The following is a 57,082-nucleotide window of genomic DNA, read 5'->3' as shown; positions in this document are numbered from 1 at the left end:
CGCTCCGAATTACAATTGCGTAAATCATATACGCATTGCGTAATTATTCAATTGGGGTAATCTCCGGGCTGCGTCCCCAGCCGCCCGGCCGCTCCTTCATCGCACCCATGAAACAGACTCCCGATCCTTCCTCCGTCCCCGCCACGACCGCCGAGACGCCGCGTCCGCGGGAAAGGCGCCAGCGTGTACAAGCTGCCGAAACCGGCATGGCCGTGCTCAAGGGGCTGGGCCGGCTGGGCGGGCGCGCCAGCCTTACGCTGCTGGCCGCGCAGGTGGATGAAAGTCCCGCCAAGGTGCACCGCTATCTGGTCAGCCTGATGGAAGAGGGCCTGGTGGCGCAGGATGCCGCCACTCAACAGTACTACCTGGGCCTGGAGGCGATGCTGCTGGGCCTGGCCGCGCTGCGCCAGGCCGATCCCATCCGCCTGGCCGAACCCAGCCTGGTGCGCCTGCGCGAAGACCTGGAAGTGACCTGCTTCATCGCGGTCATGGGCAACAAGGGACCTACCATCGTGCGCTTCGAGGAGCCGGGCCTGCCGGTGACAGTGAACGTGCGCATGGGCTCGGTGCTGTCCATGCTCTGGTCGGCGACCGGGCGGGTGTTCCTGGCTTTGCAGGACGATGCGCGGGTGCGGGCGCTTGCCGAGGCTGAACTGGCGCGCGCGCCGGCCGACATGCGCGCGCAGCTGGATGCCGCCGACCCGATCGGCCGCCTGCGCCGCGAGGTGCTGGCCGCGGGCTGCGCCTCGGTGCGCGATACCAATTTGAAGGGCATCAGCGCCGTATCGGCGCCGCTGCTGGACCACAACGGCCGGCCCTGCGCCGCGCTGACCGCGCTGGGCGCGACGGGCGGCTTCGACGCCGCGACGGACGGTCCGATCGCGCAGGCGGTGCGGCGCGAAGCCGAGGCCGCCAGCGTGCTGCTGGGTTATCAGGCGCCTTAGTCCGACTGGGCCTGACCGGCGCCTCCGGACAAGCTGCGCAGCCATTCCATCGCCGCCTGCACCACCGGCATGCCCGCCGTATTGCGATTCACCACGGCGCCGATGGCGCCGAAGTTGGCTTCCAGCCGCAGCGGCAGCACCGCCACGCCGCCTTGCCGCTCGCAGTAGCGCGCAATCGCCTGGGGCAGGGCCGCCAGGCGGTCGTCCTGGTCCAGCAGCGCCAGGGTGGCCAGCAGCGAGTTGGACTGGATGCTGGAATCGGGCGGGCGCGCCCCGGCATGCACGAAAGCCTCGTCCAGTCGCTCGCGCATCATGGTGGCTTCCAGCGGCAGCACCCAGGGCCAGCGCGCAAGTTCGGCGGCCTCCAGCGCGTCGCTTCCGACCAGCGGGTGGCCGGGGCGCGCCACCACCAGGATCGGTTCTTCGTGCAGGCGGATCACCTCGCAGTCCGCCGGCAGCAGGCGGCTGCCCAGGCGGCCCAGCACGATGTCCAGCTCGTCGCGCGCAAGCTTGTCCATGAGTTCTCCGAGCGCGCCTTCCACCAATTTCACCTCCAGGCGGGGCGACTGGCGCAACAGATGCGTGATCAGTTGCGGCGCGAGTTTGGGCGCGGCCGAGGGCAAGGTGCCCAGGCGCAGCAGGCTGGCGCCGCGCTCTTCGGCGGCCAGCAATTCCGCGGCCACCCGCTGGGCCGCGCCCAGGCTGTGCCGGGCGTGGCGGATCATAACCATTCCGGCATTGGTCGGTAGGGTGCCATGGGTCCCGCGCTCGAATAGCGCATAGCCCACCTGTTCCTCCAACTGCGCCAGCGCCTTGGACGCGGCGGGCTGGGACATATGCAGGCGCTCGGCGGCGCGGCCCAGGTGACGCTCGTCGTCCAGCGCGACCAGCAGTTCGGCATGACGCCGCTTGAGATGAGTGCTGGCGCGCTCTGGCATGGCGATTCATATTCATATGGTTATGAATCGTTCAGTTTATTTCATTTCACGCGGACGCCGGGCCCTGGGCATACTTGCCGCTCTACGAAAGACAGGCGCGCCCCGGCCAGGCCAGGGAAGGGCGCCGCGATGGAGACGAAGCAATGAAGAAATTCTGGATGGCCCTGGCCGCAAGCTGGGCCTGTGGCATGACGGGCACGGCGGCTGCCGCGGATGCGTACCCTGCGCGGCCGGTGCAGATCGTGGTGCCGTTCTCGCCGGGCGGCGCGGTGGACGTGCTGGCGCGCCAACTGGCGCAGCGCCTGGAACCCCGCGGCTACACCTTGGTGGTGGAGAACAAGCCGGGCGCGGGCGGCAATATCGCCGCATCCATGGTGGCGCGCGCCGCGCCCGACGGCTACACGCTGCTGATGGGCACCACCAATACGCACGGCATCAATAGCGCGCTGTACGCCAGCCTGCCTTATGACCCGGTGCGCGACTTCGCTCCGGTCGGCCTGGTGGCGGACAACGTGGTGGTGCTGCTGGCCAACGCCGAGTTTCCGGCTTCGACGCTGGCGGAAGCCGTCAAGCTGATCAAGGCCAATCCCGGCAAGTACACCTATGGCTCGCCCGGCCTGGGTACCGTGCACCAGTTGGCGATGGAGCAGTTGAAGCACGCCGCCGGCCTGGATGTGGTGCATGCACCGTACAAGGGCGCCGCGCCGGCGATGGCCGATCTGGTCGCTGGCCACGTGCCGCTGATGATAGGCGGCATCGCGCCGGCGATTCCGTTCCTGGCGTCCGGCAAGGTCAAGGTGCTGGGCGTGGCCAATACCGAAAAGTACGCCGCGCTGCCCGACGTGCCGCTGTTCTCCGACGTGGCCGCAGGCGTCGCGGTGCGTTCGTGGATCGGCTTGTTCGCGCCCGCCGGCACGCCGCCCGCGGTGGTGAAGAAGCTGAGCGCGGACCTGCAGGCCGTGCTTACCGACGGCGCGTTCGAACAGGCGCTGCAGCCCCTGGGCATGGTGCCGATCTACATGACGCCCGAGGCGTTCGGCGACATGGTCAAGCGCGACATGCCGGCGTGGCGCGCGGCGGTGGAGATGTCCGGAGCCAAGCAATGAGCCGTGCCGCGAAGCCCGTCAATTTCCTGTTGTTCATCACCGACCAGCACCGCGCCGACCATCTGGGCGCCTATGGCAACCAGGTGGTCCGCACGCCCAACCTGGACCGTCTCGCCGCGTCAGGTTGGCGGGCTGACAATATGCACGTGGCTACGCCCATCTGCATGCCCAACCGCGCCAGCCTGATGACTGGGCGCTATCCGTCCGCCCACGGCGCGCGCCACAACGGCATCGCGCTGTCGCTGCGCAGCCGCACCTTTGTCGAAGCCATGCGCGAGGCCGGCTACGGCACCGCGCTGGTCGGCAAGGTGCACTTGCAGAACATGACCGACATCCCGCCGTCCTGGCCGGTGCGTGCGGAGGACAGACTGTCGCGCGAGGCGGTTGAACCCGACGCCGGCCGCTATGACCAGGAGCAGCGCAAGCTGTGGTTGGAACATGCCGACCACGAGTTGAGCTATCCCTACTACGGGTTCGACCAGGTGGATCTGGTCGACGACCACAGCGACGACGTGCACGGGCATTACCGGCGCTGGTTGCGAAGCGTGCATCCTGAGATCGAGGCGCTGATCGGCCCGGCGCATGCCATTCCCGCGCCGGAGTATGAACTGACGCGCATCCGCCAGGCTTGGCGCACGCGCGTGCCTGAAGAGCTGTATCCCACGGCCTACATCGCTGACCGCAGCATCGATGCCCTGCGCGGCTATGCGGCGTCGGACCAGCCGTTCTTCCTGCAATGCTCGTTTCCCGACCCGCACCATCCCTTCACGCCGCCGGGACGCTTCTGGGACCTGCACAGGCCCGAGGACATGGAGCTGCCTGCGTCCTTCCACGGCGCTGGAACCCCGCCGCCGCACGTGGCCTGGCTGCGCGCCCAGCGTGACGCAGGCACCGCGGTCAAGCACACGCCCGCGATCTTCTCCTGCAACGAGCGCGAGGCCCGCGAAGCGCTGGCGCTGAACTACGGCTCGATCGCCAACATCGACAATCAGATCGGCCGGGTGCTGGCCGAGCTCGACGCGCTGGGGCTGGCCGACAACACGGTGGTGATCTTCACCAGCGACCATGGCGATTACCTGGGCGACCATCAGCTGATGCTGAAGGGGCCGATCCATTACCGCGGCCTGACGCGCGTGCCATTCATCTGGCACGATCCCGCCGCCACGCCGACGGCGGGCGCCGCCAGCGACGCCTTGCTCAGCACCATCGACGTCGCGCCCACCGTGCTGGCGCGCGCCGGCGTGCAGCCTTACAACGGTATCCAGGGGCGCGACATGGCCGGACTCATCAACGGGCGCGAGGCGGCCGTGCGCGACGCGCTCATGATCGAGGAAGAAGGTCAGCGCGTGATCCTGGGCTTCAACAGCCGCATCCGCTGCCGCACCTTGCTGGCGGACGGCTTTCGCGTCACGGTCTACGATGGGGCGCGCTGGGGCGAGCTGTACGACCTGAAGCAGGATCCGCACGAGCTGCGCAACCTGTGGGACGAGCCGGCGCATGCCGGTGATCGCGCGAGGCTGCTGGAACGGCTGGCCTACGGCATGCTGGAACACATCGACACCAGCCCCTATCCCAGCGCGCTGGCGTGATGCGGTGCGGCCGGCTCAGGCGCGGCCGGCGCGCCTTGCGTCAAGCGGCCTTGGCAGCCAGCTTGGTCTTGTACAGCCAGTCCTTATAGTCGTCCAGGTCGCCATCGAAGGGGCTGACCTCGCCGTCGGCCACGATGATGAATTCATCGGTGGTGGCGCGCAGCAGGTGGCGGTCGTGCGATACCAGCATCAGCGTGCCTTCGAACTGGGCCAGCGCGGTGGTCAGGGCTTCGCGGGTTTCCAGGTCCAGGTGGTTGGTGGGCTCGTCGAGCAGCAGCAGGTTGGGGCGCTGCCAGACGATCAGGGCCAGCGCCAGCCGCGCTTTTTCGCCGCCGGAGAACGGCGCGATGGAACTGGTGGCCATGTTGCCGTTGAAGTTGAAGCTGCCCAGGAAGTTGCGCAATTCCTGCTCGCGCACGGTGGGCGCGATCTTCGTCATATGCCACAGCGGCGATTCGTCATGGCGCAGCATCTCGACCTGGTGCTGGGCGAAGTAGCCGATCGACAGTCCCTTGTTGAATTGCGCCTCGCCGGCCAGCGTCGCCAATTCGCCCGCGATGGTCTTGATGAAGGTGGACTTGCCCGCGCCGTTGATGCCCAGCAGGCCGATGCGTTGCCCGGCCTGCAGCGAAAAATTGATGCCCGACACGATGATCTTGTCGGACTCGACTTCGGTTTCCTCGTCGGCGATGCGATAGCCGGCGCTGACCGCGTCCATGGTCAAGAGCGGATTCGGTGCGCGCAGGGGCTCGCGGAACTCGAACGAGAATTCGGCCGCCGCGCGCAGCGGCGCCACTTCTTCCATGCGGGCCAGCGCCTTGATGCGGCTCTGCGCCTGGCGCGCCTTGCTGGCCTGGGCCTTGAAGCGGTCGATGAAGGATTGCAGGTGCGAGCGCTGGCGCATCTGCTTTTCCATCATGCCTTGCGCCAGTTCCAACTGCGCGGCGCGCTGGCGCTCGAAGGACGAATAATTGCCCGAATAGCGCTTGAGCTTGCGTTCGTCGATATGGACGATGACGTTGACCACGCCATCCAGGAAATCGCGGTCGTGCGAAATGACGATGAGCGTGCCCGGATAGCGCTTGAGCCAGTCTTCCAGCCAGATGATGGCGTCCAGGTCCAGGTGGTTGGTGGGCTCGTCCAGCAGCAGCAGGTCGGACGGGCACATCAGCGCCTGCGCCAGGTTCAGGCGCATGCGCCACCCGCCGGAAAAGCTCGTCAGCGGCAGGTGCATCTGCGCCTGCGTGAAGCCCAGGCCGGTCAGCAGTTGCTCGGCCCGCGAATGCACGGTGTAGGCGTCGGCATCGGCCAGCGCGGCATAGATGTCGGCCATGCGCAGGCCGTTCTCGGTGCTTTCGGGTTCGGCTTCGAGCTGCGCCAGTTCCGCTTCCAGCTTGCGCAAGGTCACATCGCCGTCGATCGCGTATTCAATGGCCGGGCGGTCGAGCGCGGGTGTTTCCTGCGCCACATAGGCCATGCGCCAGCTGGAGGGGTAGTCGAGGTCGCCCTGGTCGGCGTGCAGCGTTCCGCGCAAAAGGCCGAACAGGCTGGACTTGCCCGCGCCGTTGGCGCCGATCAGGCCGATCTTGTCGCCGGGGTTGAGCAGCAGGTCGACCTTGTCGAGCAAGGGCTTGACGCCCCGCATGAGTGAAACTTGTTGGAAGCGGATCATGGATGGTGCAACAGGGACGCGGCAGAATTCCCGCCGGCCGGGCGCGCTGAAAAATAATCGGGGAAAGGGGGCGCACGGGCGGCGCGACAGGCGGACGGAACGGGCGTTCGTTCCACGTCAAAGGGCGGTATTGTACAGGGCGCGGCGCGCCAGGCAGGCGCGATGGCGTCGGCTAGCGCGAGGCGAACCGGCTGTCCAGCACTCGCCGCAGGCGAACCGCGTCGCCGAAGCGCGAGCCGCTGGTGCCCTGCGCGTTGAGCAGCACCATGGCCAGGTTGCGTTTGCCGACCTTCACCGCCATGACCAGGCAGTCGCCGGCTTCGCGCGTGGTGCCCGTCTTGGACACCAGGATGTCCCATTGCGGACGGCCCACCAGGATGTTGGTGTTGCGGAAGGTCTGGCCGGCGGCCTGGTAGCTGGTTTCGCCGGTGTATTGCGAGATCAGCGGCTGCGCGGAAATCGCAGCGAGCAACTTGACGAGGTCCCTGGCCGAGGACTGGTTTTCGTTGGACAGGCCGCTCGGTTCGGCGAAGCTGGAGTCGGTCATGCCGAGGGCGCGGGCTTCGGCGTTCATCGCCGCGACGAAGGCTGCCGTGCCGCCGGTATAGGTGCGCCCCAGGGCCTGCGCGGCGCTGTTTTCGGATGGGACCAGCGCCAGGCGCAGCAAATCGGCGCGGCTCAGTTTGGTGCCGGCCGTCAGGCGCGAGGGCAACTCGCTGGCGGAGCGGGTGTCGCTGGCGTCGATGGTGATGATTTCATCCATGGGCAGGCCGGCCTTCACCAGCGTCAACGCCGTCATCAGCTTGGTGATGGAGGCGATGGGCCGCACGGCGCCCTCGTTGCGCGCGAACAGGATTTCGGAGGTGTCCAGGTCCTGGACCAGGATGGTGCTGGACTTGAGCTTGCCGATTTCCTTGGCCGGATCGCGGGTGACCAGCGAGGCGTTGACGGCCGCGTCCGGGTCCTGCGGATCGGGCTGCGCGCCCCAGCGCTGGACCGCGATGCGCTTGCCGTAGCCATGCTGGCACATCGGCAGGGAGGGCTGGGAATTGCACGGGTGGAAATTGGCAGCTTGAGCCCGCGCCGGCGCCGGCAAGCCCGCAGCGGTGGCGGCCCACAGCGCCGCCGCGCAGAATGACATCGATACTTGCCGCAAGATCAGCGCCACGATCTCTCCCCGATTTGCCGGGCCCGCGCCCGATGGCGCGTTACCGAAATATGCATTTGAAAGCTGATATTACTGCGATGGGCGCTTTTTTCGCGGCCGTGTTTGTCCGCGCATGGCGGCGCAGGCTGCGCGGGTGGTCTTGCATCCGCACGGCCGTATCTGCGGGACAGGGCGCTAGGCGCGCGGAATGGCCTCGGCCAGCGCCAGCAGCCGTTCCGCCTCGCGCGCGTGCAGGTTCTCCACCAGGGCGCCGTCGACCACGGCCACGCCCAGACCGGCGGCCTGCGCGGCTTGCCAGGCGTCCAGGCGCTTGCGCGCGGTGGCAAGTTCTTCTTCCGTAGGCGCGAAGGCGGCGTTGGCCGCCGCGATCTGTTTTGGATGGATGAGCGTCTTGCCATCGAATCCCTGGTCTCGCCCCTGCCGGCAGGCCGCCTCCAGGCCGGCGTCGTCGTGCAGGTCCAGGTGCACGCCGTCCAGCGCCGCCAAGCCGTGGGCCCGCGCCGCCATCACCGCCATCGATCGCGCCCACAGGGTTTCTTCGCGCGATGGGGTGTGGCGCGCGTGCAGGTCCTTCACCAGGTCCGAGGTGCCGACGACGATGGCCGCCAGTCTCGGATGACCGCAGGCGATGGCGTCCAGCCGCAGAAAGCCCAAAGGCGTTTCCGCCATGGCCCACAAGGGCAGGCTGGCAGGCGCGCCCGCCGCGTCCAGCGCCCGCGCGAGCGCGTCGAGTTCGGCGGCGGACTGTACCTTGGGCAACAGCACCGCGTCGGCGCCCGCCTGGGCTATGGCCCGGACGTCGTCCAGGCCCCAGGGCGTGTCCAAGGCATTGACGCGCACCACGCATTCGCGGCGGCCGTAGCCGCCAGCGCGCAGGGCCGCGGCGACTTGGTCGCGAGCCTGCGCCTTGGCGTCGGGCGCGACGGCGTCTTCCAGGTCGAGGATCAGGACGTCGGCGTCGAGGTTGCGCGCCTTGTCCAGCGCGCGCGCATTGGCGCCAGGCATATAGAGGACGGAACGGCGGGGTCGGATCGGAGGATGCATGAGGCGGTTTCAGTTCTTGGCGTTGCCGACGATACGTACGGGCGTGGTGCACACATAGCCCACGCCGTACACCGTGCGTATGCCCATATCGCCGCCTGCCTGCGCGCGCAGCTTGCGGCGCAGGCGGTGCATATGGGCATCCAGCCGGTGCGTGTCGTAGGCCTCCACGCTGGCACCCAGCGCTTCGATCAGGCGGTCGCGCGACAGGGGCAGCGGCGCGGCCTGGATCAGTGCGCCGATCAGCCGGCTTTCGGTGTCGGTGATGTCCACGCAGACTTGCTGCGGCGACATCAAGGTGCGCCGCGCCGGATCGAAGCGCCAGGCGTCGGATTCGGGCGCATCGGCATCGCCCGCCGGCACCACGCGCAGGCGGCGCGATAGCGATACCAGAGTGGCCCCCAGCTCGGCCAGGTTGACGGGTTTGGTGAGGTAGTGGTCGGCGCCCAGGCTCAGGCCCGAGACCTTGTCTTCACTCAACAGGCGTCCGGTCAGCATGATGATGCCCATGGACGGGAAGGAGGTCCGCAAGTGGGACACGCGGGTCAGCGCGTCGCCGTCCGGCAGCATGGCGTCCAGCACCAGGATGCCCGGCGTGACGGTGAGCAACAGCTGGTCCAGCTCGGCCAGGGAGCCGGCAGTGAGGATGCTGCGGTCCAGACCGAGGTCTTCTATGTACTCGGCGATGGTGTCGCGCCAGTCTCCGTGGTCGTCGACAATGATGATGGTCACGGCGAGTCCGGCGTCAGCGGTTGCGCGCAAGGAGGTTCGAGTGCAAACACGCCATCCGCTCCTTGTATCTGGGTCTTCTTGTATAGGGGGAGTCCGCGAGCGCGATATTTTTCGTATCGCGCGCTTGCGGAGAATATCATCATCGCCGCTGCGGCGCCGCGTCAAGAATCAAGGATGGCAGCCGCGCGATGGAGAACTTTGGGTTGGTCAAAAAATGAGCAGCCCGTTGCGCGTCGGCCGAACGGCCATCAGCCATGGGTTCGAGCCTGTTTTATCCACAGAAATTGTGGATAAGGCCAGCGCTGTGGATACTGTGCTTTTTATGTAGGCAGGTGCTCGACCGGGACGCCGGGCGGCACCTTGCGCATACGGTCGCGCTCGATGCGCGGCGAGGCAAAACGGGTCTTGCGCGCGGCCGCATTCTGCAGCAGCACGGACAGTACCGCGCCCTTGTCCTGTATCCATTGGGTTTTGCCGCGCAGCAATTTCATCGCGCTCTCGGCCGTGCCCAGGCGATAGGTCATGGAGTTGATCTGGACCGAGGTCTTGCCGTTGAAGAGGGACACGTCCTGTTCGGTGATTGCTGCGGCGTCGAGGTTGTTGCTGTCGTGGTCGATGCGGTAGACGAACTTCAAGCCGCTGTGCGGGTCCAGCGCCACCACGAGTTTGTCGGACCCCGATATGTCGGACAGCATGCCGATCACCGGCGACTCGACCAATTGGTTGCCGCGCTGTTCCTCGGTGTAGATGTATATCGTGTAGCGCGCGGGCGCGGCGAAAGTCTGTTGCATACCTGGCTTCAATAGTGCGGGGCGGGCCTTGCGGCCCGGACAAGCTGCGAAAAGAGCGTGGCGGCCCGGCCTACGCGGCCCGACCTACGCGGCCCGGCCTACGCGGCCCGACGCATGCGCATCAGCAGGCGGGCTTTGACCGCGGGCCAGTCCTCGTCGAGGATCGCAAAGTAGATCATGTCGCGCGCGCGTCCCGATTGCGCAATCAGGTGCTTGCGGAACACGCCTTCCTCCACGCCGCCGATGCGCAGGATGGCCTGGCGCGATTGCATGTTGCTCAGTTCAGTCTTGAATACAACGCGCATGATACCAATTGTTTCAAAGGCGTGCTGCAACAACAGAAACTTGGCCTCGGTGTTGGCGCCGCTGCGCTGGCTTGCGGGTGTGAGCCAGGTGCCGCCGATTTCCAGGCGCTTGTGGGCCAGCGCAATGTCCATGTAGCGCGTCGCGCCAATGATCTCGCCATTGTCCTGGCGCACGATGACGAACGGCAGGCAATGGCCTTCGCGTTGGCCGGCCAGCGCGCGATCCACATAGCGCTGCATGTCGTCCGGCGTCTGTACAGGTTCGGGCTGCAGGCGCCACAGCTCGGGATGCAGGCCAACCTGCGCGAGCGCGGCCGCATGGCTGGCGGCCAGGGGTTCAAGGCGCACGACCTCGCCAGCGAGCGTGACGGGTGGGAGGCGAGGGGGTGTCATGGCGTATTCCTTGGGAGCAACGAAGACGGTGGAGGCGTGCCGCGCAGGAAGGGATTCTACGCGCGAGCGCTCTTGCCGAACACCGCTTGCGAGAGCAGAATCCGCCGCATGAAAATAGACGCCTTGGTCTTGGGTGCGGGTATCGTCGGGGTCAGCACCGCCCTGCATCTGGCGGCGCGCGGCCGTTCCGTGGTGCTGCTGGACCGGCGCGGCCCCGGCGAGGAAACCAGTTACGGCAACGCCGGCCTGATCGAACGGGCCAGCGTGATCCCCTATGCCTTTCCGCGCGACTGGCGCAGCCTGTGGCGCTACGCCAGGAACAATACGCCGGACGTGAGCTACCACCCGCGCTTCCTGCCGCGCATCGCGCCGTGGCTGCTGCGCTACTGGTGGCATTCGGCGCCGTCGCGCCTGGCGCGCGCGGCCGAGGCCATGCTGCCGCTGATCGAGCGCAGCGTGGCCGAGCACGATGCGCTCAAGGACGAAGCAGGTATCTCCCATCTATTCCGGCGCAACGGCTGGATCGATGGCATGCGCAGCGAGGCGGGCCTGACCCAGGCCGTCGCCGAGGCGCAGGCGCTGGCGCCCTATGGCCTGAACTACCGCGTGCTGGACCGCCAGGCGCTGGCGGCGCTGGAGCCCTCGCTATCGCGCATGGCGGGCGCGGTGCATTGGCTGGATCCGGTCAACGTGTCGGACCCCGGCGCCGTGACGCAGGGTTATGCGGCCTTGTTCGAGCGGCGCGGCGGCGTGCTGGCGCGCGGCGACGCGCGCAGCCTCAAGCCATCGGGCAAGGGTTGGCAGGTGCAGGGCGAACAGGGCCTGATCGAGGCCCGCGACGTGGTCGTGGCGCTGGGTCCGTGGTCGCCGGACATCCTGCGCCCGCTGGGCTATCGCCTTCCCATGGCGGTCAAGCGCGGTTATCACCAGCACTTCGCGCTGGAGGACGGTGCGGCCTTGTCGCATCCGGTGGCCGACATCGAAAGCGGTTTCCTGGTGACGCCCATGACCCTGGGCGTGCGCTTGACGACGGGCGCGGAATTCGCGGCGCGCGATGCGCCGCCTTCACCGGTTCAGATCCAGCGCACGCGCGCGCTGGCGCGGCAACTGCTGCCGTTGGGCGAGGCCGTGGAGCGCGAGCCTTGGATGGGATGCCGGCCCTGCATGCCGGACATGCGGCCGGTCATCGGACCGGCGCCGCGCCATCCAGGACTATGGCTGGCCTTTGGCCACGCACATCATGGTTTCACGCTGGGACCGGTGACGGGCAAGCTGCTGGCCTGCATGATCACGGGTAAGGCGCCGGACATGGATCCGGCGCCTTACCGCGTCGGCCGCTGAGGGCGGACGCGGCAAGGCAGGAGCGAAAGGGCTTTCGGGCCTGAATCCCGGACCCGACACGCAGGCCGCAGATTCAGGCCGTAGCGTCAGGCCTGCTTGGCGGCCTTTTCGCGGCGCTGGCGCACGGCCAGGGCCAGCGTTTCCAACACGGGCGCGGTCTGCGACCAGCCCAGGCAGGCGTCCGTGATGGACACGCCGCGACGCAGCGGCAGGCCGGGCTTCAGGTCCTGGCGGCCCTCTTCGAGATGGCTTTCGATCATCACGCCGGTGATGCGGCCGTCGCCCTGGGCGATCTGCGCGGCAATGTCGTTGGCCACGTCGACCTGGCGCAGGTGCGACTTGTTGGAATTGGCGTGCGAGCAGTCGATCATGACCTGTTCGCGCTGGCCGGCCGCGCGCAGGGCGGCGCAGCAAGCGTCGACGCTTGCGGCATCGTAGTTCGGGCCTTGCTTGCCGCCGCGCAGGATGACGTGGGTGTCCTGGTTGCCGCGGGTTTCGAAGATGGCGGCCATGCCCATTTTGGTCATGCCCATGAAGGCATGCTTGGCGCTGGCGGCGACCATGGCGTCGGCCGCGATCTGCACGCCGCCGTCGGTGCCGTTCTTGAAGCCCAGCGGGCAGCTCAGGCCCGAGCTCAGTTGGCGGTGGCTGGGGCTTTCGGTGGTGCGCGCGCCGATGGCGCCCCAGGCGATCAGGTCGGCAATGTACTGCGGGCTGAGCAGGTCCAGGAATTCGGTCGCGATCGGCAGGCCCAGGCCGCTGATATCCAGCAGCAGCTCGCGCGCGCGGCGCAGGCCTTCGTTGATGCGGAAGCTGCCGTCCAGGCGCGGGTCATTGATGTAGCCCTTCCAGCCCACGGTGGTGCGCGGCTTCTCGAAGTACACCCGCATGACGATGAGCAAGTCCTTCTGGTGCTGTTCGGCGGCGGTGCGCAGCAGGCGGGCGTACTCCATGGCCTGGCCATGGTCATGGATGGAACAGGGACCGACCACCAGCACCAGGCGGTCGTCGCGGCCGTGCAGCACGTCGGCGATCTGGACACGGCTTTGCTCGACCAGCGTCTGGATTTGGGTCGAAACCGGCAGCTCGTCTTGCAGCAGTGCGGGCGAAATCAAGGGGCGGACCGCGCTGATGCGGGTATCGTCCGTGCGCGTATTGTCCTGGGTGGAGTCGGCCGCGCCGACCTCGCGGTCGTGCAGGGGGTCGTCAATGCGGGTCAAGGGTAGCTCCGTGCCGTAGATGCGGAAATAAAGACATCTATTATGGCACCGGCCGCGCCGCGGGGCGACGGAAGGCTGCCTCCGTCTGGCTGATGTTCCCGATACTACGACTATCGGCGATGGGCTTGCATTAACCCGTTAGCAATAACGACAGTCCGGGCGCGAATGCCTTAGCATGGTGTACACAGTTTCCAGCGGCCGCCTGCGGGGGCCCGCCCTATATGAGTAGGACGGTAGACCATGCCTAAAACGGAACCCGGCGGGACCCGACGGATACTACTCGTCGAAGACCATCCGGTCGAACGCGCTTATCTGCAGAATGTGCTGCTGGCGCTGGGTTTCCGCCGGGTGGCCGGCCTGGGCAGCAGCATCGAAGCCGTCACCGCGCTGGCGCGCCAGTTCTACGACGTGGTCATCAGCGACATCGTCACGGGCGAGGGCGACGGCACGCGCCTGCCCAATGAGCTGCGCCGCCTGGTGGACGCCGGCCGCCTGAAGAGCATGCCGCCCATCATCTGGATCAGCAGCCTCAGCGATGAACTGTTGCAGTCGCATGTGCGGCTGGCCTTGCAGGCCGGCTGTCCGTCCGCGCAGGCGCTGTCCAAGCCGGTATCGCGCACGGCCATGCAGCAGGCGATCAAGACGGCGCTGCGCAGCCTGGACGAGGACGACGCCGAGTCGCCGCGGCCGCGTTCCCTGCGGCGCGACGTCATCGAGGCCGCGCTGGGCCATGCCTTGATCACGGGGCAGGGGATGAGCGTGGTGCTGCAACCGCAGATGAGCCTGTCCACGGGACGGGTGCTGGCCGCCGAGGCGCTGTCGCGCTGGGACCATCCCGAGCTGGGCGCGATCCCCGCGTCGGACTTTGTGCCCGCCGCGCATCGGCTGGGCCTGGACCGCACCTTGTTCTGCCGGGTCACCGACCGGGTGCTGGAAGTCCTGCAGCGCATGCATGCCGAGGACATCGCCGTGCCCATCGCGATCAATGCCTCGGCCTCCACGCTATGCTCGCGCGACCTGCCGGGTCTGCTGGAGCAGCGCGTGGCGCAGGCCGGCCTGCCGGCGCGGCTGGTCAAGGTCGAGCTGACCGAAGACGAGCCGGTGACCGATTGGCTGGCCCTGTCCTCGGCGCTGAACCTGCTGCGGGTGCGCGGCTTTGAATTGGCGATGGACGATTTCGGCGCCGGCATCGCCTCCATGCGGCTGTTCTCGGCCATGCCGTTCACGGAACTGAAGATAGACCGCGACTTCATCGTGCACATGCACCGCGAGCCCGCGTCGCGCGCCGTGGTCGCGGCCGCCATCGAGATGGGCCGCGTGCTGGGTCGGCGCGTGGTGGCCGAAGGCGTGGAGCACGAGCGCGACGTGGAACTGCTGCGCGAGCTGGGCTGCGACATGGCGCAAGGCTACGGGATTTCCGTGCCGCTGGAAGCCGACACCTTCATCGAGTTCTGCCGCACGCATTGATGCTGCGCGCGGCATGCCGACGGGCGCACGGCTCCAGCAGGAAGCCTGCCAGATGCGCTGAGCGTCTCAGATTCCGGAAACCTCGATATCGCCCGGATAGTCCACCGAGAACTTCAGCACCGTTTCGCGCGACTTGCCGGGCTCCATTTCCCAGTCCCAGACCAGCTTGCCGTCTTCCTCGCGCTTGATCTCGCGGTCGGCCGGCGACAGCAGCTTGACCACGATCTTCTCGTTGCGCGAGATGGGCAGGCGGTCCTTGAACGAGACCTGCTCCTTGGTGGCCTTGTTGTTCTTGACCGTGATCTTGTACTCGTAGGTCACGCGCTTGCCGCTGCCGGAAAAACCGGTGCTTTCGGTATAGCGGTTGACCAGCTGGCGCTTGATCGAAATGCCTTCATCGGCGCCCAGCGCCAGTTCGAGCTTCTCGCCGGGCATCACGGCTTTCATGGCGCTGGAAGCGACAAAGGCGTCGTCCAGGAAGGTGTTCAAGGCGCCAGCCAGAAAGGGAAAGTCCGTGCTGTTGCTGGCATGCGCCGTCAGGAACATGGCTTCGCGCAGCGCCGGCGTGGACTGGTACTGCAGCGTGGCGGGCAGCTTGGCCGTGGCGATGGCCACGCGCTGCGAGGAGTTGTCGGACAACAGAGTGGCCGGATTCTTGATCTGGAACGATGCGCTGGTGGCTTCCGCCTGCACCTGGGCAGTGGCCTGCTCCAGCGGTTCCGGCACCATCTCGACGGCGGGCGCCGCGGCGTCCTCGAAGGACTGGACGCGTTGGCGCGCCATCTTGGCCTGGGCCTCGGCCTGTTGCATGGCCGCCACCGGTGCGGGGCTGGGGCGCGGGCGGGGCGGAGGCGGCGGGGCGGCCACGTCGACGATCCAGGGTTGCAGCGCGGGCGCGCCGCCACCCAGCGAGGGGCGCGCGGTGGACAGCGTGAGTTTGACGTTGTTCCAGTCTTCGCCGGTGTTCTGGCGGATGACGCCGAAGTAGCCCAGGTCCACGCTGCGGTCCGCCGGGCGCAGGCGCGCGTCGTAGGCAGGGGTCCAGCGGGCGCCGGCCACGGCGTAGGAGACGTTCAGGTCCAGCTTGCCGGCGCGCGCCAGGTTCACGCGCAAGGTGACGGTCTTGGTGCGGCGGTTGAGCGAGTTCTGCAATTGGCCCAGCTGGTTTTGCAATGCGCTCAGTTCGCGCTCCAGCGTCTCCTTCTGCTCGGCGACCCGCCGCAGCCCGGCCAGCGCACGCGCCAGCGAATCCGCGCTCAGCGACTGGATCGCCTTCAGTTCGTCCAGCGTCAGGCGCGCGCCATCCTTGGAGGGCTCGGTGGCGCCGCGCTGCATCATCAGCACCAGCTCGCGCTGGTTGTCCAGCACCGCGGCCTCATCGTCCAGCAGCGCCTGCTGGCCTTGCAGCTTGCGCACTTGCTCTTCCAGCTGCTTGACGCGCTCGTTGGCGGTGTCGACCTGATAGGCGTCACGCACCTTCACGTCCAGCAGCGTGGCCTGGCCGGTGCTCTTGGCCGAGACCTGCAAGGAATTTTCCTGCAGGCTGGCGGGCAGCTTCTCCAGCACCAGTTCATGCTCGCCGGCGGCCAGCTCGCTGCTGGCGGCTCGCGTCACGACGGCGCGGTCCTGGTAGACGGTCACGGAACCGATGGAAGAGGCCAGCCCGGCGGCAGCGGCCAGGCCGGGGATCGTCGCGATGGCCAAGGCCAGAAGGGTACGTCGCACTATTTCACCTTTAGACAGGTTGGAATCGCGCGGCGCCGTGCCCATCGACAGGGACGGACCGCCGCGCGCGCCAAATTTACATTGCGGCCCGGATGCGGGTTTTACAGAAGATGACAAACGCGACAGGGCGATACGGTGGCGCCGCCTACGGGTGGGCAAGCTCGCGCAACATGGCGACGGCATTGGCGGCCGCGGTCGATCGGTCATGGCGGCGGTAGGCCATGTCCAGCAGCGCATGCGGCGCGTCGCCCTTGATAGGCCGGTACTCGATGCCTTGCGCGCCCATGTGCCGCATGGCGGCGGGCACGATGGAAATGCCCACGCCGGCCGCGACCAGGCTGACGATGGATGCCATCTGCGGCGCTTCCTGGATGACCCGCGGCGCGAAGCCGGCGCGCAGGCAGGCCGACATGATCGCGTCGTACAGGCCGGCGCCTATGGGGCGCGGATATAGCACGAAGTCTTCGTCCGCCAGCGCCGCGATGGGCACGCTGCGCTTGCGGCTGAGCGCATGGTCGGGGGGCAGGGCCACCAGCATGGGTTCGTCCAGCACGCGTTCGGACTCGAACTCCGGATCCAGCACGTAGGGCGGTCGCACGAAGGCCACGTCGACCTCGCCGGCGCGCAGGCCGCGCAGCAGTGTGGCCGTGTTGCTTTCCGTGAGCGTGACGCGCACGTCGGGGTAGCGGTCCCGGTATGCGCGGATTGCCTGCGGCAGGTAGGGGTGGAATACGGCGGAGGCCGTGAATCCCACGGTGATCGCGCCGCGTTCCCCGCGCCCCAGGCGGCGGGCCGTGTCGATGGCGCGGTCGGCGCTGGCGAGGATGGCGCGTGCGTCTTCAAGGAACTGGGTGCCGGCCTCCGTCAGTGCGATGCCCCGCGGCAGGCGCAGAAAGAGCGGGGTGCCAATCTCGCGCTCCAGCTGCTGGATCTGCTGGCTCAGGGGCGGCTGGCCTATGCCCAGCCTGGCCGCGGCGCGCGTGAAGTGCAGTTCTTCGGCGACGGCGGTGAAGTATCGCAGGTGGCGCAGTTCCATCGTTATTAAATATGGCTGAAGTTAGTTTCATATATTGGACATATGGAGGGGAAAAGTCTACCTTGGTTGCGTGGGCTGCATGCCCGCTGCTTTCGAGAATTCCGATGTCTTCCGCCTTGGCCAGTCCCTCATCCCCAACCGCCGCGTCCGCTCCGGCGGCGCCTGTCTCCACGTCTTCCGATCACCTTGCCCGCGGCACGCCCGGGTTGCGGCGCGCCCAATGGGCCTTGTTCGCAGCCGGCTTTTCCACGTTTTCGCTGCTGTATTGCGTACAACCGCTGATGCCGCTGTTTACCCACGCGTTCGGCGTATCGGCCGCCCAAAGCAGTCTGGTGCTGTCGCTATGCACCGGCTTTCTGGCGGTGGCCATCTTTTTCGTAGGCCTGTTCTCCCAAGCCGTGCCGCGCAAGCGCGCCATGGCGCTATCGCTGTTCGCGTCCGCCGTGCTGGGCACCATTGCCGCGGCGGCGCCAGACTGGCACAGCCTGCTGGCGCTGCGCGCGCTGCAAGGCCTGGCCATGGGCGGGGTGCCGGCGCTGGCCATGGCCTATCTGGCCGAAGAGGTCGAGCCCGGCACCCTGGGTTTCGCCATGGGCCTGTACATCGGCGGCAGCGCCTTCGGCGGCTTGTCCGGCCGCGTCATCACCGGCCTGGTGTCGGATCATTTCGGCTGGCGCGCCGCGCTGGCCACGCTGGGCCTCCTGGGCATCGTGGCGGCGGTACTGTTCGTCTGGCTCCTGCCCGCGTCGCGTCGCTTTGCGCCGCAGCGGGGCCGGGGTTGGGCCGGCGTGTGGGGCGATATGCGCGTCGGCGCCGCCTCGCATCTGAAGAACGGGCCCCTGTGTGGGTTGTTCGCGCTGGGCGGCCTGCTGATGGGCGCCTTCGTCACGGTCTACAACTACGTGGGATTCCGCCTGCTGCTGCCGCCGTTTTCGCTGAGCCAGACCTTTATCGGCTCCATTTTCGTGGTTTACCTGGTCGGGATCTTCGCGTCGACCTGGTTCGGCCGTCTGGCCGACCGTCATGGCCGCGGCGCGATGCTGTCGGCCGCCACCGGCATGGCTTTGGCTGGCCTGCTGTTGACCCTGTCCAACTGGCTGCCGCTGCTGATAGCCGGGATCATGGTTTTCACCTTTGGCTTTTTCGCGGCCCATGCGGTCGCCAGCGGTTGGGTCGGACAGATGGCGCGTGGCTACAAGGCGCTGGCCGCTTCACTCTATCTGCTGGTGTACTACATCGGCTCCAGTGTGCTCGGCTCATTGGGCGGCCACTTCTGGACCACGGGACGGTGGCCCGGCGTGGCGGCGATGGCGGGCGGGCTGCTGGCCTTGGCCTTGGTGATCAGTGCCAGCCTTTACTGGCGCACGGGCCGCGCATCGGCCCGTGCCGCAGTGGGGGCAATGCCTCGTAATGACAACATCTAAAAGCTAGTAATTCTCATTTATAATTAGCGGCCCGCCCATAGAGCGGCATCCCCAACCAGATCCGAGGGCCGCGATGAATCCTATCTCCCCCGACAGCCAGAACCTGCAGCGCGAGCATGCCGCGCTGCTGGCCGCCTACGGCCAGGCGCAAGCGCATTGCAGCCGTCTGCTGGCGGCGCAGGCGGCGCGCATTCTGTATCTGGAGAGCGAGGCCATGCGCTTGTGCGCGGCCGTCATCCTGCGCGACACCGCGCTGGCCTGGGCGCGTGAAGACCGCAAGGCGCTGGAGACCTCCATTCCCGGCTTGCCACGGCGGGTGGCGCTCGCCCGCAGCGTGGCCCAGTTGATGGAACGGGTGCAGACCCTGATGCGCGAGCGCCTGGCCTGGCAGGGGCGGGCGGGCGCCGCCGCGCGCGAACTGGAAACGCTCACCGAGCCGCCCGCTTGGCGGCCTGCGCCTTCCACGGTCGTGCTGCATGAAAAAGCGGTGCTATGCGTGGGCGAGGATGCCGTCGCCCTGGCGCTGACCCGCAAGATGGTCGAACTGGCCGGCGGACGCTATCTCGGCCATGACGGCAGCGCGGATACCGACGGCAATACGCTGGAAGCCAGCCTGGTCGCCGCGGACCTGGTGATCTGCCAGACCGGTTGCGTGAGCCACGGCGCTTACTGGCGTGTCAAGGACCATTGCACCCGCACCGGCAAGCAATGCGTGCTGGTCGACAAGCCCGAGGCCTTGCAGGCGCTGCGGCTGGAACGCGAACCGCTGAAGACGGGCGGCTGAACCCGCCGGCGCCGCCTGGCGACCCGTAGCGTCGGGTTACGTAGCGTTTCGGCTGCGCGGCCGCTCCCGCAATACAGTCGGGGGCAAAGGGGCCGACATGCTGACCAAGCGAGACCAAGTGGCGCTACCCTGGACGGACACGCTTGCCCGCCTGGAGGACGAGCGCATCATGTTGCAGCGCATAGCCGCCGGCATGCCCCTGGCCGAGGTTCTGGAACATGTGCTGCATGCCATCGAGGCGCAATCCAGCTTGGACCTGCGCACCGCCATCGCGCTGGTGGACGAGTCCGGCGGCTTCCTGCTGCACGGTGCCGCACCCAGCCTGCCGAAGGCATATAACGCGGCGGTCCACAGGGCGGTCATCGGCCCCGGCTCGGCGTCATGGGGCGAGGCGGCCTACACCGGCAGTCCGGTCTACGTGGAAGATATCGCCTTGAATCCGGGCTGGGAACGCTGGCGGGACCTGGCCCTGGCACACGGTTTGCGGGCCTGCTGGTCTACGCCGATCAAGGCGCCCGACGGGCGCCTGCTGGGTGTTTTCTCCAACTACTACGGCGTTGCGCGCTCACCCTCGGCCCACGATATCGATGCGATCGCGCTGGTCACGCGCAGCGCCGCCCTGGCGATAGAACGTCATCTGACGGAACTGGCGTTGCGCCAGAGCGGCGAACGTTGGCGCGCCATGTTCGCCGGCATGCAGGAGGCGTTCTTTCTCAGCGAGGCGTTGCGCGACGACGCTGGCCGCATCGTCGATTTCCGCTTCCTGGAAGTGAACCCCGCATTCGAGCGGCAGACAGGCATGAAGGAGGGCGACACTCTGGGCCATACGTTGCGAGAGATGATTCCCGGCGTGCCAGGGCAGATCATGGACACGTTCGCCCAGGTGGTGGATAGCGGCGAACCGACGCAGTTCGAATTCATGGTGCCCGCACCGAAGGAAGCCTGGTACGAGGCCCGCGCGCGCAAGGATGGACCCGGCAGGATGATGGCGCTGTTCCTGGACGTGACGGCGCGCAAGAGGGCGGAAGCCGAACTGTGGGAAGGACAGCACCGCAAGAACTACCTGGCCGCGCTCGGTGACCGCATGCGCGAGCTGCATTGCCAGGAGGATATCGAGCGGGCCGCCTGCGAAGGCTTGTGCCAGCATCTGGCGCTGGCCCAGGTTGCGGTGCTGGATGGGGAAGGCGAGGGCCAGGGGCCTGTCATCTCCTCATCGTGGCCCCCTGGCGCAGAGCTGCTGGGTCAGCCGCCGCACCCGCTCGATGCCTTGGGTGACGACTACCATGCGGCGTTACGCCAGGGACGCACGACCTACCTGGCACCGCTGCTGGGAGAAGCCGGCGGCGAGATCCGTCCCTGGGCCATCGTGGCGCCGCTGCGGCGCTGGGGCAGGCAGAGGGGCGCCGTGCTGGCCTGTCCCTCGTCGGGTAGTCGCCTCAAGGGCAGCGATATCGCGTTTATCGAGGATGTGGCGGAACGCATGTGCGGCGCCGTCGAGCGGTCGCAGTACGCGCGCACCCTGGAGCAGCGTGTCGAGGATGCAATCGCCGAGCGGGACCGGATCTGGCGCCTGTCTCCGGAATTGCTGGCGGTGGTCGACCGGCAAGGGCGCTTCGTCAGCGTCAATCCCGCGGTACGCGTCATCCTGGGCTGGACGCCGGAACAGTTCATGTCGATGGAACTACCCGAACTGGTCCATTCCGACGATCTGGCCGCAACCCTGGGGGCCTGGAGTTGGGCCTCGGTGGACATGGGGCCCAGGCCCGCCGCCAGGCACCTGGAAAACCGCATGCTCAAGCGTGACGGCAGCTATTGCTGGATAACCTGGAGCATGTCCTGGGCCCAGGACAGCCTTTACGTGGCGGGGCGCGACGACAGCGACCTGAAGCTGCAAGCGGAAGCCTTGCGCGATACCGAGAATGCCTTGCGCCAGTCGCAGAAGATGGAAGCGGTGGGGCGCCTGACCGGTGGCATCGCCCACGACTTCAACAACATGCTGCAAGGGATTTCCGGCGCGCTGTACCTGGTGCAGCGCAAGATCACGGCGGGCGCGCCCGAGCAGGCCTTGCGTTTCGTTGATGTCGCCATGGATTCGGCCAACCGGGCGGCTCATCTGACGCAGCGGCTGCTGACCTTTTCGCGGCGCCAGCCCATCGACCCCAAGCCGTTCTGCGTGGCCTCCGCGCTGCAATCCATGGTTGCCCTGTTCCACCGCTACACCGCCGAACGCGTGGCGCTGCGGCTGGACCTGCGGCAGGAATTGTGGACGGTCTGCTGCGACAAGAACCAGTTCGAGAACGCCATGCTGAATCTGGTGATCAACGCCTGCGATGCCATGCCCAACGGCGGCACGTTGACGGTTGCCGCACGCAATGTGGAACCGGGCGATCCCCAGCTATTGCAGTCCGTCGGCGCGCATTCGGGACGGTTCGTGGAAGTCGCCGTGACGGACGTAGGCTGCGGCATGCCGCCGGACGTGCTGGCACACGCTTTCGATCCGTTTTTCACCACCAAGCCCATGGGCCAGGGCACTGGCCTGGGCCTGTCCATGATCTATGGCTTCGCCAAGCAGGCGGGCGGCGCGGCCGGCCTGGAGAGCACGGTGGACGTAGGCACCACGGTCAGGCTGTTCCTGCCGCGCCACGATGGCGCGCCCGAAAGCGTGCAGAACGGCGAACGCCCGGCAGTGGCGGCTGCTGGCGCGGCGCGCAAGGAAGTCGTGCTGGTGGTGGAGGACGACGCGAACGTTCGCGAGATGGTATGCGAATGCCTGGCCGAACTCGGCCTGGATGTGCTGGCCGCGGCTGACGGCGAGGCCGGGCTTGAGCTGTTGCAGTCCGCGCGCGGCATCGACCTTCTGGTGACCGACGTCGGACTGCCCGGGCTCAATGGCCGGCAATTGGCGGACGCCGCCCGCGTGACGCGTCCCGGCCTGCGCGTATTGCTGATGACGGGGTACGCCGAAAGCGCGGCGCGCGGCCAGGGCTTTCTGGGACAGGGGCTGGAACTGATCGTGAAGCCCTTTCGGCTGGACAAGCTGTCCGAGCGCGTGCAGGGCATGCTGGACAGCGCGCCGGGCGGCGGCAGCCAGGGCGTCTAGCGCTTGTCCGCTCCATGGCGCGCCTTGCGCGGGCCTAATGGCGGCGGCGCAATTCCGCAGGCGGCATGCGTAGTTGGCCGCGATACTTCGATACCGTGCGTCGCGCCAGCAGGATGCCGTTCGCGGCCAATTGCTGGGTCAGCGCAACGTCGGACAGCGGCATGGCCGGATCCTCGGCCTCGACCATTTCCTTGATCAGGGCGCGTACCGCCGTGGCGGAGCAGGAGCCGCCGGTATCGGTGGCCAGTTCGCGTGAAAAGAAGTGACGGAATTCGAAGACGCCGCGCGGCGTCACCATGTACTTGCCGACGGTTGCGCGCGATACCGTGGACTCATGCATGTCCAGGTCGTCGGCCACTTCGCGCAGCATCAGAGGCCGCAAGGCAACGTCGCCGTATTCGAAGAAGGTCTGCTGGCGTTTGACGATGGCTTCGGCGACGCGCTGGATGGTGACATAGCGCTGTTCGACGTTGCGCACCAGCCAGCGGGCTTCCTGGAGCTCTTGCGCCATGGGGCTGCGGTCGTCCAGGCGGGCGCGCCGGAACAGTTCGGCATAGGTCTGGTGCAGCCGGGCCTGGGGCATGGCGTTGCGGTTGGGCAGCACGCGCCAGCGCGATTGCCACTTGTCGACGAACACGTCGGGCACGACGTAGACAGGCGCTTCGGCGCTGTAGCGGCCGCCCGGCTTGGGGTCCAGGCTGCGGATCAGCGCGCAGGCCTCGCGCAACGCGTCCTCGGAGCAGCCCAACTGTTGGCGCAGGCCGGTGCAATCGTTGCGCGCGAGCCGGTCGAGCTGCTCGCGCACGATGCGCAAGGCCAGAGCCCGCAACTCGTCGCCGATGCCGGCGGCCGCCGCCAATTGCAGTGACAGGCATTCGCACAGGTTGCGCGCGGCCAGTCCTGGAGCGTCCAGCTGCTGGACCAGACGCAGCGCAGTCATCCATTCGCCCTCTTCGGGGACGGTGTCGGCGTCGCGCTGCGCGTCGCCCCACAGGCTTGCCAGCGGCACGCGCAGGTAGCCGTCATCGTCAAGCGCATCGATGATGAACTCCGTCAACAAGCGGTCGCGTGGCGCCAGTTGATAGTTGCCCAGTTCCAGCGACAGGCGCTGGCTCATTGAAAGCGTCGAAGCGGCCCAAAGCCCTTGGTCGCGTTCCTGGCCGTCGCCCTGGCCGCGCGTCGGATAGTCGCCGGAGTAGGCGGGCGCGTCAGGCAGGGGCGGCTCGGCCTGCGGCGCGGGGTCTGGCGCGGCAGGATCGCCGGCGTCGGCGGCGGGAGGAAAGACCGCCATGGCAGGGCTCTGTTCAGCCTCCTGCTCATCGGCGTCTTCCAGGAACGGATTGCTGGCCAGGGCCTGCTCGACCGCGGTGGTGAATTCCAGCGCGGTCATCTGCAACAGCTTGACGGATTGCTGCAGTCGCGGCGCCAGCGTCATCTGCTGGCGCAGGCGCAATTCTTGCGTGGGGTAGACCAATCGAGTCTCCTGGACAGCGGCTGCCGATGGGCAGCCCATCCAGAAACTTAAGCAAAGACCGTGCCAAGTCCCGCAGCGGGCAGGGCGGGGGAATCGTGTCCGCCCGCTGCCTCAGTATTACAAGGCGCCGGTAAGAAATGCCGCCCGGTTCACGGAAATCAGGGGCCGACGCTGTCCTGCCCGTCCTTCTCGTAGCCGTCCAGACGGTTGTAGAGCGTCTTCAGGCTGAGCCCCAGCGTCTCGGCGGCAATGCGCTTGTCGCCCGAGTGATGCGCCAGGGTCGCGAGTATGAACGCCCGCTGCGCCTCGTCCAGCGGCATGCCGACGGGGAATGTCAGTGCGCCATTGCTGATGGTGGCCCGCGGCTCGTCGCGGGAGCGGGGCAGCAGGTCGGCCGCCAGCACGTCGTCCGCCAGGATGTAGGCGCGCTGCACTGCATTGCGCAGTTCACGCACGTTGCCGGGCCAATCGTGCCGGGAGATCGCTTCCAGCATGCCGGGGCTGAAGGTTTTCTGGGTGCCATGCGCCGTATTCAGGGTGTCCAGGAACCAGTGCGCCAGCACCATCGCGTCGTCGCCACGTTCTCGCAGGGGCGGCACGCGCAGCGGGATCACCAGCAGGCGGTGGAGGAAGTCCTGGCGCAGACGGCCTTCGGCGACCGAGGCGAGAGGATCGCGGTTGCTGGCGCAGATGATGCGCACGTTGGCGCGCAGCAGATCGGAGCCGCCTACGCGCTGGTAGGTGCCGGCCTCGAGCACGCGCAGGAAATTCACCTGCAGGTCTGGCGGCATTTCAGTCACTTCGTCCAGGAACAGCGTCCCGCCGCTGGCATATTCGAAGTAGCCCGCGTTCTGGGCCACCGCGCCGGTGAAGCTGCCTTTCTCATGGCCGAATAGTTCAGCGTGCGCCAGGCTGCCGCTGATGGCGCCGCAGTTGACGGCGACAAAGGGCTGCGCGCGGCGCTCGCTCGCGTCGTGGATGGCGCGCGCGACGATTTCCTTGCCGGTGCCGCTTTCGCCCACGATGAAGACGCTGGCGTCGGTGGCGGCTGCCAGCTGCAGCTGCGCGCCCAGCTTCTGCATCACGGGGGAAAGGCCAGATACATCCATGAGTACGCCCGGAGGCGCGGACGCCGTTACGCGCGCGGCGTTGGGGGTGCGATTCGCCATGCTGATTCCTTGGCCCGGCCCGGGGCCATGCGCATCCGACCATGCTAGAGGGACACAGCGGTCCGGGATGCGACGATTTGCAAGCATACGAAAACGTTGATGGAAAGTATCGAACATTTACCCCGCTGCCGGCCGTTGTCGCTATGCTCAGTAGCTGAGCGCAACATTCGCGATACGGAGTAGGCATGCCCCATTTGCTGATCGTTGACGACGACCCCACGATACGCGAAACCCTGGCCGAAATCGGCCGCGAGAACGGGTTTTCCGTGGCGCTGGCCGCGAGCGTCAAGGACGCGCTGATCCAGCTCGAACGGCACGCGCCCGACTTGGTGCTGACGGATATCCGCCTGCCCGAAGGCAGCGGCATGGACATCTTCAAGAACGAGGCTGCCGCCAGCGCCGAGGTCGTGGTGATGACCGGACACGGTACCGTGGACAACGCGGTCCAGGCGCTGCGCCTGGGAGCGACCGACTACCTCGTCAAGCCCATCTGCATGGAACGCCTGAATGGCATCTTCGCGCGCGTAAGCGCGAACTCAGGCAGCGACCCTGCGGGCGCGCCATTCGAGGAACCGGGGCGCTATGGCAGGATGTACGGCGCATCCCCCTGCATGCAGGATGTCTACCGCCAGATCGGCCGCGTGGCGCCCACCAACGTTACGACCTTGCTGATCGGCGAGAGCGGCACAGGCAAGGAACTGGCCGCGCACGCCATCCATGAACTCAGCGCGCGCCGCCAGCGCCCGCTGATCGCGGTGAACTGCGGGGCGATCTCGCCCAATCTGATCGAAAGCGAAATGTTCGGGCACGAGCGCGGCAGCTTCACTGGCGCCGACCGCCAGCACAAAGGCTACTTCGAGCGCGCCGACGGCGGCACCCTGTTCCTGGACGAGGTGACCGAAATGCCGCTGGATCTGCAGGTGAAGCTGCTGCGCGTGCTGGAAACGGGGCAGTTCATGCGGGTGGGCACCAATCGGGAGATCGCTTGCGACATCCGGATTGTCGCCGCCACCAACCGGGATCCCGAGCAGGCGGTCAGGGAAGGCAAGTTGCGCGAAGATCTCTACTACCGTCTGAGCGTCTTCCCCATCAAGCTGCCCGCGCTGCGCGAACGCGGCGACGACATCCTGTTCCTCGCCAACCGCTTCCTGCAAGGGCTGAACCAGGAGGCGGGCAAGAACAAGCAATTCTCGCCGCGCGCAGTGGCGGCGCTGCAGCAGTACGGGTGGCCCGGCAATGTACGGGAACTCAAGAACTACGTGCGCCGCGCCTTCATCATGGCGGAAGGCGACACGCTGGAGGTGGACATGCTGACGCCGCGGGTGTCGCCGACCGGCGAGGGCGCAGGCGGCCAAGTGAGCGTGCCCGTCGGGGAAACGCTGGCGGAAGCGGACCGGCGCCTGATCCTGGCCACGCTCGAACGTTGCAACGGCGTGAAGAAGCAGGCCGCCGCAGTGCTCGGCATCAGCCCCAAGACGCTGTACAACCGGCTGGAGGAATACGCCGCGGCGGACGCGGATGCGCCCGCCGCGGCGTCTGCCGGGAAGCAGGACCGGTCCTGACTTCATTTGCCGTACCGCGTTTTCAGGTCCGCCATGCAGGCGTCCTTGGCGTTGCCGGACATGCCGTCGCATTTCTCCTTGCCTACCTTGTAGTCGGCGTCGTTGCGCGTCTTGGCCGCGTCATGCGAGGCCTCGGCCTTTTCCTTGCCGGCCTTGGCATCGGCCCGGGCCTTGTCGCGCGTGGCTTCGGCCTGCTGCTGGCAGACGTCCTTCTGATTGCCCTTCATGCCGTCGCAGCGCTTCTTGTCCAGCTTGTACTGGTCGTCGATCTGCTCGTTGCTGCGAACCGCAGTGGCGCCGCCTTGCATGGTTTGCGCCGGGGCCTGAAAGGCCAGGGCCGAGAGACTCAGGGCGACGGCGGGGAGAACGACTCGGGACAGATTCATGGCTGACTCCTTGGATGGGGCCCGGCATCGTCCGGGCCTGACCTCATGCGCAAGCAAGCGGCGTGCCCGGGCCGGCCGGGCACGCCGCTTGCTCGGTGGCTGACGGCGGGCGATGCCGATGCGCGGCGCCCGCGGCATCCATTGAACGAGACGGGGATACGAATATGGAAACCAAGCGGACAGACAACGCGAAAGCGGATCCGGAACATGCCAAGGCCAATGCGCCGCGCACGGAAACCGAAGCCGCCCATCGCAGCGGCCAGTTCGGCACGGACAAGCCCGGTTTCGGCAAGCCGCCCGCCGCGCCCAAGCGCGAATCGGACAAGAAACCCAATGACAAGGGCGCCGAGTACGAGGAAGGCGGGCAGTATCCGGGCAAGCGTCCCGGCACGGCGTGACCGTCTTCCGGTGTGCTCATTCCGGTTGTTCGCCCAGCCTGAAAAGCAGCACCACGCTGTATAGCGCGGCCAGACCGATCAAGCCATAGACACTGCGGGTGGCAGCGGCCGAGGGCAGTATCTTGGCGAACACGTCCAGATCGACCGCGGCGATCAGGCCGGTGTTCAGGCCGCCTGCCACCACTGCGATCAATGCCGACCAGTCCAGAATGGACAGGCCGCGGGTTTCGGGCAGCATCGGCGGTGGCGCCGATTCGTCTTCCAGCTCGGAGAAATCTTCATTGTTGCCGGGCATGTCCATGGGGATGTCCTTTGCGCAGGATGCGGGTGGGGCGGAACTGCGGGCGGACTGCCTTTGCCGGCTGGGCCAGGCCGCTTGCCACGCCCACAGCAAGCACCGTGCCCGGCGCGGGCATGGCAGTTGCTGTCCATAAGGTGAATTACGGCCGGACTATCGTTGCGGGAGCCCGATATGAAGAAGACAACTTGGCTGTGCGGCATCGTCGCGATTTGCCTGCTGATCGCGCCAGGCGTGCTGGGCGGTGTGCGGGCGCAGGAATTGGCGGAGCCGGAGGCGCGCTTCCTGCAGGCCGCGGCGGGTTCGGGGATGTTCGAGGCGGAGGCTGCGGAACTGGCGAAAAAGCGCGCCGGCGACGGCGACGTCAAGGCGTTCGCTGCGAAGATGCTGGAGCAGCATCGCGCCATGAATGCCGAACTCAAGACCCTGGCGGCGAGCAAACAGGTGAAGCTGCCTACCGAACCCTCTGAGCCCGATCGCGGCACGTTGGAACAACTGAGCAACAGGAGCGGAGCGGACTTCGATGCGCTTTACATCGAAAAGGCCGCCGTGGACGCGCACACGATGGCCAACCGTCTGTTCGAGACTGCTGCGCGCGAGTCCAAGGACCCGCAGGTGCGAGAGTTCGCTGCGCGCTCCCTGCCCATGCTGGCCCAGCATCTGGCCATGGCCCGCAAGCTGCAGGGCACTGCGCCGGCCGACCCTGACAAGATCCAGCCCGCCGTCAAGGGAGAGGCGCCCGCCGTCTCGCCAGCGTCCCGGGAAGCGCCCGCGTCGATAGCGCCGCCGAAGTAAGGGGACGCTCAGCGCCGGACAAGCCTCAGTCGCCGGCGCTGCCGGTAATGGGAAGCACGATGCCGGTGATATAGCTGGCGCATACGGGCGAGGCCAGGAAGACGTAGGCCGGGGAAATTTCCTCGGGTTGCGCCGGGCGTCCGAAGTCGGTGTGCTTGCCAAATTCCTTGATCTTTTCAGGACTTTGGTCGGCGGGATTCAAGGGAGTCCATACGGGTCCTGGAGCCACTGCGTTCACGCGCACCCCTTTGCCGGCAAGATTGGCGGCCAGCGATCGGGTGAATGCATGGATCGCGCCCTTGGTGGTGGAGTAGTCCAGCAGCTTGGCGCTGCCGCGCAGGCCCGTGACCGATCCCGTATTGATGATGGACGCGCCGGCGTGCAGGTGCGGCAGCGCCGCGCGGGCCATCTGGAAATAGCCGGTGATGTTGGTGCGCAGCGTCTTATCCCACTTTTCGTCGCTGATCTCGGGCAGGGTGTCCGTGTGCTGCTGATAGGCGGCGTTGTTCACCAGCACATCGAGTTTGCCGTACGCGCGGATCGTCTGTTCCACCGCCTGCTCGCAGAACGCCGGATCCTGCACGTCGCCGGGGATCAGCTCGCAGCGCCTGCCTTCGCTCTCCACGGCGCGCCGGGTGTCTTCGGCGTCTTCCTGTTCATTAAGATAGACCACCGCCACGTCGGCGCCTTCGCGCGCATACAGCAGACAAACGGCGCGGCCTATGCCGGAATCGCCGCCCGTCACCAGGGCCACCATGCCATCGAGCTTGCCGCTGCCCTTGTACTGCGGCGCCTGGTACTGGGGCTTGAGCACCATGTCAGCTTCCTGGCCCGGCTTGTCCAGATGCTGAGCCGGCATGGGTGGTGTGGGATGCGGACGGGCGCCGGTGTCGGCTTGATCAGGCTTGCTCATGGGGTTCTCCTGGCGGGCAGGCGCGGCACGCGCCTTGCCCATTGCCAAGCAAATGGCATGCCCGGGCGGTCCGCGATCTGGACTACTGCCGTCCCACCACCACGCCAAACAGGAAAGCCGCGCCCGCCACCAGGCCGATCGCCTGCCAGGGCCGGGCGTGGATGTATTCCTCGGTGCAGTCTATGGTTTCGCGCATCAGGTCGCTGGCGTTGTCGGAAGCGTCGCGCAGGCTGCGCCGCGTGGCGCGCAACTGCTCGGACAGGCGCGCCTTGAGTGCTTCCATGTCGGTTGCGGCGGTGTCGCTGAGCGTGGCTTCCAGATCGTCGATCCAGGCTTCAGGGTGCCGTGAGCGTCGGTGCGCGCCGCGGTTGTCCGGGCCGTTCTCCGGAAAATCGGAGGGCAGGGGGGTGTGGGTAGAGGCCATCGGTAGCTCCTGGCAGTCGGGCGGAAAGTGCGCCGGCGCGGCCGGCCCGGACGGCCGCGCGGCGGGTCGGAAGGTTTCAGGCCTCCAGCATGTCGCGGCAGGCCAGCGTGCAGCCCAGGCATGCGCCTGCGCAAACCTGGCAATGCTCGGCCTCGTGCGACGAACACTCGCGCGCGCAGGCGTCGCACATCAGTGCGCACAAGGTGCACTGGGCAGTGGCGAACTCGCCATCGCGCGCCAGCATGGCCGCACATAGCCGGCACACCGCGGCGCAATCCGTGCACAGCGCGATGCAACGCTGCATCTGCGCGGGGCTCTCCTGCAAGCAGGCGGAGGCGCATATATCGCAGGCGACCGCGCATTCGTAGCAGGCTTGCACACATTGCTCGAAATTTGGATCTCGCATTGCATCTCCTTGTGATGCCCGGTACGCGCCGCAACCGGCATGCCTGGCCCGAAGGCCACATCCGCTTGCAATTTGAAGCCTGCCGGCGATGACCCTTGCAGCCTGCCGCCGTAGCATCGGGAGGAATGCTCCCCTTGGGGAGCGACCCCAGGAGCCACGCATGAAACCAGCACCCGTACCTGGATCCGCGAAGCCGGTGCGTGCCGGCAAGCAGCCGGAAGACAACGCTAAGATACTGCCGCCGCGTTCTGCCGTCGATGTTCCGCGCAGACCGGATAAACCAGACGCCTCGACCCCGGACGAGGCCGCGCGCGACAAGCGCGTCGTGGCCGATACGCGCACCGAGTCGAACTGGGCTGACGGTTCCGCGCCGCAGCCGCAGGCCAAGAATGCGCGCTCATCGATCCTTTGATTCCTGAGCGGCCGGCGCCGCCGCAGCGGCCTGCGCCGCCGCAGCGGCCTGCGCCCGCAAAAAGGCCAGCAGGCGGCGTTCGTCCGGGTGCAGGCCGCGGGGCGCTTGCGGCGCGGCCGCGGCTGGTGGCAACGCGCCCTCCAGATAGGCGGCCAGAATGGCCGGGTGCACATAGCAGGCCCGGCACACGGCCGGCGTATTGGCCAGACGCCGCGCCACCTGTTTGACCACTTCCACCACGTTCTTCTGAGCCTGGGCAGCGTCGTCGGCGGGACAGCTCTGCAACGCCGCATACGCCATGACGGAACCTGCCCAGGTCCGGTAGTGCTTCGCCGTGAAGTCGCCCCGGCCCGCCGCGCGCAGATAGGCATTGACCGCGCCAGAGTCCACCGGATGGCTGCCGCCATCCTCGTCCAGGTACTGGAAAAGCTGCTGGCCGGGGATGTCCAGGCAGCGCTTGATGACGCGCGCCACGCGCCGGTCCGCGGCGCTGACGTCGTGGCTTACGCCGCTCTTGCCCTGGAAGCGGAAACGGAAGCGGTCGCCGCTGACGCTGGCGTGACGGCGCTTGAGGGTGGTCAAGCCATAGGACTTGTTGGCCCGGGCGTATTCGCGCGCGCCGATGCGCACCAGGGTTGCCTCCAGCAGCCGCACCAGTACGGCTATCACCTTGTTCTGGGATAAACCGGGGGTGCGCAGATCGCGTTCGACCTGGCGCCGGATGCGCGGCAGCGTCCGCGCAAAATCCGCAAGGCTTTGGTACTTGCTCGCGTCGCGCACCGCAGTCCAGTCCGGGTGGTAGCGGTACTGCTTGCGGCCGCGCGCGTCGCGCCCGGTGGCCTGCAGGTGCCCAAGCGGAGACGGGCAGATCCATACCTGCTCATAGGCCGGCGGTATCGCCAGGGCATCGATGCGCTTGATCTCCCGCGCACTGCGTATCCGCTTGCCGCGCGCGTCCAGGTAGTGGAAGGCGTGGCCGTTGATGCGGGCTCGCGTGTAGCCTGCGCGGCTGTCGTCGTAATAGACCAGTGCCGCGCCGCCGGACCTGCGGGGCGCTTGGGAGCTTGAGTTCATGTCGTCGGCGCCAGCCAAGGGGGACATGGGCGCTGGCATCAGCATGCGGCGTGCCCGTGCCGGTCATGCGGGCTGGCCCGGGCACGCGGCTTGCTGATGGAGGAATGGATTTTCCCCGGAGACAGCCATGCACATCGCGTACTCGTATTACCTGCACGTTCCGCCCAAGCCAGATCCGATACCGCCGGGTTCGCCTCCCGGGGACCTGCCGGTGGATCCGGATACCGACGAGCCGGACGTCGACCTGCCGCCCTTGTCGCCGCCGGGCAAGGAGATCACGCCGCCCAGCCCCTGACGCGGGCAACGGGATTCCACAGACCCCAACAAGAACCGAGGAGTCGCCATGTCGACCATCCTGCTGATTATCCTGATCCTTTTGCTGGTCGGCGCCGTGCCGGCCTGGCCCCATAGCCGTGGCTGGGGCTATTACCCCAGCGGCATACTGGGCATATTGCTGATCGTCCTGATCGTGATGCTGCTGACCGGACGGCTGTAGCGGGGCCGGTCCACATTAGCGCGAGCCGTGTCGGGCGGCTCGCGCACCGGTTCCGTCGCCGGGCGGCCGCCTGGCGGACGGCGGCTGGCGCGCGTCACGGCCCAGGCGTAACATCGCCGGGTTTTTATGCAGCCCCCGCGATGCGCGGCATTCCCGACATGACCATCCCCTTGCTTGTCCTGATTGAAAGCGTGCAGGACTATCTGCCCGAAATCGAAGCGCGCGGCTTTCGCGCTATTTTTGCGCCTACCGACGCGTCGCGCGCCCAGGCGATCCGCGACCATGGCCATGAGATCCGCATCGTGCTCACGCGCGGCGCCACCGGCTTGCGCGCGGCGGAAATGGCGGCGATGCCGAAACTGGAGATCGCCTGCTCCCTGGGCGTGGGCCATGAAAACATCGATCTGGCCGCGGCGGCCGCGCGCGGCATCGTGGTGACCAACGGTCCGGGCGCCAACGCAGTGTCGGTGGCGGACCATGCCATGGCGCTGCTGCTGGGCGCGGCGCGGCGCTTGCCGCAGGCCGATGCTTCGGTGCGTCAAGGCCATTGGAGCGGCTTCATGGGGCCGCAGGTCTCGGGCAAGCGCCTGGGCATCCTGGGGCTGGGCACCATAGGCCTGGAAATCGCCCGGCGCGGCGCCCTGGGCTTCGGCATGAGCGTGGGTTATTACAGCCGCAGCGTCCGCCCGGAATCCGGCTATGCCTATTTCGATAGCCCGCGCGCGCTGGCCGCGGCGTCGGACTTCCTGGTGGTGGCGACGCCGGGCGGGGCGGGCACGCGCCACCTGGTGGACGCCCAGGTACTGGAAGCGCTGGGACCCGAAGGGTATCTGGTGAACATCGCGCGCGGCAGCGTGGTCGACACGCAGGCGCTGATCGCGGCCCTGGCCGGGCGCCGCATTGCGGGCGCGGGCCTGGACGTGGTGGACGGCGAGCCCGACGTGCCCAAGGCGCTCATCGAGCTCGACAACGTGGTGTTGACGCCGCATAGTGCGGGCCGCTCACCGGAGGCGGTGCATGCCACCGTGGCGCTGTTCCTGGACAATGCCACGGCGCACTTCGCCGGCAGGCCGGTACTGACCCCCGTGCGCGGGGGCTAGCAGCCTGACGCTAGTGGGAGAACACGATCGGCACGGTCATGCTCTTCAGGATGGACGCGGTGGCGCCGCCCAGCGCCCACTGGCGCAGCTTGCTATGGCCGTAGGCGCCCATGACGATCAGGTCCGCGCTATGGTCGGCAGCGGCATTCAGGATGGTGCTGCCCACGCCGACGCCCTTGATGTCGCGGCGCACGTGCTCGGGCGCCGGCATGCCTTGCGCGACGCAGTAGGTCGCCAGGTCCTCGAACGGCGCTTCATGCTTGGGGCTGGCGGCGCCTTCGTTCATGGTCAGCACGGTCATATGCGTAGCCAGGCGCAGGATCGGCGCGGCATCGGCCAGCGCGCGGGCGGCTTCGCGGCTGCCGTCCCAGCAGCACAGCACGCGGTCGCCGATGACCGGGAATTCGCCGCTGGACGGAATCGCCAGCACCGGCCGGCCCGCCGTCAATAGCGTCTGCTCGACGAATTCGATTTCGTGCGCGGCTTCGACGTCTTCGCGATTCTCCTGGCTGACCACGATCAGGTCGGTGGTGCGGCCGAGCAGCGCCACGGTCTCGCTGGGCGAGGAGGTGCCAGCGCGCATGAAGGCGGGAACGTCCGCCTCGGCGGCAGCCTCCAGAAAGGCGGTTTCCACCGCATCGCGGTTTTGCGCGTGCAGTTCCTTGATGATGCCTAGCGAACGCGACATGAGCACGGATTCGCCGTAGTAGTACTGCGGCGGGGCGGCGTTGGCGTAGATGCCGACCAGCTCGGCCTTGTGGCGCTTGGCCAGGGCCAGGGCAGCTTCAATGCGGCGTCTGCAGTCGAATCCGTGATCGAGGTGGACGGAAATGCGGCGATACATGGAGGCCTCCTTGTTTAAGCGTGCCATGTGTCTATGGTTACGCTTTTCGGCCATTTCGCCCTTGATGCGCGTCAAGCCCGCGGCAGTTCGCCGGGGCCAGCGCAAACGGGCCGGCTAGGCCGAGGGCTGTGCCCGTTCCACGCGTTCGCGCAGCTGGCGCAACTGGCGCGCTTGCTGCGCGATGCGTTCCAGTGGCCCCGCGAGTTCCGGATAGCCGGCAGCGACTGCGGCGGGCACGGCCAATTGCCGGCCCCCCGACTCCGGCGCGGGCTCCTGCGGATGCAGCGCGTGCGCCAGCACCGCGCCATACTCGGCTAGCGCCTGGGCCGCGGGTGAGGCGGCGGGCAAAGCGGCTTGTATCTCCAGCACGGTGCCGGCGGCCGTGACGCGGCGCATTGCGTTCAGCAGGTTTTCCGCCGTGCCTACGTTGCGGTCGCGATGGACCGGGTTCTGTTGCAGGCGCTGCAAGGAGGCCTGCGCGTTGTCGGCCGACAGGCAGGCCATGCGACGGCGCGCCACGATGTCGTGCCCCGCGCGGGCATCGCCGCTTTTTTCACGGACCAGGGCACGCACGTAGGCGGCATGGCGTTCCAGCGCCAGGCTGAGCGCGCCCGCCAGTTGGCGCGGCTCTTTTTCAGGCCAGACCAGAAAGCCCACCAGTAGCGCCAGGATCCCGCCCAGCACGCTGTTGAAGGCGCGCAGGGCGGCGAGCATGGGCTCCTGAATATCCGGCTGCTGGATATGGGTGACCAGCACGAACTGCGACGTCAGGAAGAACGTGAACAGCGCGTAATGGATGGTGCGCGCGGCGAACGTGCCCAGCGCGATGGGCAACACCGCCAGGGCCACGGACAGGGGGGTGCTGAGGAACAGCCCGAGCAGAGAGGCGCCAATGGCGCCCGCCACGCTGCCGGCCACGCGTTCCAACGTGCGCTGCCAGGTGGTGGCAAAGTAGGGCTGCAGAATGAAGACCAGCGTCAGCGACATCCAGTAGCCGTGGTTGACGGCAAAGGATTTGGACAGGGCCACCGCGATGGTGGCGCCCACGCCTACGCGCAGTGCGTGGCGCAGGGCGTCGGATTCGAAACTCAGATTCTGGCGCAATGCGCGCCAAGCGTCTTGCGTGCGGCTGGTAGCGCGGCGGTCGCGCGCTGGCGCCACGGGCGCATCGCCCTGGTCGAACAGCGACTGCGTCACGGCCTGCGCGGTGTGCAGCAAGCGGTCCAGCACCGGCACCATGGTAGCCAGTTCGGGCGCACGGGCCATGGCGCCGCCGCGCAGTTCGTGCAGACCGGAACCGTAGTGGTCCAGCCGATCCCGCAGGCACTGTGCCTGCTTGGCGTCGTTGAGGTCCGAGGTGCTGGCGATGGCATTGCACAGGCTGGCATAACGATGCAGCGCGTGGGAAAGATGGGCGCCGGCGCCGCGGCCCAGCCATTGCGGCGCATTCGATTCCAGCAGGTCGGCCGCGGCCACCAGCGCGATGAAGCTGTCCTCGGCGGTGTCCAGCAGGTACAGCAACTGCTGCGCGCGGGCGCGGCGCGAGGGCCGCGCGTCCTGCACTTCGCGGATGCGCGTCCGGGCGGCTTCGAGGGCGGCGCGCTGGGCGCTGCGCTGCGGACGCGTGACGGCGCTCCAGGCCTGGGGGCTGGCCGCCGGCGTCAGTCCGGAATACATGCGGGCCAGCGCATCGGCGAAATCCGCCAGACCGCGATAGCAATGCGCGACGGCATGGGTGGCATCCTTCCAGGGCCGCCTGCGCCATACCAGCGCGGTCATCAGGATGGCCCAGGCCGCCCCGGCGAGGAAGAACAGCGTGTACGACAGACTCTCCGACCAGGTCGGCGCGGGCAGTTCGGCTGCCACCACGAAGCCGGCCGACAGCAGGGTGCCGACGATGGCCGCAGCCGGTCCCAACACGCGCAACAGGCCGCCGAAGGTACAGCACGCAAAGGTCAATGGCAGCAGCAGCCACAGGTGGGCGGCGCTGACGCTGGCCAGGAAGCAAAACAGCGCGCCGATCAGCCCCAGCGCCAGCATCGCGCCGGCGCGCTGCCGCAGCGGGCCGCCCGGGTCGCCGAAGCAGGCCCAGAACGCCGCGATGGCGCTCCAGCCCAGGCGCGGTTCATGCGCCAGCACAGCCAGGATGACGGGCGCGGCGCTGATGGCCGCAGCTTGCAGGGCGTCCAGCCACAGGACGTTGCGCAAGGAGGCGCGGCAACGGGAAAACAGGTTCTTCACGCTAGGAGTACAGCAGCGGAGGTGGGCCCGGCAGGGCGAAGGACGCCAACCCTACCATGTCGACAAGGCATTTCGGCGAGGGGCGGCCGGGGCGCCGGAGATTGCGGCCTTGTTCATGAATCCGAGCAGCTTAATACGTCTGGATACATATATGTGACTTTGCCGCCGCAGGAGCGCAGAATTGCCTGGAACAAAGTCTGGAAATGGCATACAAAAAGCGCTGTAGCTGGGAATACTCAGTCCAATGTGCCTCTTTCTGCGCCCGGACAGCGCAGGTTAACGCCCAGGGGCGCGCAAGGAGTGTCGACATGACGTCGAATCACGAGGCTTCCACAGACTCGGTGGCGAGCGACGACGAGATCGCCGCCATGATCACCGGCAAGGATGGCCTGCGCATGTTGTTGCAGCCGCAGGTGGACTTGCTGACGGGCAGGATCGTATCCGCCGAAGCGCTGGCGCGCTGGCGGCATCGGCGGCTGGGCATCATCATGCCGTCCGAATTCATCCCTGCGGTCAACCGCCTGGGGCTGGATAAGATGCTGTTCGAGCGCGTCTGCCTGCGGGTGATAGACATGCTGCTGACCATGCGGCGCGCCGGCATCGCGATTCCCGTGGCCATCAATGCGCCTGCCTCCACCTTGTCGGACGAGGCCGCCGTCGACTTCCTGCTGGACCGCATCTACGCGGCGGAACTGCCGGCGTCGCTGGTGCGGGTGGAACTGACCGAAGACCAGCCCATCCGTGAACTCGACGTGCTGCGCGCGACGCTGCTGAAGCTCGAAAACGCGGGCTGTGAAGTCAGTCTGGACGATTTCGGCACCGGCCATGCGTCGTTGAAGCTGCTGTCGGCGCTGCCGCTATCGGAAGTCAAGATCGACCAGTATTTCGTGACGCGCATGCGCCGCAGCGCTGTCGCGTTCGAAGTGCTGCGCACCGCCGCCGAACTGGCCAACCGGTTGGGCCGCCGCGTGGTGGCCGAGGGCGTCGAAAACGTGGCGGATATTCCCGCCTTGCGCGCCGCCGGCTGCCGGTACGGGCAGGGCTTCGCGCTGGGCCGTCCCATGCCGCTGGACGAATTGATGGTCCGCCTGCGCACGCAGCGCGACCAGGGCGAGCCGCTGGCCGCGCCCGCCGCCTATACCTCGTCCTGGCTCGATACCTACGATGCCTCCCAGGAGGCGCAGTCCGCGCGCGGCAAACGGCACGTGGCCACGCAATAGCGCGGGCCACCAAGCGCAATTTTTACCGGCTGGACCGGACTTTACCCTCGGGCCTTGCGTCCCCCCCATGCTCGCCCGGTGCGAGGGCTGGGTCACCGGGGTTTGGGCACGCGGGTTGCTGTATGGAAGGTGGCGGAGTTTTTTCCGTCTTCCAGGAGACTTGCAATGCCCAATCAGAACCAGCCCGACCAGCAAAAGCAGCAGCAGAAGCAACAGGCCCAGGAAAACCCCAAGGACCGCAATCAGCTTGGGCAGCAGCAGCCCGGCCAATCCGGCCAGCATGCCGATAAAGACCGGCAACAGCCTGGCCAGAACCCCGGGCAGCAAAGCAAGATGCCGCGCTGACTCGTAGACCGCGTGTTCCGGGCCCCATAGTCGGGCGGGTATCGCGGTAGCAAGACGGCCTTGTCCCGCTGTGGGCGGACAAGGCCGTTTATTCATGGACGGCATTTACGCGGGACTTCCTCCTCAAGGATGGAGGGACAGGCATAAAGCTACCGGCAGCTCGCGCAGCAGGTCATGCAGATGCAGCGCGCCATCCGGACCGGGCTGCACCGGGACGCCGCTCACGGCATCGCGCCAGGCCCCCTTCCTGATGGCATCAGGCAGCTGGATGACCGTGCCCGCCCAGAACCCGCGCGCTGCCGCAGGTTCGCCGCTCGCGTAGCCGGACAGCCGGCTCGCGCATAGCCGCGGGGCAACGATCAGCGCAGTCCCATCTTCATGACGCCGCAGCCAGGCAAGCAGGTGACGCGCGTTCGGCCCCGCTACCGTCAGCGCGACGCACCCTCCATGACTGGACAATGCGGGATGACGCTGGCGCGCTGCCAGCAGCCGCTGGATCAGCGCCTGCTTGACCGCGCCGCTGCGCCAATCCGATTCCCGCGTGCATATTCCGCCTTCCGCAGCCAGAGCCTGGGCCTCGGCGAGCATGGCGATTCGCCTCGGATAGTCCACGGCGCGCCGGTTGTCGGGGTCGACCAGGCTGTAGTCCCATAGCTCCGTTCCCTGGTACAAGTCCGGCACGCCGGGCAGCGTGTTGCGCAAGAGCGTCTGCGCGAGGCTGTTGATCATGCCCGCCGGAGCCAACTGCAAGGCATAGGCAGCCATTTCCGCCAACAGGCGGCGTCCTGGTCCCGAATCCCGCAGGAAGGCAAGCGCGGCGCGCGCCGCGTTTTCATATGCGGGATCCGGATCGGTCCAGCTGGTGTGGATTTTCGCTTCGCGCAGAGCCTTGAGCTGCCACTGCGCCACGCGTTCGATCCAGCCGGCCACGACCTCGGCCTTGCATTCAATCGCGTCTGCGGTCCAATCCGCCGGCCATGCGCCCACCAGCGTCTGCACGAGCATGTAGCGATCCGCCAAAGAAAGGCGGCCGTCGTCCGGCAGGGCCTGGATCCAACGGTAAGCGGTCTTGCGCCATTGTTCCGGCATTTCCGACAGCACGGCCAGCCGGGCCCTCGTGTCTTCGCCGCGCTTGTGGTCATGCGTCGCGGTGGCCAGCATGGCATGGGGGAAGTCGTCCGCGCGGGCCTGGACCAGGCCAAGAAAGGCCTCGGGCGGCAACGCGAATCGCGCGGGCGATGCGCCGACTTCATTGCGCGACAGCAGCGGGCCGTAGCGGTAGAACAGGGTGTCTTCGAGCGCCTTGGCGGCCAGCGGCGGCGTCAGTTGCTGGAACCGCCGCAAGGCTTCGGCCGCCTCGGTTTCGGCGTGCCGAGGTGACCCATTCCGGTGTTCCGGTGTCGCATGCCTGGCAGCGCCGCCGTCCAGCCAGCGGTCCAACTGCGCCAGCAGGGCTGCGTCCGCCGAGCCGGGCAGGGCGTTCAACAGTGCCGCCGCCCGCTGACCGGCGCTATCGCAACAACGACGATCCGCGCCGCTGCGCCCGCCGTCCTCGGCGTAGGTCCGGTACACGGGGAAGGCGGTGAGCCACGCGGACAGCGCGCGGTCTATCGATACCGCGCTCCAGTCGCGGGTCTGGCGGCGTTGCCGCGCCATCCGTTCCAGGCTGCGGACCAGCGCCAACCGTTCGGCCGGAAAATGCCGCTCCAGCATGCGCGTGCGAGCGGCCTCCAGCTGCAGCTGCGGCGTGCGCAGGTCGCCCGTCAGCAGTTGCCAGAACGCGCGCAGCGGCGCCTCGGCGTCAGGGTCGTGCAACAACGCGCTGACCTGGTCCATGAAGTCATAGCCGGTGGTGCCGTGCAGCGGCCAGCGCGGATCGGGCGATTCGTCCGGCGCCAGGATTTTCTCCGCCACCAGATAGGCTTGCGCTTGCGCGCAGGAAGGCGGACGGCTGGCGCCCGCTGCGCCCAAGCGCTGGTTCAGGCGGCGCAGGTAGGCGCCCGGCGCGGCCAGACCATCGATGTGGTCGATGCGCAGCCCGTCCAGCACGCCCTGCGCATACAGACGCAGCGCCAGCGCATGCACGGCATCGAATACGGCTTCGTCTTCGATCCGCACGCCCACGAGTTCGCTGATCTCGAAGAAGCGCCGCCAGTTGATCTGGTCGGCGGCGCTGCGCCACCAGGCCAGCCGGTAATGCTGACATTCCAGCAAGCGGTGCAGGCGTTCGCGGCCAGCTGCGCGAGCGGGATCATATCGGCGCAGCAGGGTTTGCGGCTCCAGCCTGCGTGGAATCGACTCCGGCGCCACCGGATAGCGCAGGCCCGCCACCTCCAGTTCGATCCGTCCGCTGTCGGCGTCGTGCCGCAGCCGCATGACGCCTTGGGCCAACGCCACGCCATAGGGCTCGGGCAGGATGGGCAGCAGGACCTTGCCGCGCAGCGCCGGGTCCGGGCCATCCCAACTGATGTCGAAGCAGCGCGCGTGCGCGCTTGCGGCGCCATGCTCGAGCACATCGCGCCACCAGGCATTGTCGGGATGGGCCGCCATGTGATTGGGGACGATGTCCGCGATGAGGCCCAATCCGCGCCGACGCGCGGCCTGGGCGAGGTCCCGGAGCGCGGGCTCGCCGCCCAACTCCGGATTGACCATGGCGTGGTCGACCACGTCATAGCCGTGGGTGGAGCCGGTGCGGGCGCGGGTGATCGGCGACAGGTAGAGATGGCTCACGCCAAGGTCGGCGTAATAGTCGACGCAGGCGCGGGCGTCGGCCAAGGTGTAGCCGGCATGCAGTTGCAGCCGGGCGGTGGCGCGCGGCAGGCTCATGGCCGGCCCCGCCCGCAGCGCATGGCTTGCAGCCGCGACTGCACCGCGGCGTCGGCAAGACAAGCCTGGCTGCCCGCCGGCAGGCGCTGACGCCAATTGGGGTGCTCGTCGATGGTGCCGGGCAGGTTTGGCTGTTCCAACTCGCCCGCCAGATCCTCCATGGGAACCAGCAGCAGCGGGCAGGGGCTGGAAGATACGAAGCGCAGCATGTCCGCCAATGGCGCCTGCGCGGGTTCGGCGGGACAACCCATGGCCTGCGCCAGCAAGCTGCGGTCCATCCGCCGGCAGCGCCGCAGCGACGTTTCGTCATCCTCCGCGCCCAGCAAGTTCAGTTTGGCGCGCACATCGATGTCGCGCTCGGCCCACCAGCCGCGCAAGGTAGGCAGATCGTGGGTGCTGGTCATGGCCACGGCCTCGGCGGGCCAGGCTTCGGGGGCTAGAAAGGGCTCCGGCGCGTCCGGCATGGTTTGCTCAGCCGCAACGTCCGCTTCCCGCCGCATGAACCACAGCACATTCATGCCCAGAATGCCGTGATCCGCCAGTTCGCGGTTGAAGCCGTCCGGTACCGTGCCCAGGTTCTCGCCGATGGCCAGGGCCCGATGGCGCCAGGCCTCGAGCGCCGTCAGCGCCAGCAGTTCGCCCAGCGGATAGCGCAGGTAGGCGCCGGCGCCAGCGGCGAGGCCGTCGGGCACCAGCCACAGCCGCGCCATGCCCAGGATGTGGTCGATGCGCAGCCCGCCGGCATGGGCCAGGGACGCGCGCAGCATATCGATGAAGGCCGCAAACCCCTGGGCATGCATCGCGCGTGGCGAGAACGCGGTCAGGTTCCAGTACTGCCCTTGAGGGTTGTGGATGTCGGGCGGCGCGCCGATGGACAGTCCCGACATCAGGTCGGTCTGCCGGCTCCAGGCGTGGCTGCCATCCGGACTGTCGCCGACGGCCAGGTCCGCGATCAAGCCCACGCGCATGCCGGCCTGGCGCGCCGCGTCTTGCGCGCCGGCCAGGCTCTCGGCTGCCAGCCATTGGGCGAACCGATGGAAGTCGACTTCTTCAGGATGCTGCTGCGCGTAGCGCTCGACCTCGGCCGAGTCCGGATCGCGCAGGCCTGCCGCCCACTGCGTCCAGGGCAGGGAGGCGGCGTTGCGCGCCACCTGGGCGGCATGCAGGGCTTCGAACACGGCATGGTCGCGCAACGCCTTGCCGCGCAGCGCGCAGTAGGCGTCGTAACGCAGGCGGCAATCCTCCGGGCCGGTGGCGCGGAACTGCCGATGCAGTGTGCGCAGCAGGCGCTGCCGCCGCGCGCCTGCTGCCGGCCAATCGATCAGATGCGTTGCGGGCGGCGCGGCGCCGACATCCGCGGATGCGCGGCGCAGGGCTTCGACGCCCAGTACTGCCGCAGGGTCCGCATACAGGGTATTCAGGAACAGGCGGCTGGAGGGCGCATAGGGACTGCAGCGCTGCGGCTGGGCGGCGAACATGGCATGCACCGGGCTGATGGCAAGCGCGTCGGCGCCTTCAGATGCGGCGGCAGCCGCCAGTTCGCGCAGGGCGGCAAAGTCGCCGTAGCCGCCGTCACCGGCCACGTTTTCGGGCCCATCGCGTCTCAGGCTGTAGACCTGCGCGCAAAGTCCCCAGGCGCGCGGGCGGGCGGCTGCCGTCAACAGCTCCAGGCCTGGCGCCTGCATGGGTGCGACGGCAAGCACGGTCCGGTCCGCACCCACATACAGCGCGTGATAGCCGGGCTCGTCCGGCGCCGTCAGGCGGCCGTCTTCCGTGATGTTGCCCTCGCAGGTCGCGCCGGATTCGCACACGATGTGATAGCGGCCACGCGCGGCAGGGGGCAAGGGCGTGGCCATGCCGCTGCGCGTCACCAGCAGGGGCGGCAGCAGGCCTACGTTTTCTGCGCCGAGACGATGGTCGCTCTCGCGGATGTCCTCTGCGCTGCTGGCGGGCAGGCCCATGCCCGCCAGCAGCAGGCGCAGGGTGTCTGGCGACACACGTTGCGGGCGCTGGCGCGCGTCGGTCCAATGCTCGGCGATACCGGCCCGGGCGGCCAGCGCGGACAGGGCGACATCGCCAGCAGGCGCCGCGCTCATGCCGGCTCCTCAAGCAGCCATACCGTGCTGTCGCCACACACTTCGCGCTGGACCAGCGCGTCGCGCGCGCCCGCCACCGATTCGAAAAGCAGCGTGGCATGGGATTCGGGGCCGGCCTGCAAGGGCTCGGGCAAGGCCAGGCGGTCGGGGCCGAAGTTTGCATAGACCGTCAGCCGCGCGCCGCCGGCCAGCTCCCAGCGCGCGAACACGCCGCGTTCGCCGATCGCGGCTGCGCCCAGGCTGGTTGCCCCGGGCAGTCGCGGCGCAATCAGGCGGGCACGCAGATGCAGCAGCACCGCGTAGTCTCGCATCCAGGCGTGCGCGTCCGCGGCGCTGGCCCGCGGTTTGCTAGCGAGATACGTATCGGGGTCGTTCGGATCGGCCAGCGCGGCCGCGCCCTGGAATTCGGGAAAGCGCGAGAACTCGCGCCGCCGGCCTTCGCGCACCGCTTGCGCCAGGGCCGGGTCGGCATGGCTGGTGAAGTAGTGGAACGGCGTGCGTGAACCGCGTTCCTCGCCCATGAAAATCAGCGGAATCTGCGGCGCCAGCAACTGCAGGGCGACTGCGGCCCGCAGCCGGGCAGGGTTGTCCACCAGGCTGGCCAGGCGTTCGCCGCCTGCCCGGTTTCCGATCTGGTCGTGATTCTGCAGGAACAGCACGAAGGCGGTGGGCGCAAGCGCCGCGCTGGGCTCGCCGCGCGCCTGCCCGCCACGGTACGGCGAACGCTGCCCTTGATACAGCCAGCCCTCGGCCAGGCAGCGCGCCAAGGCTTGGGCCGGCTGCGCGCTGTAGTCCGAGTAGTAGCCATGGCTCTCGCCGGTCAGCAGGCAATGCAGGGCATGATGGGCGTCATCGTTCCATTGCGCATCGAAATCTCCCTGCAGCAGGCTGGCCCGGTTGTCGTCGTTTTCCAGCACCAGATGCACGTAGCGCTCGCCAGGAATGTGTTGGCGCAGGTATTGAGCGAGCTCATGCAGCCATTCATGGCCGGCAATCGCGTGCACGGCATCCAGGCGCAGTCCGTCGAAGCGATATTCCGTGAGCCAGTACAGCGCGTTGTCCTTGAAGAACTGGCTGACCGCAGGTTGGCGGAAATCGATCGCGTCGCCCCAGGGGGTGGCCACGTCTTTCCTGAAGAATGGCGCGGCGTAACGCGGCAGGTAATTGCCGTCGGGGCCGAAATGGTTGTAGACCACGTCCAGCATGACGCCCATCTCCAGGCCGTGGGCCTCGTCGATCAGGCGCTTGAGTTCGTCCGGCGTGCCGTAGGCGGTGTCGGGCGCATAGGGCAGCACGCCGTCATAACCCCAGTTGCGCGGGCCGGGGAAGTCGGCGATGGGCATGAGCTCCAGCAGCGTGACGCCCAGCGCCGCCAGCTCGGGCAGGCGCGCGAGCAGGCCCGCGTAGCCGCCTTCCAGGCCGGCATGGGTCTCATACAGGACGGATTCTTCCCAGGGGCGTCCCCGCCAGGTCGCGTAGCGCCATGGATAGGAATCCGGCGCGACCACCACGCTGTCGCCATGCACGTCGCCGTGCTGCAGGCGCGAGGCGGGATCGGGCGCGACGGTGTCGGCGTTCAGGCGGTAGTGGTAGCGGGCGCCTATGGGGCAGTCCACGTCCGCTTGCACGTAGCCGTCCGGATCGGGGCGCAAGGCGATGGGTGGATGGCCCTCGACCTCGAGCGCCAGGCCTGCGGGTGCAGACGGCGCCCACAGGCGAAAGCGTGTAACGCCGCTCTCCAACGGCGTGGCGCCGGATGCGTAGGCATGCGTCATGGAGGGTCTCCCGGCACATGGGTTGCCGCCAGCAGCACCACGCTGCGCGCGGCCACCGTGATGGCGGCGTCGGCCAGGGGCGCGGCGGGCGCCTGCGTGGCGGAATCCAACTCGCGGATCCAGGCCAGCGCGGGCGGCGGCAGCTGGAACACGAGGTCCTCCGCGCCCGGGTTCAGCATCAGCAGCGTCACGTCGACACTGCCGTCCTCGCGGCAGGCGGCGCGGCGCAGGGCCATGGCATTGTCTTGCTCCGATTCCCAGGCTGCCGCGTCCAGCTCCGCGCCCGTCGGATCGAACCAGGAGATTGCCTTGACGCCCGGCACGAGCTCCTGCCCGGCATCGCCGTAGCGCGCGCCCCGCGTGCTGGGGTGGGCGCGGCGCAAGGCGATCAGGCGCGCCGCATAGCGGCTGAGTTCACGGCCGTCGTCGGCCTGCGCCTGCGTCCAGTCCAGCCACGAGAGGGCGTTGTCCTGGCAGTACGCGTTGTTGTTGCCTTCCTGGCTGTTGCTGAATTCGTCGCCGGCCAGCAGCATGGGCGTGCCATCGGACAGGAACACGCAGGCAAGCTGAGCCCGCTGCACGAGCTTGCGGGTCTGCAGGATTGCCGCGTCGTCGGTTGCGCCTTCCGCGCCCCAGTTGTGGCTGTAGTTCTCGCCATGGCCATCGTTGCCGCCTTCGCCGTTGGCCTCGTTGTGGCTGGCGTCGTAGCTGACGACGTCGGCCAGCGTGAAGCCGTCGTGCGAAGCCACGTAGTTGATGCTGCTCCAGGGGCGGCGATGGCGGCGGTCGAACAGGTCGCGCGACCCGCACAGGCGCGCCGCCATCTCGCCGCGCATGGAGGGGTCGCCGCGCCAATAGCGCCGGGTGGCATCGCGGAACTTGTCGTTCCACTCCGCGAAGCCGGGCGGATGGTTGCCCAGCTGATAACCATCCGGCCCGACGTCCCAGGGCTCGGAAATCAGCTTCAGGCGGGCAAGCACGGGATCCTGCAGCACGGCGTCGAAAAAACCCGAGCCGGGGTCGTAGCCGGTGCCTTCGCGGCCCAGCGTGACTCCCAGGTCGAAGCGGAAGCCGTCGACGCCATAGGACTGGGCCCAATAGCGCAGCGAATCGGTGACCATCTGCAGCACGCGCGGATGCGACAGGTTGACGGTGTTGCCGCAGCCGGTGTCGTTGATGTAATAGCGTTCATCGCCCGGCACCAGCCGGTAGTAGCTGGCATTGTCCAGGCCGCGCCAGGACAGCGTGGGCCCCAGTTCGCTGCCTTCGCAGGTGTGGTTGTAGACCACGTCCAGGATGACTTCGATGCCGGCGGCGTGCAGCCTGCGTATGGCCTGGCGCAGTTCGTTCGGATTGTGCTGAAGATAGAACGGTTCCGGCGCAAAGTACGACAGCGTGCTGTAGCCCCAGTAGTTGCGCAGACCGCGTTCGGTCAGGAAGCGGTCCTGCAGGAACGCCTGCACCGGCAACAGTTCCACGGCCGTGACGCCCAGCCGCTGCAGATGCTCGATGAAGCGCGGGTCGGCCAGGGCGGAGCAGGTGCCCCGCAAGGGCTGGCGCAGGTCTTCGCGCAGCATGGAGGCGCCGCGCACGTGGACCTCGTAGATGACGGAATCATTCCACGCCGTGGCTGGCGGCCGGCTGTTGCCCCAGGTGAATGGCATTTCCTCGGCCACGATGGCCTTGGGCATGGCGGGCGCGCTGTCGCGCCGGTCGATGCTGAGGTCGGCGCGCGCATGGTTCATGCGGTAGCCGAACAGCGCGTCGCTCCAGTGCAGCGGACCGGTCAATTGCTTGGCATACGGATCGAGCAGCAGCTTGTGGGGATTGAAGCGGTGTCCATTGCGCGGATCATGCGGGCCGTGGGCGCGGTAGCCGTATACCAAGCCCGGATGCGCGTCCGGCAGGTAGCCGTGCCAGATCTCGTCGGTGCATTCCGGCAGGTCGAAGCGGCGCAGTTCCTTGCGGCCCTTGACATCGAACAGGCACAGCTCGATGCGCGTGGCATTGGCCGAGAACACCGCGAAGTTCACGCCCAGGCCATCGCTTACCGCACCAAGGGGATGAGGCTGTCCGCTGGCGAGCCGCGTGAATTGGGTAGGGTCCATATCCGTTCAGCCTTCGTAGAGCAGGAAGAGGGTGGCCAGAGGCGGCAAGGTGAGCGACAAGGCCTGGGGCTGGCCGTGGGACGCGCCTTCTCCGGTGCTGGCGCCGCCCTGGTTGCCCTGGCCCGAGCCGCCGTAGTGCGTGGCATCGGTGTTCAGCCTTTCCGTCCAGCGGCCGGCGCGCGGCACGCCTATGCGGTAGTCATGGCGCGCCACGGGCGTGAAATTTGCGACCGCGAGCACATGGTGCGTGCCGTCGCTGCGGACGAACGCGACCACGCTGTTATCGCGGTCGTCCAGGATGGTCCAGGCGAAGCCGGCTGGGTCGGCATCCTGCGCGTGCAGCGCCGGCAGCGCGCGGTACAGGCCGTTCAGGTCGGCGACCAGGCGTTGCATGCCCAGGTGGCCGGGACGGTCCAGCAATTCCCAATCGAGAGGCTCGTCATGGTTCCACTCCCGCGGCTGGGCCATCTCGCCGCCCATGAACAGCAGCTTCTTGCCCGGATGGGCCCACATGAAGCCCAGATAGGCGCGCAGGTTGGCGAGCCTGGCGGCCGCATCGCCCGGCATCTTGGCCAGCAGCGAGCCTTTGCCGTGCACCACTTCGTCGTGCGACAGCGGCAGGATGAAACGCTCGCTGTACGCGTAAACCATGCTGAAGGTGATGTCGTGGTGGTGATGCTTGCGGTGCACCGGGTCCTGGGACAGATAGCGCAAGGTGTCGTGCATCCAGCCCATGTTCCACTTGTAGTGAAAGCCCAGTCCGCCCTCGGCGACCGGCGCGGTCACGCCCGGCCAGGCGGTGGATTCCTCGGCCACCATGATGGCGTCCGGGACTTCCTGCCGCACGGTGCTGTTCAGCGCCTGCAGGAACTGCACCGCCTCCAGGTTCTCGCGGCCGCCGTAGCGGTTGGGGATCCATTGTCCCGGTTGGCGGCTGTAGTCGCGATACAGCATGGACGCTACCGCGTCGACCCTCAATCCATCGATGTGGAAGCGCCGCAGCCAGTGCAGCGCGCTGGCGATCATGAAGGCCTGCACCTCCGTGCGTCCCAGGTTGTAGACCATGGTGTGCCAGTCAGGGTGGTAGCCTTCGCGCGGATCCTCGTACTCGTACAACGCGCTGCCGTCGAAGCGGGCCAGGCCGTGCGCATCGTCGGGAAAGTGCGCGGGCACCCAATCCAGGATGACGCCGATGCCGGCGTGGTGGCAGCGGTCGACGAAGCGGGCGAACGCCTCCGGCGGCCCGTAACGGGCGGCGGGTGCGAACATGCCCAGGGGCTGGTAGCCCCAGGATCCGCCGAAGGGGTGCTCCATGACGGGCAGCAGCTCCACGTGGCTGAAACCCATGGCGCGGGCGTAGGCCGGCAGCTTGTCGGCCAGGCGGTCCCAGATGCAGGTGTTGGATCCGGCGTCGTCGGGCAGCCAGGAACCGGCGTGCACTTCATAGATGGACAGCGGCGCTTCCGGAGATTGGCGCGCCTGCCGGTCCGCCATCCAGGCCTGGTCTTCCCACGAATAGTCTGCTGGATCCTCCACCACCGAAGCAGTGGCTGGCGGCGCTTCACTGCGCCGCGCCAGCGGATCGGCCTTGAGACGCTGATTGCCGGCGCGGTCGGTGATGGCGAACTTGTAGCGCTCGCCGGCGCGCACGCCCGGGATGAAGATTTCCCAGACGCCGGCGCGGTGCCGCAGCCGCATGCCGTGCCGGCGGCTGTCCCAGGCGTTGAAATCGCCCACCACGGCGACGCGTTGCGCATTCGGCGCCCACACCGCGCAGCGCAGGCCGGCCACGCCATCAACCGCCATCAGTCGCGCGCCGAGCGCAGTCCCGGCGTCGCGCCATGAACCTTGCGCCAGTTGCTCCAGCGTCTCTTCATTCAGCAAGGGGCCGAACGCATAGGGATCGGCGGTGACCTGCTCGGCGCCGGGCCATTGGATAGCCAGTCGGTACGAACTCGCGTCGCCTGCCCGGGCGTGCGCCACGCGTCCAAGGAACAGTCCCTGGCCCTGTTCTCGCAGCGCGGTCCTGGCGCCTCCCGCATCCAGCGCGTCGACCCGCTGCGCGCCCGGGGCATACACGCGCAGCTTGCCATCGTGCGGCCCCAGGAAGGCATAGGGATCGTTGTGCAGGCCGCAAGCCAGCGCGGCCAGTTCGGCGGGATTGGCGGTGACGGCTCCGGCGCGCATGTCCTGGTTCATGATGGCGTGTCCTCATCGTCCACCGCCGCCGATAGCAGCAGGCTGCGCGCCAGCTCGGTCAGCGCGCACAGCGGTATCGAGATCCAGTCGGGGCGATGCGCCGCTTCGTAGCTCACCTCATAGGCGGCTTTCTCCAGTTCGGCCAGGGTCAGCAGCGCGTCCTCGTCCGCAGGCGGGATCAGCGCCGAGGCGCGGGCATCGCGGTAGCCTTGCAGGAACGCCTGGGTGGCGGTCTGGCGGAAACGCGACAGCAACGCGTCGCGTAGTTCGGTAGGGGTAACCGGCGTGCCGGGCGTCTCGCCCGCGCCGGCATTGGCGTCGGTCGGCGCGCCGCCGATGATGTCGGTGCGGGCGATCGACGCCGCGGCATAGTCGAACGAACGCAGCATGCCCGCGACATCCTTGTAGGGCGAGGCCAGCGCACGGCGCGCCTGCACACTGCTGACCGGTTCGCCCTCGAAATCAATGAGATAGGCGTCCGCCTGCGCCACCAGTACCTGCCCCAGGTGGAAGTCGCCGTGCACCCGCAGGCACAGGGTTCCGGCTTCGGCCTGTGCCATCGCCGCCACGCGCGCGGCCAGGCGGGCGCGGTGTTCGAAATACCATTCGGCGCAAGCGCGGGAAGGGGCTTCGAGCTTGCCGAATTGTGCGCGCAGATCCTTTTCCGCGCTTTCGAGCAGGCCCTGGATATGCCGCGCGCGTGCGTCGGCGTCGGCCTGGCTGGCCTGGCGCGGCTGGAAAGCGGGGTCGTCACTGGGTTGCGCCAGCAGGTTGTGCATCTGCGCCAGGCGTTCGCCCATGGTAGCGGCCATGGCGGCGTAGCCTTGCAGGTCTTGCGCGAATTCGTCGGGGTTTTGGTTTACCAGCAGCGCATTGTCCAGCGTGCGTTTCAGGAGATCCAGCGTCCAGCTCCAGGCGTCGCCCTCGTTGGCGACGTAGCGATGCGCAACGGCCAGCGTATGGACCACCCCGTCGGCATCCTCGCGCTGCACTTCGCCCAGCAGCGCGGGCATGTTCGCATAGCCCGCCCGCGTCAGGTAGCGGGTCATTTCCACCTCGGGCGATGCGCCGGCCTGGACCGCGCGGATCAGCTTCAGGATGAGCTTGCCGTCAACGATGACCGAGCTGTTGGATTGTTCGCCGGTCAGCCACTGCAGTTCGCCGTCCTCGGCCAGGTCCATGGCGGCCAGACCGTCCTCGGCCATGAAGCGGATCACCCCGGGCTTGTCGCCAGGCTTGCCGCCGCTGCGGCCGTCCAGCTCGCGGCCCTCCAGCAAGGCTTGGACCACCCCGCGCACGAAACCGTCTTGCAGGAATGCGTCCGCCAGCACGCCGACCTCGGCGCCGCGGCGGACCCGCGCAATCGCATACTGCACGGCGGCGGTCTCATCCCATACCAGCACGAAAGGCGCCTGAGCGCGCAAGCCGGTGACGCCATCCTCGGGCTCGACCTCGGCCCAGTAGTATTCGCCAGCGGCCGAGGTGAAGGGCGTGGCGTAGGCCAGGCGCGCGCGGGCGGGCGGCTGCTTGCCCGGATACCAGCGCTGGCGCTCCAGGTACTGCGGCAGTACTTCGCGCTCCAGCGTGGCGCGGGACGAGTCCGTCAAGGCCGCGCCGCCGTGCGCGCGCAATACCAGCGTGGTCAGCTCCGGCATCTGCTCGGGCGTGCTGGCGTGCCAGTCAGGCGGGGCAGCCTGGTTGCTCAAATCCAGCCAATAGAACGCATAGGGCGGCAGGGTCAGGAGGTAGGGCAGTTCGCCCACCGCCGGGAACGGCGTTCCGCCCAGCATTTCGACCGGGACTCGGCCGTTGAACTCCTGCAACTGCAGCTCGACCGGCTGCGCGGCGTTGGACAGGTTGGCGACGCACAGGATGGTGGTGTCCTGCCATTGCCGCAGGTAGGCCAGGATCTTCCGGTTGCCGGCGAAGATGAAGCGCAGCGCGCCGCGCCCGAACGCATGGCTCTGCCGGCGCTGTGCCAGCAGGCGCCGGGTCCAGTTGAGCAATGAGTGCGGATCGCGCTGCTGCGCTTCGACGTTGACCGCTTCATAGCCGTACAACGGTCCCATGAGCACGGGCAGCGGTAGTTGCTCGGGATCGGCGCGGGAGAAGCCGCCATTGCGGTCCGGCGACCACTGCATCGGGGTGCGCACACCGTCGCGGTCGCCCAGGTGCACGTTGTCGCCCATGCCCAGCTCGTCGCCGTAGTACAGCACCGGCGTGCCCGGCATGGACAGCAGCAGGCTGTTCATCAGTTCCACCCGGCGCCGGTCGCGCTCCAGCAGCGGCGCCAGGCGGCGCCGGATGCCCAGGTTGATGCGGGCGCGAGGATCCGCCGCGTACACGTTCCAGAGATAGTCGCGTTCGCGGCTGGTGACCATTTCCAGCGTCAGTTCATCGTGGTTGCGCAGGAAAATGGCCCATTGGCAGGTGGCGGGAATGTCCGGCGTCTGGCGCATGATGTCGATGATGGGGAAGCGGTCCTCCTGCGCGATCGCCATGTACATGCGCGGCATCAGCGGGAAATGAAAGGACATATGGCATTCGTCCCCGGCGCCGAAGTATTCCTGCGCGTCCTCCGGCCATTGGTTGGCCTCGGCCAGCAGCAGCCGGTTGGGATATTCCGCGTCGATCACGGAGCGGATGCGCTTGAGCACATCGTGCGTCTCGGGCAGGTTCTCGTTATTGGTGCCTTCGCGCTCCACCAGATACGGCACCGCGTCCAGCCGCAGGCCGTCCACGCCCATGTCCAGCCAGTAGCGCATCACGGCCAGCACTTCCTTGAGCACCTGCGGGTTGTCGTAGTTCAGGTCGGGCTGGTGGGAATAGAAACGGTGCCAGAAGTAGGCGCCGGCCTCGGGGTCCCAGGTCCAGTTGGATTTCTCGGTGTCGCAGAAAATGACGCGCGTGCCGGCGTAAGCCTTGTCGTTGTCCGACCAGACATAGAAATTGCGCGCGGCCGACCCCGGCCTGGCCGCGCGGGCGCGGCGGAACCAGGGGTGCTGGTCCGAGGTGTGATTGACCACCAGCTCGGTGATGACGCGCAGGCCGCGGGCGTGCGCCGCGCGGATCAGCTTCCTGACGTCGGCCACGGTGCCGTAGTCCGGATGCACGCCGCGGTAGTCGGCAATGTCATAGCCGTCGTCGCGGCGGGGCGAGGGATAGAAGGGCAGCAGCCAGATCGTGTTGACCCCCAGGCTGGAGATGTAGTCCAGCTTGGAGATCAGGCCGGGCAGGTCGCCCACGCCATCGCCATTCGAGTCGAAGAAGGACTTGACGTGCAGCTGGTAGATGACCGCGTCCTTGTACCAAAGGCCGTCGTCCTGGAGGGGCTGGGTTTCACTGATCATGGCAATGGGCGTGCGGCGTCAGCCATGCAGCGACAGGCGCCACACGCGATAGGGTTGATCGGGATGCAGCGTCAGTTCACGGGTCTGGCCCTGCCATGGCTCGCTGCGTTCGGCCAGCAGGTCTTCGGCGACCAGCCGCCCGGTGTCGGCCTGGCCGAACAGCCAGAAGGGCGCTTCGATGCGCGCCGCCTGCGGCTGGAAGGGATCGAGACTGATCGCCGCCAGAATGAAATTGCCGCGGCCGGGCGTGGACTTGCAGAACGCCAGCACGCGGTCGTTGCCGCTGCGCGCCAGGGCCAGGCCCCGATGGCTCTGCAAGGCGGGGTTGGCGCGCCGGATCTGGTTCAGGCGGGTGATCTCCGCGCGGATGTTGCCGGGCGCGAACCAGTCGCGCTGGCGCAGTTCATACTTCTCAGAATCCAGGTATTCCTCCTTGCCGGGCAGGGCAGCCGACTCGCACAGTTCGAAGCCGCTGTACATGCCCCACAGACCGGACCCCAGCGCGGCCAGCGCGGCCCGTATCAGAAAGCCCGGGCGGCCGGAGGACTGCAGGAAATAGGGGTTGATGTCCGGCGTGTTGACGAAGAAGTGCGGCCGGAAAAAGTCCGCGGCAGGCGGCGTGGACACTTCTTCCAGGTATGCCTCCAGTTCCGCCTTGTCGTTGCGCCAGGTGAAGTAGGTATAGGACTGGGTAAAGCCGATCTTCGCCAGCCGGTACATCATCTTGGGGCGGGTGAAGGCTTCGGACAGGAAGATCACGTCGGGATGCTGGCCATGGACCTCGGCGATCAGCCACTGCCAGAACGGCAGGGGCTTGGTATGCGGGTTGTCGACCCGGAAGGTGCGCACGCCATGGTGCACCCAGAACAGCACCACGTCGCGCAGCGCGCGCCATAAAGCCAGCTTGCGGGCGCGGCGGGCGGCGGCGCCGTAGAAGGCCACATTGACGATGTCCTGGTACTTCTTGGGCGGATTCTCGGCGTAGCGCAGCGTACCGTCCGGCCGCCAGGAGAACCAGTCGGCGTGGCGCGCCAGCCAGGGATGGTCCGGCGAACACTGGATCGCGAAATCCAGCGCGACCTCCATGCCGTGCGCGCGCGCAGCCTCCACCAGTCTGAGGAAGCCGTCCAACCCGCCCAGCAGGGGTTCGATGGCGTCGTGTCCGCCCTCGGCCGAGCCGATGGCGTACGGACTGCCCACATCGCCCGGCGCCGCGTCCAGGCTGTTGTTGCGTCCCTTGCGGTTGCGCTGCCCGATGGGATGGATGGGCGGCAGATAGAGCACGTCGAACCCCATCTCGCGCACGTCGGGCAGCCGGCCGATGACGTCGTCGAAGGTGCCGTGCTGGCCGGATTGCGCGGACTGGGACCGTGGAAACAGTTCATACCAGCTGGCGTGGCAGGCCTGGCTGCGGTCCACCCAGACCGGATAGGGCGCGGGGCTGACGTATTCGAAGGGGCGGTCGTCCAGTTCCCGCATGGTGCTGGCCAGGTCCTCGTCCAACAGGGCGGACAGCTGCTCCGGCGTGGGCGGAACCGTCTCGCCTTCGGCGGACTTGCTGAACCGCTGCAAGATGTTGCGCAGCGTCATGGCGCCGGGATGGGAGGCGTTGCGGGCGCGCGCCAGGGCCGCGCGCAGCATCAGCAGGCCTTCCTCCACCTCCAGGCGCAGGTCCACGCCGGCCTGGCGCTTGACTTCCAGGTCATGGCGGAACGTCTGCCAGGCGTCGAACCAGGCGTGGATGGCGAACTCATGCGGCCCGATGCGGCGCGGACGAAACGCGGCCTCCCAGCGGTCGTTCAAACCGCGCGCGAAGGGCGTGGCGCGCCATGAGGTCTCGTCGGCCGCACGCCAACGCAGTTCGGCCGCCAGCAGTTCGTGGCCGTCCATGTAGATGTCGGCGCACACCGGTATCCGCTCATGCGGAATGCACTTGACGGGAAAGGCGCCGCCATCCACGGCGGGGCTGACCTGTTCGACGACGATGCGCTGGCTGGCGGCGCCGTCCATGCGTCTTGCAGCGTGCCGCGAGGGTTCGCGCACCGGATGCGTGGGTTCGAGCAGGAACATGGCGCAGCCCGCGGGCGCGAGGTGGTCGGTTTGTGGCGCCAGGCCGTCCGGCACGCCTTCGGACAGGAAATCGGCCGGGGGCAATAGAGGGGCCAGCGCATCCCAATCCACGCTTGCCTCGGCCGTGTCCGATGGATTGAGCGCCAGCACGGCGGTGCCGGCGGCGCATGCGCGCAGCAGCATGGTGCAATGGCCATCGCGTCCGCCCGCCAGGCGCAGCGGCCCGCGTAAGCCGGCCTGCGCAAACCAGTGGTTGGCGGCGGCGACGTCGGGCAGGCGGGCTTCATCCTGGTCGTCGAACATCAGGAAGTCGGCACATAGCGCTGCAGTCCAGGCAGCCCGTTTGTCGGCCGCGCCGCGCGGCGTATCCGCATGCGGCGGCGAGGCGATCACGGGTGCGAGGGCGCGCAGTCTGCCATCTTCTTCCGCCAGCCATGCGGACTTGAAGTCCCACCACGGCAAGGATGAGAACAGGCCGTCGAATCCCGCTCCGCGCAGGGCCGCCAGCGATTCGGGCGTGAGTCCCTGGGCCCAGGCGAGCAGTTGCGGGGCCGCTCGCCCGCCGTGCAGGGCCGCCGCCAATTCGGCCCAATCCGGGGCCGGGAGACATTCCGGCGCTTGAAAGGCATAGCCCGCGGCGCCGCGTTCCGTCCAACGCTCCAGCCGCTCGCGCCAAGCCTGGAGAAAACCGGGGGGCAGAGGGCCCGGCCGCAAATGCAGTACGCCGCGCGCCTCGGCGCTCATGCGCGGATCGCGAGCGGGGTTCTCGGGAGGTGGCTGGTACCAGCCCGGGCCCGCCGTACCGGACACGGCGCCGACGGCGCAGCGGTCCAGGACAATATCCAGGTACAGCGCCAGCCCATGCGGCGCTAGCTGATCCGCCACATGTCCGATCCATTCGGCCATGGGCACGCGCCTGCCTGCTAGCAAGGCGCTGTCGGCGTCCAGCGGCGCGGCGGAAAGGCTGTCAGGGCCCAATAGCCAAGGCGCGGGCAGCAGCAGCGCGTTGAAGCCGCGTTGCCGCAGGCGCGCATACAGGGCCGGTCCCGATTCGCCGCCAGGGGCGGAGGAAGGCCCGGGCGCGCCGCCTCGGGCATGGTAGAAGCGCAATGGAGCGTGGGCGGCGTGGGCTGTAGGCACCTGCGGTTCCTCCTGTGGGCGTGCCTATACGGCGGGTGCGGGCAGCCGGCCGCTGGAACGTTGCCCCGCGCGCAGGGCGGCGGCGCTCGCCGCTGCCTCGGCCTGCGCCGGGACTCGCGTCCGCCGATCGGCCTCGGCCAGCGAGCGGTAAAGTTCGGCGTAGGGGCCCGCCGCCGAGCGCCAGCTGAAATCCGCGCTCATGGCGTTGCGCTGCATGGTGCGCCAGAGCATGGCATCCTCGCGCAGGCTCAGGGCGCGCGTGATCGCAGCGGCCATGGCCGCCGGATCGTCGCCGTCGAACAGCAGGCCGTTGGCGCCGGCCATCGCCGACAGCGGTGCGCGCGGCCCTGGATCGTCTATCGTGTCGGCCATGCCGCCCACCCGTGAACCTATCGGGATCGAGCCATAGCGCATCGCATACAGCGGCGTCAGGCCGAAGGGCTCGAAGCGGCTGCCATGCAGCAGCACATCGGAGCCCGCATGCAGCCGGTGGGCCACCGCCTCGTCATAACCGATATGGGTGGCGCAGCGTCCCGGGTAGCGCGCGCTCAGCGCTTTCAACGCCTCTTCCAGCCGGCGTTCGCCTTGGCCAAGGATGGCGACCTGCAAGCGCGGGTGGCGCTCCAGGGCCTGGGGCAGGGCCTGCGCGGCAACGTCCGCCATCTTCTGTTCGGTCAGCCTGCTGCCCATGGCCACGAGCACCGCATCGCTGTCTTCGCATAACCCGAACTCGCGTTGCAGGGCCGCCTTGCAGCGCGCCTTCCTGCCGAGGTCGCGCGCCGAGTAGCGCAAGGAACCGAGGTGCGGATCGCGGACCGGATTCCACAGCATGTTGTCGATGCCGTTGGGGATGGGAACCAGGTCGGCGGCACGTCGCCGCAGCAGCGCGTCCAGGCCGCAGCCAAAGGCCGGCGTCAGGATCTCCCGAGCGTAGGTATGGCTGACCGTGGTGACGCGGTCGGCATAACGGATTCCGGTCTTGAGGAAATTCAGCCGGCCCCAGGCGCCCGCGCCCTCGTCATTGCGGTAGCGCTCGGGGATGCCCAGGGACTCGGCGCATTCCATCGGGAACTGTCCCTGGAAGGCCAGGTTGTGTATGGTCATGATGCTTTTGACATCGCGCGGCCCGTATTCCCGCAGCAGCAGCGGTACCAGTCCGGCGTGCCAGTCGTGCACGTGCAGCAG

Annotated in this window: 45 protein-coding genes (1 of these 45 only partly in view); 17 read left to right on the top strand and 28 right to left on the bottom strand. The window is 67.8% G+C overall.

All coding sequences use genetic code 11. The features are described from left to right. Positions 1–107 precede the first annotated feature (107 nt). Complete coding sequence (locus AC3WOB_RS12475; protein WP_041653707.1) at positions 108–944, top strand: IclR family transcriptional regulator; 837 nt, start codon at positions 108–110, stop codon at positions 942–944. Here the strand turns inward: AC3WOB_RS12475 and AC3WOB_RS12470 are convergent. Then, the gene (locus AC3WOB_RS12470) at positions 941–1,882 is read right to left on the bottom strand and encodes a LysR substrate-binding domain-containing protein (RefSeq protein WP_013393919.1); all 942 of its coding nucleotides are present in this window, start codon (positions 1,880–1,882) and stop codon (positions 941–943) included. The two genes, AC3WOB_RS12475 and AC3WOB_RS12470, sit on opposite strands and share 4 nt — an antisense overlap. Before the next feature lie 143 nt (positions 1,883–2,025). Here AC3WOB_RS12470 and AC3WOB_RS12465 point away from each other — a divergent pair, with 143 nt between their 5' ends. Beyond that, complete coding sequence (locus AC3WOB_RS12465; protein ID WP_013393918.1) at positions 2,026–2,988, top strand: Bug family tripartite tricarboxylate transporter substrate binding protein; 963 nt, start codon at positions 2,026–2,028, stop codon at positions 2,986–2,988. Beyond that, positions 2,985–4,577, top strand: coding sequence for a sulfatase family protein (locus tag AC3WOB_RS12460; protein WP_013393917.1), 1,593 nt, complete (start codon positions 2,985–2,987; stop codon positions 4,575–4,577). The genes AC3WOB_RS12465 and AC3WOB_RS12460 overlap by 4 nt, the downstream gene beginning before the upstream one ends. A gap of 40 nt (positions 4,578–4,617) precedes the next feature. Here AC3WOB_RS12460 and AC3WOB_RS12455 read toward each other — a convergent pair whose 3' ends face one another. The 6 genes from AC3WOB_RS12455 to AC3WOB_RS12430 form a co-directional block, all read right to left on the bottom strand. Next, a complete protein-coding gene (locus tag AC3WOB_RS12455) occupies positions 4,618–6,249 on the bottom strand; it encodes an ATP-binding cassette domain-containing protein (protein WP_013393916.1) in 1,632 nt (543 codons plus the stop codon). Positions 6,250–6,421: 172 nt separating this feature from the next. Next, positions 6,422–7,417, bottom strand: coding sequence for a serine hydrolase (locus AC3WOB_RS12450; RefSeq protein WP_492275208.1), 996 nt, complete (start codon positions 7,415–7,417; stop codon positions 6,422–6,424). Positions 7,418–7,591: 174 nt separating this feature from the next. Beyond that, positions 7,592–8,461 (bottom strand): HpcH/HpaI aldolase/citrate lyase family protein, encoded by an 870-nt coding sequence (locus tag AC3WOB_RS12445; protein WP_492275207.1) that lies wholly within the window; start codon positions 8,459–8,461, stop codon positions 7,592–7,594. Between the two features lie 9 nt (positions 8,462–8,470). Further along, on the bottom strand, positions 8,471–9,190 hold the full coding sequence (locus AC3WOB_RS12440; protein ID WP_492275206.1) for a response regulator transcription factor: 720 nt from the start codon (positions 9,188–9,190) through the stop codon (positions 8,471–8,473). A gap of 320 nt (positions 9,191–9,510) precedes the next feature. Further along, positions 9,511–9,981: a hypothetical protein gene (locus AC3WOB_RS12435; protein ID WP_013393912.1), complete on the bottom strand. Its 471-nt coding sequence runs from the start codon at positions 9,979–9,981 to the stop codon at positions 9,511–9,513. 98 nt (positions 9,982–10,079) lie between these two features. Continuing rightward, positions 10,080–10,679 (bottom strand): GNAT family N-acetyltransferase, encoded by a 600-nt coding sequence (locus AC3WOB_RS12430; protein WP_492275205.1) that lies wholly within the window; start codon positions 10,677–10,679, stop codon positions 10,080–10,082. A gap of 108 nt (positions 10,680–10,787) precedes the next feature. On the opposite strand from AC3WOB_RS12430, the gene AC3WOB_RS12425 reads away from it, so the two are divergent. Further along, positions 10,788–12,020, top strand: a complete 1,233-nt coding sequence (locus tag AC3WOB_RS12425; protein ID WP_492275204.1) for an NAD(P)/FAD-dependent oxidoreductase — start codon at positions 10,788–10,790, stop codon at positions 12,018–12,020. An 86-nt stretch (positions 12,021–12,106) separates the two neighbouring features. On the opposite strand, the gene AC3WOB_RS12420 is transcribed toward AC3WOB_RS12425, so the two are convergent. After that, positions 12,107–13,240, bottom strand: coding sequence for a 3-deoxy-7-phosphoheptulonate synthase (locus tag AC3WOB_RS12420; protein WP_492275203.1), 1,134 nt, complete (start codon positions 13,238–13,240; stop codon positions 12,107–12,109). Positions 13,241–13,480: 240 nt separating this feature from the next. Here AC3WOB_RS12420 and AC3WOB_RS12415 point away from each other — a divergent pair, with 240 nt between their 5' ends. Then, complete coding sequence (locus AC3WOB_RS12415) at positions 13,481–14,707, top strand: EAL domain-containing response regulator (protein ID WP_492275202.1); 1,227 nt, start codon at positions 13,481–13,483, stop codon at positions 14,705–14,707. Between the two features lie 66 nt (positions 14,708–14,773). Here the strand turns inward: AC3WOB_RS12415 and AC3WOB_RS12410 are convergent, their stop codons facing one another. Next, the gene (locus tag AC3WOB_RS12410; protein WP_492275201.1) at positions 14,774–16,432 is read right to left on the bottom strand and encodes a mucoidy inhibitor MuiA family protein; all 1,659 of its coding nucleotides are present in this window, start codon (positions 16,430–16,432) and stop codon (positions 14,774–14,776) included. A 145-nt stretch (positions 16,433–16,577) separates the two neighbouring features. Then, positions 16,578–17,468 carry a LysR family transcriptional regulator gene (locus AC3WOB_RS12405; protein ID WP_332014655.1) on the bottom strand — a complete coding sequence of 297 codons (891 nt, stop codon included), beginning with the start codon at positions 17,466–17,468 and terminating at the stop codon, positions 16,578–16,580. Positions 17,469–17,572: 104 nt separating this feature from the next. Here AC3WOB_RS12405 and AC3WOB_RS12400 point away from each other — a divergent pair, with 104 nt between their 5' ends. The 3 genes from AC3WOB_RS12400 (at position 17,573) to AC3WOB_RS12390 (ending at position 22,776) form a co-directional block, all read left to right on the top strand. Continuing rightward, positions 17,573–18,892: an MFS transporter gene (locus AC3WOB_RS12400; protein ID WP_492275200.1), complete on the top strand. Its 1,320-nt coding sequence runs from the start codon at positions 17,573–17,575 to the stop codon at positions 18,890–18,892. Between the two features lie 73 nt (positions 18,893–18,965). Continuing rightward, the gene (locus tag AC3WOB_RS12395) at positions 18,966–19,676 is read left to right on the top strand and encodes a DUF2325 domain-containing protein (RefSeq protein ID WP_492275199.1); all 711 of its coding nucleotides are present in this window, start codon (positions 18,966–18,968) and stop codon (positions 19,674–19,676) included. Positions 19,677–19,773: 97 nt separating this feature from the next. Continuing rightward, entirely contained in the window at positions 19,774–22,776 is a 3,003-nt protein-coding gene (locus AC3WOB_RS12390) for a GAF domain-containing protein (protein ID WP_332014651.1), read from the top strand. A gap of 34 nt (positions 22,777–22,810) precedes the next feature. Here the strand turns inward: AC3WOB_RS12390 and AC3WOB_RS12385 are convergent, their stop codons facing one another. Further along, positions 22,811–24,250: an RNA polymerase factor sigma-54 gene (locus AC3WOB_RS12385; RefSeq protein ID WP_492275198.1), complete on the bottom strand. Its 1,440-nt coding sequence runs from the start codon at positions 24,248–24,250 to the stop codon at positions 22,811–22,813. A gap of 158 nt (positions 24,251–24,408) precedes the next feature. Next, on the bottom strand, positions 24,409–25,419 hold the full coding sequence (locus tag AC3WOB_RS12380; protein ID WP_492275197.1) for a sigma-54 interaction domain-containing protein: 1,011 nt from the start codon (positions 25,417–25,419) through the stop codon (positions 24,409–24,411). 185 nt (positions 25,420–25,604) lie between these two features. Here AC3WOB_RS12380 and AC3WOB_RS12375 point away from each other — a divergent pair, with 185 nt between their 5' ends. Next, positions 25,605–26,981 (top strand): sigma-54-dependent transcriptional regulator, encoded by a 1,377-nt coding sequence (locus AC3WOB_RS12375; RefSeq protein ID WP_454694759.1) that lies wholly within the window; start codon positions 25,605–25,607, stop codon positions 26,979–26,981. 2 nt (positions 26,982–26,983) lie between these two features. Here AC3WOB_RS12375 and AC3WOB_RS12370 read toward each other — a convergent pair whose 3' ends face one another. Next, positions 26,984–27,367, bottom strand: coding sequence for a hypothetical protein (locus tag AC3WOB_RS12370; RefSeq protein ID WP_492275196.1), 384 nt, complete (start codon positions 27,365–27,367; stop codon positions 26,984–26,986). Positions 27,368–27,531: 164 nt separating this feature from the next. Between AC3WOB_RS12370 and AC3WOB_RS12365 the strand changes: the two genes are divergently transcribed. Then, positions 27,532–27,765: a hypothetical protein gene (locus AC3WOB_RS12365; protein WP_013393897.1), complete on the top strand. Its 234-nt coding sequence runs from the start codon at positions 27,532–27,534 to the stop codon at positions 27,763–27,765. A gap of 16 nt (positions 27,766–27,781) precedes the next feature. Here the strand turns inward: AC3WOB_RS12365 and AC3WOB_RS12360 are convergent, their stop codons facing one another. Then, the gene (locus AC3WOB_RS12360; RefSeq protein WP_492275195.1) at positions 27,782–28,066 is read right to left on the bottom strand and encodes a DUF378 domain-containing protein; all 285 of its coding nucleotides are present in this window, start codon (positions 28,064–28,066) and stop codon (positions 27,782–27,784) included. A gap of 171 nt (positions 28,067–28,237) precedes the next feature. On the opposite strand from AC3WOB_RS12360, the gene AC3WOB_RS12355 reads away from it, so the two are divergent. Beyond that, the gene (locus AC3WOB_RS12355) at positions 28,238–28,858 is read left to right on the top strand and encodes a DUF4142 domain-containing protein (RefSeq protein WP_492275194.1); all 621 of its coding nucleotides are present in this window, start codon (positions 28,238–28,240) and stop codon (positions 28,856–28,858) included. Between the two features lie 25 nt (positions 28,859–28,883). Here AC3WOB_RS12355 and AC3WOB_RS12350 read toward each other — a convergent pair whose 3' ends face one another. The 3 genes from AC3WOB_RS12350 to AC3WOB_RS12340 form a co-directional block, all read right to left on the bottom strand. Continuing rightward, positions 28,884–29,771, bottom strand: a complete 888-nt coding sequence (locus AC3WOB_RS12350; RefSeq protein WP_492275193.1) for an SDR family oxidoreductase — start codon at positions 29,769–29,771, stop codon at positions 28,884–28,886. A gap of 82 nt (positions 29,772–29,853) precedes the next feature. Continuing rightward, a complete protein-coding gene (locus AC3WOB_RS12345; protein ID WP_013393892.1) occupies positions 29,854–30,195 on the bottom strand; it encodes an ElaB/YgaM/YqjD family protein in 342 nt (113 codons plus the stop codon). A 76-nt stretch (positions 30,196–30,271) separates the two neighbouring features. Then, complete coding sequence (locus AC3WOB_RS12340) at positions 30,272–30,601, bottom strand: four-helix bundle copper-binding protein (RefSeq protein ID WP_013393891.1); 330 nt, start codon at positions 30,599–30,601, stop codon at positions 30,272–30,274. A 160-nt stretch (positions 30,602–30,761) separates the two neighbouring features. Here AC3WOB_RS12340 and AC3WOB_RS12335 point away from each other — a divergent pair, with 160 nt between their 5' ends. Then, positions 30,762–31,013: a hypothetical protein gene (locus tag AC3WOB_RS12335; protein ID WP_492275192.1), complete on the top strand. Its 252-nt coding sequence runs from the start codon at positions 30,762–30,764 to the stop codon at positions 31,011–31,013. On the opposite strand, the gene AC3WOB_RS12330 is transcribed toward AC3WOB_RS12335, so the two are convergent. Then, the gene (locus tag AC3WOB_RS12330; protein WP_492275191.1) at positions 30,999–32,087 is read right to left on the bottom strand and encodes a DNA topoisomerase IB; all 1,089 of its coding nucleotides are present in this window, start codon (positions 32,085–32,087) and stop codon (positions 30,999–31,001) included. The genes AC3WOB_RS12335 and AC3WOB_RS12330 overlap by 15 nt on opposite strands. Before the next feature lie 127 nt (positions 32,088–32,214). Between AC3WOB_RS12330 and AC3WOB_RS12325 the strand changes: the two genes are divergently transcribed. The 3 genes from AC3WOB_RS12325 (at position 32,215) to AC3WOB_RS12315 (ending at position 33,683) form a co-directional block, all read left to right on the top strand. Continuing rightward, positions 32,215–32,382 carry a hypothetical protein gene (locus AC3WOB_RS12325; protein WP_013393888.1) on the top strand — a complete coding sequence of 56 codons (168 nt, stop codon included), beginning with the start codon at positions 32,215–32,217 and terminating at the stop codon, positions 32,380–32,382. A 48-nt stretch (positions 32,383–32,430) separates the two neighbouring features. Next, a complete protein-coding gene (locus AC3WOB_RS12320) occupies positions 32,431–32,583 on the top strand; it encodes a DUF3309 family protein (protein WP_013393887.1) in 153 nt (50 codons plus the stop codon). 158 nt (positions 32,584–32,741) lie between these two features. Further along, complete coding sequence (locus AC3WOB_RS12315; protein WP_492275350.1) at positions 32,742–33,683, top strand: 2-hydroxyacid dehydrogenase; 942 nt, start codon at positions 32,742–32,744, stop codon at positions 33,681–33,683. A 10-nt stretch (positions 33,684–33,693) separates the two neighbouring features. Here the strand turns inward: AC3WOB_RS12315 and AC3WOB_RS12310 are convergent, their stop codons facing one another. Both AC3WOB_RS12310 and AC3WOB_RS12305 read right to left on the bottom strand, forming a co-directional pair. Continuing rightward, positions 33,694–34,527, bottom strand: coding sequence for a universal stress protein (locus AC3WOB_RS12310; protein ID WP_492275190.1), 834 nt, complete (start codon positions 34,525–34,527; stop codon positions 33,694–33,696). A 114-nt stretch (positions 34,528–34,641) separates the two neighbouring features. Beyond that, entirely contained in the window at positions 34,642–36,768 is a 2,127-nt protein-coding gene (locus tag AC3WOB_RS12305) for an FUSC family protein (protein ID WP_492275189.1), read from the bottom strand. A gap of 308 nt (positions 36,769–37,076) precedes the next feature. On the opposite strand from AC3WOB_RS12305, the gene AC3WOB_RS12300 reads away from it, so the two are divergent. Then, complete coding sequence (locus AC3WOB_RS12300; RefSeq protein WP_013393883.1) at positions 37,077–37,988, top strand: EAL domain-containing protein; 912 nt, start codon at positions 37,077–37,079, stop codon at positions 37,986–37,988. A 165-nt stretch (positions 37,989–38,153) separates the two neighbouring features. Continuing rightward, positions 38,154–38,333 (top strand): hypothetical protein, encoded by a 180-nt coding sequence (locus AC3WOB_RS12295; RefSeq protein WP_492275188.1) that lies wholly within the window; start codon positions 38,154–38,156, stop codon positions 38,331–38,333. A gap of 123 nt (positions 38,334–38,456) precedes the next feature. On the opposite strand, the gene treY is transcribed toward AC3WOB_RS12295, so the two are convergent. The 8 genes in view from treY to glgA are tightly spaced (at most 24 nt apart) and all read right to left on the bottom strand, a layout consistent with a single transcriptional unit that may run on beyond the window. Next, positions 38,457–41,159 (bottom strand): malto-oligosyltrehalose synthase, encoded by a 2,703-nt coding sequence (gene treY, locus AC3WOB_RS12290; RefSeq protein WP_492275187.1) that lies wholly within the window; start codon positions 41,157–41,159, stop codon positions 38,457–38,459. Continuing rightward, positions 41,156–43,255: a 4-alpha-glucanotransferase gene (gene malQ / locus AC3WOB_RS12285; protein WP_492275186.1), complete on the bottom strand. Its 2,100-nt coding sequence runs from the start codon at positions 43,253–43,255 to the stop codon at positions 41,156–41,158. Before malQ ends, treY begins: the two co-directional genes overlap by 4 nt. Beyond that, the gene (treZ, locus tag AC3WOB_RS12280; RefSeq protein WP_013393879.1) at positions 43,252–45,030 is read right to left on the bottom strand and encodes a malto-oligosyltrehalose trehalohydrolase; all 1,779 of its coding nucleotides are present in this window, start codon (positions 45,028–45,030) and stop codon (positions 43,252–43,254) included. The genes malQ and treZ overlap by 4 nt, the downstream gene beginning before the upstream one ends. Beyond that, positions 45,027–47,138: a glycogen debranching protein GlgX gene (gene glgX / locus AC3WOB_RS12275; RefSeq protein WP_492275185.1), complete on the bottom strand. Its 2,112-nt coding sequence runs from the start codon at positions 47,136–47,138 to the stop codon at positions 45,027–45,029. The genes treZ and glgX overlap by 4 nt, the downstream gene beginning before the upstream one ends. Positions 47,139–47,144: 6 nt before the next feature. Then, on the bottom strand, positions 47,145–49,337 hold the full coding sequence (glgB, locus tag AC3WOB_RS12270) for a 1,4-alpha-glucan branching protein GlgB (RefSeq protein WP_492275184.1): 2,193 nt from the start codon (positions 49,335–49,337) through the stop codon (positions 47,145–47,147). After that, positions 49,334–52,687 carry a maltose alpha-D-glucosyltransferase gene (gene treS / locus AC3WOB_RS12265; RefSeq protein ID WP_492275183.1) on the bottom strand — a complete coding sequence of 1,118 codons (3,354 nt, stop codon included), beginning with the start codon at positions 52,685–52,687 and terminating at the stop codon, positions 49,334–49,336. Before treS ends, glgB begins: the two co-directional genes overlap by 4 nt. Positions 52,688–52,705: 18 nt before the next feature. Further along, positions 52,706–55,897 carry a maltotransferase domain-containing protein gene (locus AC3WOB_RS12260; protein WP_492275182.1) on the bottom strand — a complete coding sequence of 1,064 codons (3,192 nt, stop codon included), beginning with the start codon at positions 55,895–55,897 and terminating at the stop codon, positions 52,706–52,708. Between the two features lie 24 nt (positions 55,898–55,921). Further along, positions 55,922–57,082, bottom strand: partial view of a glycogen synthase GlgA gene (glgA, locus tag AC3WOB_RS12255; protein WP_013393874.1) — the 3' portion only. The gene runs 408 nt beyond the window's last position; 1,161 of the gene's 1,569 nt are visible here — the last part of the coding sequence; the start codon falls outside the window, past its right edge — the gene reads right to left on this strand; the stop codon is at positions 55,922–55,924.

Source organism: Achromobacter sp. FW305-C-30-7 (assembly GCF_058783105.1).
The sequence above is the reverse complement of the archived record's forward strand: the minus strand, read 5'-3'. Positions and strand labels throughout refer to the sequence as shown.

What these genes read in the sequence shown, in the direction of transcription:
- AC3WOB_RS12360 (WP_492275195.1), bottom strand. Translation starts at nt 28,066, where the DNA reads ATGGACATGCCCGGCAACAATGAAGATTTCTCCGAGCTGGAAGACGAA.
- AC3WOB_RS12370 (WP_492275196.1), bottom strand. Translation starts at nt 27,367, where the DNA reads ATGAATCTGTCCCGAGTCGTTCTCCCCGCCGTCGCCCTGAGTCTCTCG.
- AC3WOB_RS12460 (WP_013393917.1), top strand. Translation starts at nt 2,985, where the DNA reads ATGAGCCGTGCCGCGAAGCCCGTCAATTTCCTGTTGTTCATCACCGAC.
- AC3WOB_RS12340 (WP_013393891.1), bottom strand. Translation starts at nt 30,601, where the DNA reads ATGCGAGATCCAAATTTCGAGCAATGTGTGCAAGCCTGCTACGAATGC.
- AC3WOB_RS12425 (WP_492275204.1), top strand. Translation starts at nt 10,788, where the DNA reads ATGAAAATAGACGCCTTGGTCTTGGGTGCGGGTATCGTCGGGGTCAGC.
- AC3WOB_RS12475 (WP_041653707.1), top strand. Translation starts at nt 108, where the DNA reads ATGAAACAGACTCCCGATCCTTCCTCCGTCCCCGCCACGACCGCCGAG.
- AC3WOB_RS12380 (WP_492275197.1), bottom strand. Translation starts at nt 25,419, where the DNA reads ATGGCGAATCGCACCCCCAACGCCGCGCGCGTAACGGCGTCCGCGCCT.
- AC3WOB_RS12415 (WP_492275202.1), top strand. Translation starts at nt 13,481, where the DNA reads ATGCCTAAAACGGAACCCGGCGGGACCCGACGGATACTACTCGTCGAA.
- AC3WOB_RS12470 (WP_013393919.1), bottom strand. Translation starts at nt 1,882, where the DNA reads ATGCCAGAGCGCGCCAGCACTCATCTCAAGCGGCGTCATGCCGAACTG.
- AC3WOB_RS12395 (WP_492275199.1), top strand. Translation starts at nt 18,966, where the DNA reads ATGAATCCTATCTCCCCCGACAGCCAGAACCTGCAGCGCGAGCATGCC.
- AC3WOB_RS12310 (WP_492275190.1), bottom strand. Translation starts at nt 34,527, where the DNA reads ATGTATCGCCGCATTTCCGTCCACCTCGATCACGGATTCGACTGCAGA.
- AC3WOB_RS12405 (WP_332014655.1), bottom strand. Translation starts at nt 17,468, where the DNA reads ATGGAACTGCGCCACCTGCGATACTTCACCGCCGTCGCCGAAGAACTG.
- AC3WOB_RS12320 (WP_013393887.1), top strand. Translation starts at nt 32,431, where the DNA reads ATGTCGACCATCCTGCTGATTATCCTGATCCTTTTGCTGGTCGGCGCC.
- AC3WOB_RS12345 (WP_013393892.1), bottom strand. Translation starts at nt 30,195, where the DNA reads ATGGCCTCTACCCACACCCCCCTGCCCTCCGATTTTCCGGAGAACGGC.
- treS (WP_492275183.1), bottom strand. Translation starts at nt 52,687, where the DNA reads ATGATCAGTGAAACCCAGCCCCTCCAGGACGACGGCCTTTGGTACAAG.
- treZ (WP_013393879.1), bottom strand. Translation starts at nt 45,030, where the DNA reads ATGACGCATGCCTACGCATCCGGCGCCACGCCGTTGGAGAGCGGCGTT.
- AC3WOB_RS12325 (WP_013393888.1), top strand. Translation starts at nt 32,215, where the DNA reads ATGCACATCGCGTACTCGTATTACCTGCACGTTCCGCCCAAGCCAGAT.
- AC3WOB_RS12335 (WP_492275192.1), top strand. Translation starts at nt 30,762, where the DNA reads ATGAAACCAGCACCCGTACCTGGATCCGCGAAGCCGGTGCGTGCCGGC.
- AC3WOB_RS12390 (WP_332014651.1), top strand. Translation starts at nt 19,774, where the DNA reads ATGCTGACCAAGCGAGACCAAGTGGCGCTACCCTGGACGGACACGCTT.
- AC3WOB_RS12300 (WP_013393883.1), top strand. Translation starts at nt 37,077, where the DNA reads ATGACGTCGAATCACGAGGCTTCCACAGACTCGGTGGCGAGCGACGAC.
- AC3WOB_RS12375 (WP_454694759.1), top strand. Translation starts at nt 25,605, where the DNA reads ATGCCCCATTTGCTGATCGTTGACGACGACCCCACGATACGCGAAACC.
- malQ (WP_492275186.1), bottom strand. Translation starts at nt 43,255, where the DNA reads ATGAGCGCGGCGCCTGCTGGCGATGTCGCCCTGTCCGCGCTGGCCGCC.
- AC3WOB_RS12365 (WP_013393897.1), top strand. Translation starts at nt 27,532, where the DNA reads ATGGAAACCAAGCGGACAGACAACGCGAAAGCGGATCCGGAACATGCC.
- glgB (WP_492275184.1), bottom strand. Translation starts at nt 49,337, where the DNA reads ATGAACCAGGACATGCGCGCCGGAGCCGTCACCGCCAATCCCGCCGAA.
- AC3WOB_RS12350 (WP_492275193.1), bottom strand. Translation starts at nt 29,771, where the DNA reads ATGAGCAAGCCTGATCAAGCCGACACCGGCGCCCGTCCGCATCCCACA.
- AC3WOB_RS12330 (WP_492275191.1), bottom strand. Translation starts at nt 32,087, where the DNA reads ATGAACTCAAGCTCCCAAGCGCCCCGCAGGTCCGGCGGCGCGGCACTG.
- AC3WOB_RS12400 (WP_492275200.1), top strand. Translation starts at nt 17,573, where the DNA reads ATGTCTTCCGCCTTGGCCAGTCCCTCATCCCCAACCGCCGCGTCCGCT.
- AC3WOB_RS12355 (WP_492275194.1), top strand. Translation starts at nt 28,238, where the DNA reads ATGAAGAAGACAACTTGGCTGTGCGGCATCGTCGCGATTTGCCTGCTG.
- AC3WOB_RS12315 (WP_492275350.1), top strand. Translation starts at nt 32,742, where the DNA reads ATGACCATCCCCTTGCTTGTCCTGATTGAAAGCGTGCAGGACTATCTG.
- AC3WOB_RS12435 (WP_013393912.1), bottom strand. Translation starts at nt 9,981, where the DNA reads ATGCAACAGACTTTCGCCGCGCCCGCGCGCTACACGATATACATCTAC.
- AC3WOB_RS12445 (WP_492275207.1), bottom strand. Translation starts at nt 8,461, where the DNA reads ATGCATCCTCCGATCCGACCCCGCCGTTCCGTCCTCTATATGCCTGGC.
- AC3WOB_RS12430 (WP_492275205.1), bottom strand. Translation starts at nt 10,679, where the DNA reads ATGACACCCCCTCGCCTCCCACCCGTCACGCTCGCTGGCGAGGTCGTG.
- AC3WOB_RS12455 (WP_013393916.1), bottom strand. Translation starts at nt 6,249, where the DNA reads ATGATCCGCTTCCAACAAGTTTCACTCATGCGGGGCGTCAAGCCCTTG.
- glgX (WP_492275185.1), bottom strand. Translation starts at nt 47,138, where the DNA reads ATGGACCCTACCCAATTCACGCGGCTCGCCAGCGGACAGCCTCATCCC.
- AC3WOB_RS12295 (WP_492275188.1), top strand. Translation starts at nt 38,154, where the DNA reads ATGCCCAATCAGAACCAGCCCGACCAGCAAAAGCAGCAGCAGAAGCAA.
- treY (WP_492275187.1), bottom strand. Translation starts at nt 41,159, where the DNA reads ATGAGCCTGCCGCGCGCCACCGCCCGGCTGCAACTGCATGCCGGCTAC.
- AC3WOB_RS12465 (WP_013393918.1), top strand. Translation starts at nt 2,026, where the DNA reads ATGAAGAAATTCTGGATGGCCCTGGCCGCAAGCTGGGCCTGTGGCATG.